The organism is Leptolyngbya sp. DQ-M1 (assembly GCF_039962505.1).
Classification (GTDB): domain Bacteria; phylum Cyanobacteriota; class Cyanobacteriia; order Leptolyngbyales; family Leptolyngbyaceae; genus Leptolyngbya.
The window spans coordinates 56,747-114,417 of sequence record NZ_JAMPLJ010000001.1; the positions used below are offsets into that span (position 1 = coordinate 56,747).

The following is a 57,671-nucleotide window of genomic DNA, read 5'->3' on the forward strand; positions in this document are numbered from 1 at the left end:
ATGCCTAGGCTGTGATAAGTGCTGCCTTGGGAATAGCGATCATTGAATTCAATTTTGATTTGAAGTGCTTGTTGATAATAAGTACGGGCTTGTTCAAACTCTCGAAGTTCTTCAGCAAGCCTGCCTAGGTTTTGGTAGGTGCTGGCTTGAGAATAGCGATCGTTGAATTCAATTCTGATTTGCAGGGCTTGTTGATAGTTAGCGTGGGCTTCCTCATACTGGCGCAATTCCTGGGCAACGATACCTAACTGGTGATAGGTGCTGGCTTGGGAGTAGCGATTATTAAACTCCTCATAAATTTGAAGTGCTTGTTGATAGTAAATACGGGCTTGTTTGAACTCTCGAAGTTTTTGGGAAAAGATGCCTAACTGATGATAAGTGCTGGCTTGGGAATAGCGATCATTGAATTCAATTTTGATTTGAAGTGCTTGTTGATAATAATTACGAGCTTGTTCAAACTCGTGCAGTTCTTCAGCAACCCTGCCTAACTGATGATAGGTAATTGCTTGGGAATGGCGATCACCTATCACTTCTCGAACTTCTATCTCTTTTTTGTACATTTGCTGAGCCTCAGTATACTGTTTAGTCTGTAGATAACAGTATGCAAGAAGATTCAGAGCGACTACGTACTGGTCATTGTTCCTGTCTATTTTCCATGCTTCTGGGTATTCCTCTACTGCTTGACAAACTTCTTTCGCTAGAAGTAGAGCGCTTTGGGTGTTATGAACTGATTCAAAATACTTATCTAAGCAACCAAAAATGGAGATGCTCTCTTGCCTTTCTAAACAAATCCGCAGGGCGTTATACAGGTTCTCATACTCCAATTTGCAGAAGAAAAGCCCTATCTGCTGCTGCTGTGCATCTTGAGACTTCATTAACTGGTGGTAGGAGTTCGCCAGTCCTAAATAGTGATTTCTGAATCCCTCTCGAAATGCCTCACGAGTTGTCTCATGCTGATCGGTTAACTTCATCTTCAGAAAGTAGGGAAATATAGGCTGAATCGAAAGCAAATGTGGCATCCTCTCGAACATCGGAGCCAACAATCCCCAGTTAATCGCCTCCTGTACCGCCGCATCAAACTGCTCAAACGCATAATCCCGAAACGGTTCAAGATTTTGCAATTCCTGAGCGTAAAGCCCCAAAATATCGCGACGAACAAACCCACTAAACGGAGCCAAACACAGCAACAACTTTTGCGCCTCCTCCGACAAGTTGCTATGCGAATACTCCACACACTTCAAAATACTCTCCGTCTTCCCCCCAGCACGATCGAGTCCCCCATCCCCAATATCCAACCCCGCCAACACCTGCGCCACACTCTGCCGCGCCAAATTCGCCAACACTACCTCGATCGCCAACGGATACCCCGCCAACATCCGCATCAACCGCTCAAACTCCCGATCCGCCAAAATCGCTTCGCGCTTCCTGCACTCCGAAACGTGCCGCTCCAAAACCTGCTTCGCCAACTGCGATCGCGCTTCAAGATCCAACCCGCGCAACTCATAGCGATTCTCTTGATACGTCGATCGCAACCACTCTTCCCGACCCCGCACCCTAAAAGCACGATCGACCTTCCACCCGCAATCCGCTCCAGAAAATCCTGAATCCGCCCCTGTTCCTCGACTGGTAACGTATTCTGAATCGCCAACGCCTGCCCCGTCACCGACTCCAAATTATCCAACATCAGCCCAAACCGCCGACTGCGAAACTCTTGCACCAGTCGCCCAACCCGCGCCTCGATCCGCATCGCCTGAAACTGCCGCCGCTCCACATCCGGGAAAATCTGCTCAGCGATCGCAAAACACATCTGCTCCAGCGTCCAAGCCTGCTTGTCATAGCCAAAGTAGAAGACGCGATCGACAAAATTCGTCTGCACCCACCACTCCTGCAAATACCGCAGCAGCGTTGTTTTCCCCGTGCCGCCCATGCCCTGCACCAGCACCACCCCATGCCGCAGCAGTGCCTTCTCCAGCTTCAAAATATTCAAATCCCGACCCACAAACCTGTAAGTCGTCCCTGTAAACCGATGCTGAGTTGCCTGACTTGCGTAATACTCATCCGCTTCCGCAAAAGACATCTCCCGCAGTCGAAAATCGATCGCCTGATTGCCATACACCACCGGCAACAACCAATCTTCCAAATCCACCCGCTGATTGAAATACACCGTTCGCGTTTTGCGATCGAACAATTCCCGCCGACCCAACCGCAACGCTTGGGGTAACGTCTTTCCTGTAAACAACTCCCGATACACCTGCTGCATCAGCGCTTTTGCCGCATCGACCGTCACGCTATACCCCATTGCAACCACCATTTGGATTCCCGCATCCATCAACCGCGCCCCCAAACTGGTTTCGCGCTCATCGATCGTCTTGCTCCCCTCTCCTTCCGCGAGAGGGGCTGGGGGTGAGGGTTGCACCTGTTTCCCAGACTGACACGCATTCAAAATACAAACCGGAATGCCGCGATCCTGCAACTGCCCTGCAATTTCGTCTGCCGTCACGGGTTCCGCTTGCCCTGCTTCGTCTTTCTCAAAGAATAGAAACGCCTTCACGCCAGCGTATTTGGGCAACTGTTCCAAGCGAGCGCCCCGCCCAAACAAATACCCTTCCCCCGTTGGCACATACTTCTGAAACTGCTCATAGTCCATCAATCCGCCATGCAAATCAAAATGCACGACATGATAAAACCCTTCCGGCTTTGCCTCCAAATGATCGAGAAACGCCTTATAAGTTCCCGGTCGCACAATCTCCACATTCACAGGCAGCCGCCCATCCTGAATCGCCTCGACCATCGGACGCGAAATCGTGCGATAGCCGACATCTCTCTCTTCATTCGGTCGCGCGGTCACAATCAGCAGATTCAGCACCGTTGAAGGCTCAATCTGTCTTGTACTGGCTCGACCCCGCACCCGTTTTTGCCGCACCATCACACAATCGATCGCCAACGGACGCGCCGATTTCGGATCGCGCATCGCTTCCCAATGCAATCTTTGAAACTCCGGCTCTCCTCGAATGACAATCTCTAACTCGCTCAGCTTCAAGCTCTTGTAAGCCGCATAAGCATCCGGATCGCCGAACACCTGCCGAAACAAATTCTCGCCATACGATCGCACACTCTCCGCCGCTCGTTTCGCGATCGTCCCATCGGTAAACGGGCACTGAATCCACTGCTCAAAGTACCATTCCAACAGCTTCTCGTCTTGTTCACCAAACGGATCACTCACCGTAATCTCAAACTCCGAACCCGCAATCGACACGATCGCATCAAATCCCTGTGTCTGCCGAATCTCGATCGTCTGCATCATGACAAAAACTGAGGAGAGGCTTGTATCTGGCTACACTCCTAATTTACGATCTCCGGAGGCAAACCGCAGTTTAGAAAAACCTTTTATGACAACCTTCCCCACTCCCGAAGAAATCAACCAATTCCGTCAATCTCCGGCTGCCGATCGCGAAGTCTTGCAACTCTTAGAACAGACCCAAGACTTTGAAGCGACATTTGCTCAAATTTATGTCGATCGCTACGGTGAACCCCGCTCCTTCACCGATGAGAAGCGCTCCCTCTGGCAAATCTTTCTCAAACGAGTTCAGCAAGAAGTCTGCGGCGAAGAAGGCAGCCTCCGCAGTTTGATTCAAGATGCTAAAAAGAATCCGGGCAATGCCACGCTAATTACTGGAGTCATTACTGCACTGGTCAATCTTTCCGGTGTTCCCCTGCCGATCGATTCCGCCATTGCAACCGCGATCGCGCTCTACATTCTCCACATTGGCATTGATGTCTTCTGCGAATGGTCTGCTCCAGCGACTTAAACCGCTAAGCTGAGAACTGTCGATCGCGCAAATCATTATGCCTTCTTTCTTTCGAGCTAGCGTTGATGCCATGACCGGATATGTTCCAGGTGAGCAACCTAAACCGGGAACTCCAATCATCAAGCTCAATACAAATGAGAATCCTTATCCGCCGTCACCGGCTGCGATCGCGGTTCTGCGCTCTCTCGATCCCGAATGGCTCAGACGCTATCCAGACCCGTATGCTAACGATTTTAGACAAGCGACCAGCGAAGCATTAGGCATTCCGAAAGATTGGATCATGGTTGGCAACGGGAGTGATGATCTTTTGAATGTGATTGTGCGGGCTTGTGCGGAACCTGGACGCAAAGTAGTTTATCCAATGCCAACTTATGTTCTGTATCGGACTTTGGTTGAGATGCAGGTTGCCGATCGCGTTGAAATTTCGTATGGCGATCGCTACGAATTCCCGATAGATGAACTCATCGCGGCTCAAGGTGCAATTACCTTCATTGCATCACCGAACAGTCCTTCAGGTCATAGTGTTGCACTATCCGATCTAAGACAGCTTGCCGCACAATTAACAGGTGTCTTAGTGGTTGATGAAGCGTATGTTGATTTCGCTGAAGAAACCGCTTTACCGTTAGTGCGTGAGTTTGAGAATGTATTGATTCTGCGTACGCTCTCGAAAGGATATTCTCTTGCAGGATTGCGACTTGGATTTGCGATCGCACAACCTCATCTATTAAGCGGATTGTTCAAGATCAAAGATAGCTACAACATTGATGCGATCGCAACTTTAGTGGGAACTGCTGCCATGCGCGATCAGAACTATAAAAATGAATGTGCTGAGAAGGTAAAACAATCTAGAGCAAAGTTAGCGATCGACCTTAAGCAACTTGGCTGGAAGGTCTGGGACTCTCAAACTAACTTTCTTCTAACTCAACCGCAGAACAATGCAGAACAGATTTATCTCGCTCTAAAAGAACGTGGAATCTTAGTTCGGTACTTCAAACAACCCGGACTCGATGACAAACTTAGAATCACAGTTGGGACTGATGAACAAAATCAAGCATTAATCGAGACATTGATCAGCGATCGTAGCTACGTCTCCTAACAAAAAATCCACTGAGGGTAATGCTCAGTGGATTTTGTTTAACGAACAGTCACTAACTTAGAGCACGATCGGTTAACTTCGTCAGCACTTGATTCGATCGCTCAACAAACGCTTTCATTCCATCAGCATTAAAGCCCTTTTGTGCCATCAATGCTAAGTCATACACATGATGACAAATCATATTCGCAAGCTCAGCCGATGGAGAACTCGAAGACCCCGTAACAATCGCACCTTGGCTCAGACCGATCAAATTCTGAATCATTGGGTGCGAAGTGTTCACCAGCAGAATATGTTCTTCGGGGAACTCGATCGCTTGTTGCTGCAACAATGCGCTCATTTCCTGCATTCGACGTAGATGCTCTGGTAACAGAACCATTGCAGGAGGAGCGGCTGCATCTCCTTTGAGTGCTTCCGTGCGAATCGTTAGCTTCGGCTTGCCTAATGCGGTCTGGAACAGCGTTTTAATCTGTTCACTGCGCGTCTGATTCGTGTTCGGATCAACAATCTCGGACTTGTCTTTGTCAATCAGCGTCTCATCGAGTTCCGCATCAACCCGCGAGAACTTGATGTGCGAGTATTCCCGTTCTAAGAAGCTGACAAAGTGACTATCGATGAATGAATCCATGAACAGCACTTCTAAGCCCTGACTAGTGTGCAACTGAACATATGTTGCTTGTGTCACTTCATCAGTACAGTAGAACACTCGATTCTCATGCCGCTCTTTGTTGCGCTCCAGATACTCCTTCAATGTCGTGTAGGTTTTTCCGTCTACCGCGTTGCTAGATGCAGTCTCTTGCCAAACATCGCCTTCCTGCGTTTGCACTTCAACTTTCGGTTGATCATCACCGCTGAATGTTGTGCGATAGATCAGAATGTCCTCAACTTGCTTTTTGAACTTGTCATCGTTGAGAGAGCCGAACTTAACAAACGTACCTAAATCTTGCCAACTACGAATGTAAGCTTCTCGATCGTCCCGGTACAGTTCCTTCAGCCGATCGCCCACTTTCTTGGCAATGTAATCTGCAATGCGGCGAACCGTGCGATCGTTCTGCAAAAAGCTACGAGACACATTCAGCGGAATGTCAACACTATCAATCACCCCTTGCAACGGCAGCAAAAATCGAGGAACGACTTCCTCACAGTTGTCGCTGACAAACACTTGATTGCAGAACAGTTTAATCTGCCCTTTGGTCACATCGACATCCGGCTTGAGCTTGGGGAAGTAGAGAATGCCATTCACCACAAACGGATAATCCGTATTGAGATGTACCCAAAGCAGTGGATCTTCTTGGAACGGATAGAGATAGCGGTAAAACTCTAAATAGTCCTCTTTCGTTAGATTGCTGGGGGATTCCTTCCAGGGTGCTTTCTGACGGTTGATTTGCTCTGGTGCGGTCATTTCTTGACCTTCGGCTGCCAGAACTTCTAACTTAATCGGAAACGGTAGAAAATCGCAGTAGGTCTTCACTAACTGGCGAATCCGATGCGGCTCCAGGTATTCTAATTCCTCATCCTGTAGCGTTAGCTTAACTGTTGTACCTCGCGCTGTCCGCTGTGAATCTGAAAGACTAAATTCAGTGGAACCATCACATTTCCAATGAACCGCCTGCGCTCCTTCTTTGTACGACAGCGTATCGATTTCAACCTGTTGCGCCACCATGAACGACGAATAAAAGCCGAGACCAAAGTGACCGATAATTTGCTGATCACTGCTGGCTTTGTACTTCTCGACAAACTCTTCTGCGCTGGAGAACGCAACTTGGTTGATGTACTTCTTCACCTCATCCGCAGTCATCCCGATCCCAGTATCTGAAATCGACAGCGCTTTGTTGGGCTTGTCGATCGTAATTACAATCTCCGACTCGCCCAACTCCCCAGAAAACTCACCAGAGCGAGACACCATGCTGAGCTTCTGAAGCGCATCCACTGCGTTAGAAACTAATTCACGTAAGAAAATCTCGTGATCCGAGTACAGCCACTTTTTGATGATCGGGAAAATATTCTCAGTATGAATTGAAATATTTCCCTGCTCTAAGATCGTCGTCATAAGCCTCGTCCAGTGTTCTTAGAAGATGGAATGCTCTTTATTGTGCGCGACGATCGCGCTTTGCGTCTCTATTTTGTTCAGTGAGGCTTGCCGCTCAGCGAGTGCGGGTTTCCCTACTTCGAGTCGATCGTCCCACAGAATTTGCCTTAGCCGTTAGTCGGAGTTGAAACACGGCATCGGTTGAAACTTAAACGGAAGCGCTATAGAAAACGGCAGAAGCCCCAGGAAAATGCGCTGACAAAATTTAGTCTTTGCAAAATAGAGTGGGAACTCACACCCTCCCTCCGAGAAACTACTGAGATAGTACAGGAGATTTTAGGGAAGTTTAAGGAATTTCCGGTGATCAGATTGGCTGAAAGTATGGTTTTTTATCAATGTGCTTAAGCTGCAACTGATTCAGTTTTCTTTCCTGAACAGGCGCGTTTTTGCTTGTGTTTTCCTGGTCCTTTGGTGTGTGTAGTGTTATGCGAGCTGTTGTTCCCCCTGTTTCTACTCGTGCGATCGCGATGTCCTCCGCACAGACGATCGAACCTATTTCTGCTGATTCTCCACTCCAGGTATTCTGTCGGCTCCAAGTCGGACAAGTGCTTTCACAACTGCCGGATGCTGGAATCCGCCTCGTTTACCAATCTCCGGATCAATCAAAGCGCCAATCTTTTGTGTTTGGGCGGGAGCGCTGGTCGATTTTAGATGCTGAATCACGGACTTATCTGGCTTCAGAGGCTTGGTGGACAAAAAACCCGATCGGCTGTCTCAAAAAAGTGCGGGTCAAATCACCGGGACGATTTTATGTCTGTTCTCTGAGCCAAACTAAACCAGAATATCTTCTGATTGCAACCACAAAGCTGCTTACAACCGATCAAAAGCGGTTTATTGAGAACACAGCAACGCTTCTAAATCATCATCTTTCAACCGTAAGAGAATTGCATAGACAACGCCAAACTCAACAGCAAATTGAACACAACAATTATCAAATCGAACATCAGGTTAAAAGCCCGATCGCACTGATCCAAATCTACACGGAGATGCTGTTATCGACTGTCCCGGAGCAGCAGGCGCGATCGTATCTTGAGTCAATTCAATCTTCGATTCAAGACATTCATCGCCACTTAAAGCAGCTATCGGCTCAGCAAAAACCTCTACGAATCGAGCCGCACGACTTAAGCCAAATTCTGACCCGGAGTATCAATCAGCTCCAGCCTTGGTTAACGGAAAAACAAATTACAGTTCACTATTCCCGCTCTCCAATGCTGCTCGATGTAGACGCGTGGCAGCTTAAACAAGTGTTCGATAACCTGATCACAAACGCTATCTACTTCAGTCCCGATCGCAGCACAATTTACTGCACCTGGCAGATCGTGCAGCAGGAGATTCTGATTGAGGTGTCAGACCAAGGTGCAGGACTTTCTGAAGCTGACTTAGAGCAAGTCTTTATGCCGTTTTATTCTCGTCGCCCCGAAGGAACTGGACTAGGACTCTCGATCGCTCAAAAAATCATTCAGGCGCATCAAGGGCGCATCTGGGTCAGTAACTTACCGACCGGAGGCGCGAAATTTTCGTTGACCTTACCCCGCCAGCAACCCAAGCTCTCGATCGTCCCAGCCCTTTAGAATTTGATTTTTTGAGTTCATCATGCTTTCTTCTGCTCAAGTTCCTGTGTTACTGGTTGACGACGACTCTAAATTCCGTCAAGGGCTGCAAACGCTGCTTCAGTTTTACAGCAGCCATTGCGCTGCCTCTGGCACACCTGAAGGTGGCCGCACATTTACGGTCGTGGCTGAAGCGACCTCCTCGGAGCAGGCGGTACAACTTGCAGCCGAGCAGCGCCCAAGCTTGATTCTTCTCGACATGGAATTAGCACAGGGCAATGGAATTTCGACGCTGACGGAACTCTCGAAGCTAGAATACCGATCGAAGATCCTAGTCGTTTCGGGACACCAGGAAGAGGAATGGGTGTTTCGAGCAATGCAAGCAGGCGCAAATGGCTATGTGGTTAAAGATGGACTGGCAACGGAATTGTTTAGTGCAATTACAACTGTCTTGAACGATCAGATTTATCTTTCTCCGGCGTTGGCGACTCGGTTTTTTCAGATGTTCTGGTTTTACAACGGGAAAGCACTAGAGAACAAAGCAAAATTGCATTTAACCGATCGCGAACAAGAGGTGCTGTATTGGTTAGTGCAGGGGGCTTCTAATGATGAAATTGCATCTCAACTATACATTTCGATCGCAACCGTGAAGGCGCATTTAACGGCGATTTTCCATAAATTGGAGGTAACGAGCCGCACCCAGGCAATTATTCGCGCTTTGAAAATGGGGTTAGTTAGGGGTTGAGAATGATACCAACTTAAAGAATTTAAAAAACAAAGGGGCAGATCACCGATTCGTTCCATTCGTGAATGGTGGAGACGCGATGATCAATAACATGTAGCAATCACGAATCAAAACAATCACGAATCAAATTGGTATTACGTTTGCGCCATTGCAGGTCGAATTCCGATCCAAGGCTGTACCTGCTCGATTTGTGCAGCTAAGGCTAAAATCGTCGCCTCATCTGCGGGTCGTCCCACAAGCTGAACCCCGATCGGCACTCCATTTGCATCAAATCCAGCCGGAATACTAATGCCCGGTTGACCTGTGACGTTAAACGCGGGACAAGGCGCAATCCACCGGATGATTTGATCGATTGTGCTTGCCGGACTCAACTTTGCCCATTCTCCGACTCGGATGGTCGGGTACATATAAGTTGGAGTCAGTAGTACATCAAAGCGATCGCACAATTCCACCACTTTACGAGCAAAAATTTGAAGCTGTTGGCGCGATTTCGCATACCGTCCCGCAGACGTGAACTTCGCCCGCCACCACAGCCAGCGATTGACCTTCTCTAATAGAAATGGCGGAACTCCAACATCCGTCTGAGTCCGCCAAATCAGCGTAAACGGCTCAATCATTTCGCTAAAATCGAGAGTTAGAGGCTCGATCGTATGCCCCATTGCTTCAAGCAGATGCGCGATTTTTTCGACCGCTTGCACACAAGTTGAATCAGCCTTACCGATTGGCTCAATCTCAGTGACTAATCCAATTCGTAACGGCTCAAGTTGCCGCTGGGTCGCCTCCAGAAAAGAAGTCTCAGGATCAGGCAGCCAATACGGATCACCTGTGACATACCCGGCTGTCACATCCAAAAATGCTGCCACATCTGCAACCGTGTGCGCTAAAGCTCCATTCACCGCAAATCCACCGAGCGCCTCACCGATCGGAGCCATCGAAATTCGACCCCGTGAAGGTTTGAGTCCAACTAATCCACAGCATGCCGCCGGGCCTCGCACTGAGCCACCCCCATCGCTGCCCTGAGCGATCGCACAAAGCCCCGCCGCAACTGCCGCAGACGACCCACCGCTTGAGCCACCCGGCGTATACTCCAAATTCCAAGGATTGCGAGCGGGGGGAAATCCGGGCGCTTCAGTGTAAGGAAAGGAAGCAAGCTGAGAAGTTGCAGTCTTCCCTAGAATGATGAATCCTGCTTGTTTGAGCCTGGTGACGACGAGATCGTCCTGCATTGCAATCTGGTTCCGCGCAACTTTCAAGCCATACGAACACGGAACTCCCTCGACTGGATTGAGATCCTTAATGCCGATCGGCACTCCGAAAAAAGGCGGTAACTCTGACTCTGACAGGCGCTCAGCTTTGGAGCGAGCATCGGCGATCGCGCCTTCTGCGGTCACGGTGTAGAAGCTGCCCAACTGGGGATCAAGCTGTGCGATGCGATCGAGGTAAAGCTGCGTGAGTTCAACTGGAGAGATCTCTTTTGTCCGAATCAGACGCGCTTGTTCGAGCGCTGATGTAAAAGCTAAATCTACAGGATTCATAAATGTGTCCCTAGAGGCAGAGTATTTTTTAGATGATGTAACAAATACTTATACGAAAGTTATGTTCTGACACGATCGCCCCCGATTTTTCTCGAACGATCAATCAGACATTAGGTGACATCATAGTCGAGATAGGTTTTGTATGTCCCGACGCAGGTTATGGATTGTACGAGGTCAGCAGTGGATTTAGCGCCAATTACACCTTCTCCTACCCACATTATCGAATCCCTTGAGCCAATTACAGGCAGTGAGCCTGTGTTTTCGCTTGCGGCTCAGCCCGAATCGAAGTTCTCCAAAGCCGAAATCCGAACGAGCCTCCGCGCTTCGACGATCGATGGCGTGTTTGCGACCATTTTTTCCAACATTGCAGGCGGCGTTCTGTTAAGTAACTTTCTGGTGGAACTTCACGCCAGTCCGGTTGAAATTGGACTCTCAGCCTCGATTCCAATGATGGCGAACTTGATTCAGCCGATCGGGGCAATTCTAGGCGATCGCGCTCGCAGCCGCCACCATTACTGTCTCGCCATCTATACACCATCGCGCCTGATTTGGCTGCTGTTACTTGTCGCGATCGCCGCCTTCCACTGGGGCAAAATTACTGAGGATGCAATGGTGTTGTGGACGCTTGCAATTCTCACGGTTACGCATTTTCTGGGAGCGCTGGGCGGTGCTGCTTGGGTGTCTTGGCTGGCGGCGTTAGTGCCGAAAAAGCTGCGCGGACGGTATTTCAGCATTCGGAATAGTGCTGCGAATTTAACCTGCTTGCTCTGTGTACCGCTAGCAGGGTTTGTGGTGTCACGGTTTGGCGCAGGTTCGATCGTTGGTTATGGCATCGTTCTGCTAATTGGGATCGTGGCGGGATTAATCAGTCTCGGATTTCAGTGGTTTATGAAAGACGTGAATCCACAAGAGCAGCAGAAAGCCTTACCTGCGTCCGCAGAAACGCCGATCGCGTCTGTGCTGCAAGATTCCAACTTCGTGCGATTCCTAATTTACTTCAGCGCCTGGATGTTTGCGGTCAATCTGAGTGCGCCGTTTTTCAACCTGTACCTGCTTGATAACTTGGGGCTAGATGTCAGTTGGGTGACGATCTATAGCAGTCTTTCTTCAGCAGCAAACTTATTAATGCTGATCGTCTGGGGTAAACTTGCCGATCGTGTGGGAAATCGATTTTTGCTGCTGACCGTTGGTGTTTTGGTAGCGTTGACCCCGATCTTCTGGCTGGGGACGGGAACCGATGCGTTATCACTCTGGGTGTGGCTGCCGCTGCTGCACATCCTCGGCGGGGGCACTTGGGCAGCGATCGACCTCTGCAACAACAATATTCAACTGAGCATTACCCCGGTTCGGAATCAATCGACTTATTTTGCCCTCGCAGCCGCGATCGCCGGAGTGAGTGGTGCCTTGGGAACGACCGCAGGCGGATTTCTGGCTCAGTTGGTACAGTATGGGGGGCTGCCTGGACTGTTTGCGTTATCTACGGTTGTTAGGTTTGCGGCACTGATTCCGCTGATTTGGGTGCATGAAGCGGGGAGCCAATCGGTACGCCAAGTGCTGAAATCGCTGTTTACGACCAAAGGAGAAATCGACCTACAACTGCCTCAAGAACAATGAGAGTGCTGGGTCGAATGGTCTTCCATCAAATTTGCTTGCAGCCTCAAACAGTTGCGACCATTCACCTGTAGCTGATATTCCACTCGATCCATCAGCCGATTTAGAATCAACCAGCCATAGCCATGCTCCTGCATCGCTTCGGGCGAGGGTGCAAGATAAGTCGAGAGGTCATACCCCTGTCCGTGATCCCAAATCTCGATCGCCAAATCCCGCCCCTTCAACTCCAAACGCAAAATCACAGGCAGATCAGGTCGGTTGTGGTGTGCGTGTCTCACAACGTTCGAGTAGGCTTCAACGAGCGCCAACCGAAGCCGACTCGACTGGCGCGACCAATCTACCTGATTGCCAATCTCAGCTTCCAAGGTATCGAGCAGCCACCGCTCAACCACCCCTAAAAACTTTAAGTCGCTTGGAACATGAAGCTCAGTTCGCATGGTCACAAAACCTCCAGGGAGAGAATCGTTTGGTCGTCTTCTTGAATTGAGTTGTGAGCTTGAACTTGGGCTAGAAGCTGCTTGAGATCCAGGCGCTCTCCGGCTTGTTGGAGTAACTTCCAAAGTCCGGTTTGGCACAGCATTGCACCGGCTGACGCGATCGAGGGGTTCGATGGATCGTCCGATCGGATTGTGGCTTCGGTAATGCCGTCACTGGTAAGCAACAGCACTTCGCCACTCGTTAGCGTTAACTGTCCTGCGGCGGCTTTCCAGTCTGGCAAAATTCCCAGAGGGACACCTCGCACTTTGAGATAAGTTGGGTCGCAATTGGATGCGATCGTCTGCTTTGACCAAACCACGGGATAGATATGTCCCGCATTGGCGTAGACAAGCTGATGAGTATCAGGCGTGTATCTGGCTAAAACCATTGTGATAAAACAATTTGTTCCCATTAAATCTTCTGAAAGAATACTATTCAGATTTCGCATCACTTGATCAGGATCAGGAGGGGGTTCCTGAGACAGTTCTCGCCGCAGCACTGAAATGGCGCTTGCCATAAATAGAGCAGCAGGAACGCCTTTGCCAGAAACATCGCCCACGGCTAACCACAGGTCGCCTTGGGGATGCTGATAGACCTCGAAAAAGTCGCCTCCTACCTCGCGGGCAGGGTGGCAACAGGCTTGCACTTTTAGCTTGTCTGAGCTTGGTAAGGTCTGCCGGAGTAGGTTCGTTTGAATCTGACGGGCAACGGCTAACTCGGCGCGAATTTGCTCAGCTTGCTGTTGGGTGCGGCGATAGAGCCGCGCTTGGGAAATCGCTAGGGCAGCTTGCTCTGCCACGACTTGAATCAGTTCGATGTCTTCGCTCGACCACATCGGTTTTGCGATCGCTCGGTGCAGCGACAAAATCGCTAGTAGTTCCTGCTGATAAGCCAGCGGTAAGACGAGATGGGGCGAGTTCTCGTCTTCGAGCCGTACAGCTCGATCGCGAAAGACCTCTTGCACCAGTTTGGAGCCGCGATCGTCCTGGCAGGTGTCATAGGCAACATACTCAGTGCAGTACATTGCCGAGTGCGATCGAAAGCCATCGCCTTCAACCGGATGCAAAATACAGCAGGTTGCTTCAAATGTGATTCCGATCGTTTCGACGATCGTTTGCAGCATGTTTTGATAGTCAAGGGATTCGCGGATGGCGGTAGTGATGGCATTAAACGAAGATTCTCGACGGAGCGCGCGGCGCAGATCGGCAGTGCGCTGCTTGAGAACACGGTAGGTTTCTGCGGCTTGCTCGACGACGACTTGAAGTTGCTGAGGCTTCCAGGGCTTGGTGATGTACTTGAACACTTTGCCCGAATTAATGGCATCAACGAGATCCTCTACATCGGTATATCCTGTCAGTACAATCCGGATCGTATCGGGGAAGCGATCGGCGGTACGGCTGAGAAATTCAGTCCCCAGCATTTCGGGCATTCGCTGATCTGAGATAATAATCGCGACTTCGCCCTGCTGGTCTAGAACTTTAAGCGCCTCGATCGCGCTTTTTGCCCGAATCACCTCGAAATTCCGTCGGAAGGTACGGTAAAGCAAGTCGAGATTATCTGGCTCATCGTCGACGATTAACAGCTTGAGCTTGGGGTTCAATTCCCGCCTCATGCAACTCCTCGGAATCCCGTGTAAAAGTCTTTAGGAAACGTACCCGGAAGCCCCAGGAAAACTAACAAAAGCTCAATCTATCCTTCTACCGTAATAAATTCCAGGCTTGAATGATGGTTTTGAGCGATCGCGGTAGCTTGTCTTGCGCGACATCGGCGTATTCGACGGTTCCCATCGGGCTACTCAGTCGCACCACAAAAAAGTCAGCCGCTCCGGCGGTGGCAGGATAGGTTTTGTGATTAAAGCTTTGAAACTGTTCGCGCTCTAGGAGTTGACGAAACTGCTGGACTTTCTCAGGCGAAACGCGCCAAGTACGAACAGGGGCATTTTTACCCCCTACGAAGGTGATCTTCTGCTGCATCCTACCATCTGTGAACAGCACGGTTTCATAATTCTGTCCGGCAAATCCCCCGGAAGACTGCGATCGAAAAATGACGTTGCGCGGCAGGGGACGATCGCCCGACTCTAGCCGTAGCGATTGTCCTTGAGCATCCGTGTGGTACACCCATTGTTGCTGTCTATGCGCGACCACAATCCGCCACCCTTCGACTAATTGCTGAGTACAAAACTCATCGGGGGCAGACAGTTCGAGACAGCCATCTTTCCAGGTTTGGCGCTGGGCTTCGGTAACGCGCAGATCTTTGGCTGGAATGCCGATGCGTCGAGCGAGGTCGCGCCGGACTCGCCAATTCAGCGACTTGGGGTAGGCATAATCAAGCAGTTCAGTGGTGGCGCGTATGGGGGCGGCAGAGGCTTGTAGCAGGGGGATGCTAGTCATCAACGACAGGGCGCTAATTAGGGCGATCGAGGAGATCAGCTTTAGGGGAGAGCGCATAAGAGAATAGAGTTTTTTATTCATGACGGAAGCGCATACTCGAAGGGTTCCAAGCTATCCCTGATCCTATCTCTGTGGTTTCTAGAGTGGGATCGTGACAGGGCTAGAATTTAGCTCCACCGAAACCTGATTAAACCGGCAATCAGGCGATCGCGCTATCAGAGGTAATACACGGGATCGGGGGATGACTTCGGAGCGACGATCGCAAAAATTTGCAGTGTGAGGGATTAAGCCAAAAACTCTGTAATCGGGAGAGCAGGCAAGAAGTATTTTCTACGAATTTTATTTTCAATTCAGAATCGCTCTTATGACGGATTTGGGGGATCTACCGTTGTTTGGATAATAATCAGAGTCCGGTACATTCGCGCCGCCGATCATTCGTCTGAGGATCGTCAGCATGAGATCTAGGCGGACAGAGGTTAAAGCGACGATGATCCCCGAATCTTGCTCTGAGTTGTCTGCTCGAATTTTTCCGGGAAAAACCCAGATGGCGCAGTTGATGCGATCGCACAACTGGGCAGAAACCCCATTAGGTGAGATCGAGCAGTGGTCGTCAAATCTACGGACAGCGGTGAGTATTTGTTTAAACTCCCGCTTCCCGATGGTGATTTGGTGGGGCACAGAATTAATTTTGCTCTACAACGATGCTTGGCGAGCAGTGCTGGGAAATCGACACCCGAAAGCGTTGGGGAGTCCAGGAGAAGACATTTTTTCTGAGAATTGGCATATTGTTGGGCCGCAGTTATACAGCGTATTAGAGACGGGAATTGCAACCTGGGCAGATGATTTGCTCATCCCAATTTTGCGCTCCGACTATCTAGAAGAAGCTTACTATACCTACTCTTACAGCCCGATTTTGTCTGAAGCAGGCGCGGTCGAAGGCGTGTTTACGGCGGTTGCAGAGACGACTGAGCGCGTAATCGGGGAACGCCGACTGGCAACACTGCGAGATTTAGCAGCACAAGCAGGAAAAGCAAGAACGATCGCTCAAGCTTGCCAAGCGACAATCGACACTTTGGGAAATAATCTAGCGGACATTCCCTTTGCTGCGATTTACACGATCGAGGCTGGGGGTGCCGTGCTACAAGCGCAGACAGAAACAGCCCCTCCGCTGCCGATCGATGCTCAGTCTGATTCGTTCTGGCAGCTAGACACGGTAATCAATCAGCGTCAGCCGCAATGGATTGAGAATTTAGCGGAACAATTTGAAGCGATTCCGGTGGGAGTGTTAGCCACTCCGCTTCAGCAGGCGATCGTTTTACCGCTGTGGGCATCGGGGCAAAAAGTTCTCAGCGGACTATTGGTGGTTGGAATTAATCCGGGGCGGCGATGCGATAACGATTACCGTAATTTCTTCCGCATGGCAGCGGGGCATATCGAAACCGCGATCGCCAATGCCGATTCGTATGAATTGGAGCGAAAACGAGCCGAAGCGTTAGCCGAACTCGATCGCGCCAAAACTGAGTTTTTCAGCAATGTGTCTCATGAGTTTCGCACCCCCTTGACCTTGATGTTGAACCCGCTTGAGGAAGTGTTGACCACCAGTTCAGGGGAACATCGATCGCAATTAGAAACGGTGCATCGAAATGGCTTAAGACTATTGAAACTGGTGAATACACTGCTTGACTTCTCACGCATTGAGGCAGGACGAGTGCAAGCGGTGTATCGACCGATCGAACTCTCCACATTTACTGCAGAATTAGCGAGTGTGTTTCGCACCACGATCGAGCGCGGCGGACTGCGGTTTACCATCAACTGCGAAGGTGAGGATCGGGTGTATGTTGATCGGGAAATGTGGGAGAAGATTGTTCTCAATCTGATCTCCAATGCGTTTAAGTTTACGTTTGAGGGTGAAATTGAAGTATTGTTGCGTCGCGTGGGTGACTCTGTTGAATTTAGCGTTCGGGATACGGGTGTAGGAATTCCTCAAGAAGCCTTACCGCGATTGTTTGAGCGGTTTCATCGGCTGAGTGAAACGCGATCGCGCAGTTATGAAGGTTCAGGAATTGGACTGGCGCTAGTGAAAGAGTTAGTCGATCAGCATGGAGGGACGATCTCGGTAGCGAGTCAAGTGGAGATCGGGACAACCTTTACGGTGGAGATCCCATTGGGTTATGCTCATTTACCCAAAGAACAAGTTGAAGATCAACCTCCCCAATCCACCCCTATTCGAGTCGATGCGTTTGTGCAGGAAGCATTGCGCTGGACTATCGAAACCGAGATTGAAGATGATGGCTTTGCGATTTCTGAATCTGAGGCTTCGAGTTGTTCCGTTCGCATTCTCGTTGTGGATGACAATGCTGATCTCAGAGATTATCTAAAAGGCTTACTGACTCAGTTTTATTCGGTTGAAACTGCGATCGATGGCAGAGACGCGCTCAATCGGATTCGCCGCTCTGCGCCTGATCTGATTCTGAGTGATGTGATGATGCCGAACTTGGATGGGTTTGAACTGCTGCAAGAACTGCGATCGCAACCGGAAACGCAGGATATTCCAATCATTCTGCTGTCGGCACGGGCAGGTGAAGAAGCTCGCGTCGAAGGCTTGGGAGCCGGAGCCGATGATTATTTAGTTAAACCCTTTTCGGCGCGGGAACTGATGGCGCGAGTTGAATCAGCGCTGAGGCTGTCGCGCTTACGGCAGGAAACGACCGATCGCGAACGATTGCTACGATCGCAAGCCGAAGTTGCACAGGCTCAAGTTGAAACCATTCTGCAAAGCATTCGAGATGAGTTTATTGTTCTCGATCAAGACTGGCGCTATGTGTACAACAACCAAGCCTCACTGGATCTCACTGGCTTGACCCAAGATGCCTTTCTCGGTCGCTGTATTTGGGAGATGTTTCCGGATCTGGTGGGGAGTGAACTGTATCATTGCTACCGCCAAGCGATGCGAGATCAGGAGGTCGCAGAATTTGAGTTTTTCTACCCGGCTTGGAATCGCTGGTTCCAACATCGGGTTTATCCAACCCCCGCAGGCATTTCGGCGTTCATCTCAGACATTACTGAGCAAAAGCAAACGGAGATTGCCCTGAGACAAAGCGAAGAACGCTTGAAAGGTGCACTTTCAGCGGGTCGCATGGTGGCGTGGTCTTGGGATGCTCAAACCGATGAAGTGGTGCAATCGAACAATGCCACTGAGATTTTAGGCATTGCGCCTGAGCATTTGATTTCTACAAGCCAAATGGTGCGATCGCTGATTCATCCCGGAGATCTGCCCAGGCATCTTGCAGCTCTCAAAGCGGCTGTCACTCAGGATGGCGGAAACTATGTGTCACGCTTTCGGTTAATTCGTCCGGATAATCAAGGGATTCTTTGGGTCGAAGACCGAGGCACGGTTCAGGGTGATGCGTCCGGGAGATTGACCAGAGTGAGCGGCATGGTGATGGATATTTCCAATCGCGTCCGGCTCGAACAAGAGCGCGATCGAATTTTGCTGAAAGAACAGCTTGCCCGCCAAGAAGCAGACCGCGCGAATCGCCTCAAAGATGAATTTCTGGCGGTGTTATCTCACGAACTGCGAACGCCCCTGAATCCGATTTTGGGCTGGGTAAGTTTGCTGCGATCGGGTAAATGTAACCCAACACAAACGCAAAAGGCGCTCGAAACGATCGAACGTAACGCCAAACTGCAAACCCAATTAATCGGTGATCTGCTCGATGTGTCGCGCATTTTGCAAGGAAAACTGCATCTAGCGCAAGAACCCGTCGATCTAAGCGAGATAATTTCTGCTGCGATCGAAACGGTTCAACTGGCAGCCGATGCAAAATCTTTGAGGATTGAAACTCGGATTGATGCGGCAAAACCTGTGATCGGCGATGCTAGACGACTTCAGCAAATTGTCTGGAATCTGCTTTCAAATGCCGTAAAGTTTACTCCGGCAGAAGGTTTGATCGTTGTCTCGCTCACCGAGTCAGAAGGCTTTGCTCAGATTCAAGTGCGCGACACTGGAAAAGGCATTCAGTCGAGGTTTCTGCCGTATGTGTTTGACTATTTCCGTCAGGAAGATGGCTCCTCGACTCGATCGTTTGGGGGATTGGGATTAGGCTTAGCGATCGTGCGGTATTTGACTGAACTACATGGTGGAAGCGTGAGTGCTTACAGTGCAGGGGAAGGACAAGGCGCAACCTTTACGGCGAAATTGCCTGTCGTCAATCGCGTGGTCAATTCCGCAGAGCCATCCCTAGATCCGATCGGGCAATCGCTGCAAGGTTATCGCATTCTGGTTGTGGATGACGATCGCGATTCCAACGCCTTAGCCGCCTTCGTGCTAGAAACAGCAGGAGCCTCGGTTTTCGTTGCCACTTCTGCGACCGAAGCGCTGCAAAAATTGAGCAGCCTGAAAATTGATCTCCTGGTGAGCGATATTGGAATGCCAGAGCTAGACGGATATGAATTGCTCAGACGAGTGCGATCGCACTCGATGAGACTTCCGGCGATCGCGCTGACGGCTTATGCGGGTGAAACCGATCAGAAACACGCGATCAATGCAGGCTTTCAGGCACATTTAGCGAAACCGATCGAGCCAGAGCAATTGTTAGCGATCGCGTCTACGCTGCTAAGAAAGACGGTCGAATCTGCACCCCAATCGCTACAATCGAGTATGCTGTCTTAGTGTCAAACGGTATGGATACTGCCTCGCTCAAACGGGATGTCGAATTGCTCACGTCGCGCCTGGGTAAAACCCAGGACTATCTTTGACGTTCCTGCCCTGACCGCCAAAATTCAAGACCTAGAACAAGTCGCGTCTCAACCTGATTTTTGGGACGACCAAACCAATGCCCAAAGCACGCTACAAGAATTAAACGAATACAAATCGCACCTCGAACAGTTCGATCGCTGGAAATCAGATCTTGAAGATGCCGCAGCGACGATCGAACTTCTCGAACTCGAATCTGATCAATCTCTGCTCGAAGAAGCCGAAGCCAAGACCGATCAGCTAAAGCGCGATCTAGATCAGTGGGAACTCCAGCAGATGCTGTCTGGAACTTACGATACCAAGGGTGCAGTTCTAACGATCAATGCAGGTGCAGGTGGAACGGATGCTCAGGATTGGGCAGAAATGCTGCTGCGAATGTATACCCGCTGGGGCGAAGCGCATGGCTACAAAGTTCACCTGATGGAAATGTCCGAAGGCGACGAAGCTGGAATCAAATCTGCGACGCTTGAAATTGATGGGCGATATGCTTACGGCTATCTCAAGATGGAGAAAGGCACTCATCGCTTAGTCAGAATTTCCCCGTTTAACGCGAACGATAAACGGCAAACCAGCTTTGCTGGAGTGGAAGTGATGCCGATGATTGATTTGTCGGTGCAACTGGACATTCCGGAGAAAGACTTGGAAATCACTACGTCTCGCGCCGGCGGTAAAGGGGGGCAAAACGTCAACAAAGTGGAAACGGCGGTGCGAATTGTGCATAAACCGACGGGTTTAGCGGTGCGCTGTACTGAGGAGCGATCGCAGCTTCAAAACAAAGAAAAAGCCCTGGCTATTCTTAAAGCCAAGTTGTTAATTATTGCCGAGGAACAACGCGCCAAAGAAATTGCTGAAATCAGGGGCGATATGGTCGAGGCAGCTTGGGGAATGCAGATTCGCAACTATGTGTTCCATCCGTATCAGATGGTGAAAGATCTGCGAACCAATGTAGAAACAACTGCGGTACAAGATGTGATGAACGGAGAAATTGATCCATTCATTGAAGCTTGTTTACGGCAGGAGAATCAATTAGTCGAGGCGTAGTTGCTCTGCTAGATGCGATTCACTGTTAGGCAGACGACGATCGCATCTAGCAGACTGCCTGTATCTTGTTAGGATCGATGCCTTGAGAAGTGACTGCTTTGATGTGCAATTCATTCAAGCTTTTTACACGAAATCAGATGCGCTCTGATTGTAGCCCTTCTTGAACGATCGAACCTTCAACAATGAGGTCAAGATTATGCCATTTGTATTAATTAGAGGAACGTTTGATCCGACCAGTGGCGAGCCTGATGGCGACTCGGTTCGGTTTCAGGCAGAGGACGATACATTGTTTGACAAGCTAGAGGGGAGAGTCGAATTTAAGGGTGGTGGGCAAGTTCAGCTTCGATACGAGGCAATTGATGCCCTCGAAAAAGCGGCGATTCGACCCTTCTCTTCAGACGCAACGAAACAGAATATCAAGTTACTCGGCGGCGATAAATCTGGATTGCCCGGATATATTCTATCTAGAAATGCGGATGGCAATGGACGACCTGTTTGTTTTGTCTTTACGGGCGATCCGCCAGATTGGGACAACGACGGCAGAGGGAATGAACTTGACGCGGACTTGCTGCGTCAAAGTGTCAATTATCGATTGCTCCAAGAGGGTCATGTCTACCCGATGTTTTATGACACGCTTTATAAGGAGTTGCGCGATGAGATGGTAGCTGCAACTCAGAAGGCACGAGCCGCAAAGCGAGGACTTTGGTCTGCCGATCGCTCAACCGAGGGATTTCAAGTTGATGTTCCACCTAACCTTGCAGAATTGCCTCCGATCTTTCCTAAACTGTGGCGGCGGTTGCAGTCGTTTTATCGACGTCCATCTAATCGCGAAAAAGGACTTGATGTGTTTATGCGAGAGTTATCGAGAGGAAAAGATCGGCTTTTTACCATTCCTGATCAGCGATCGGTCAAGTTTTCGACTGTATTAAAAGTAAGCGGCAACAAGATCACAATGCGCTACAAACCCGAAGAGATGGTGTTTGAGTCAGATGTTCGCTTAGAACGCTTGGCTACGAGCGTTGCGATGTCTTCTCCCTTTGCATGACTTCCGTCGGATTAATTCTAGGTACTAGCTTGAAGGCTTCTGGATAACGCGCACTACCGCAAAACAGCAGACAGCAACCGATGCCAGTAAGGATAGTTGCTGTCTGCTGTTTTTTTAGATATCGAGTTTAGATATCGAGGTCGGTTAGATTCATCTTCGATCCGTAGGTTTCGATGAACTCACGACGAGGAGCCACACGATCGCCCATCAGCACCGTAAAGATGCGATCGGCTTCGGCGGCATCTTCGATTTCAACGCGCTTTAGTGTGCGAGTTTCGGGATTCATCGTGGTATCCCAAAGCTGTTGCGGCATCATTTCACCCAACCCTTTGAAGCGCTGAATGTGATAGCTGGCATTGTCAGGGAAGCTCGACAAGCGTTCTTGTAGATCGCGCTCACTATAGCAGTAGTAATGATTGCGTCCGCGCTCGACTTTGTACAACGGAGGACAAGCGATGTAGACATAACCTTGATCCACCATCATGCGCTGATAACGATAGAAGAAAGTCAGCAACAAAGTTCTAATGTGCGCTCCGTCCACGTCCGCGTCAGTCATGATGATGATGCGGTGATAACGCAACTGCGAGACATCAAATTCCTCGCCTTTGATTCCCAAACCTAATGCGGTGATCAGGGCTTGAATCTCAGTATTCTTGTAGATCTTGGCATCGTCGGTTTTCTCGATGTTGAGAATCTTACCGCGTAAAGGCAAGATTGCTTGGAACCGTCGATCGCGTCCTTGCTTGGCGCTTCCACCCGCAGAATCCCCTTCTACGATGTAGATTTCTGACTCACTCGGATCGCGTGTGGCACAATCTGCTAGCTTTCCGGGCAGCGTAGAAGACTCTAGTACCGACTTACGGCGTACCATTTCTCGTGCATGACGCGCCGCTTCTGCCGCTTTGAACGCCTGCACCGCTTTTTCGATGATGGCATCGCACACACCCGGACGAAATTCGAGATACTCGGTTAGCACCTCACCGACCAGAGAATCGACAATTCCGCGAACTTCAGTATTGCCTAACTTTGTCTTAGTTTGTCCCTCGAATTCTGGGTCGGGAACTTTTACCGAAATCACAGCCGTTAAGCCTTCTCGGATGTTCTCGCCTGCAAGGTTGGATTCGTTTTCTTTGATCTTGTTGCGTTTGCGGGCGATCGAATTTAGCGTTCGCGTTAGAACTGCTTTTAATCCCTCTAGGTGCGTTCCACCGTCCACGGTGCGGATATTGTTTGCAAATCCGATAATGTTATCGGTATAAGCATCTACACACCATTGCAGTGCTACTTCAACTTGAATGTTGCTGCGTTCACCTTGAACGAAGATCACTTCTTCATGAAGCGGTTGCTTCTCGCGGTTCATGTAGCTCACGTATTCCCGAATCCCACCTTCGTAGAAGTAAGTTTCTTCACGTTCGGAATCGGGACGACGATCGCTAAATGTAATCTTGACTCCGCCATTCAAGTACGCCAATTCTCGCAAGCGTCCAGAAAGCGTGGTGTAATCAAACTTCGTTGTCTCAGTAAAGATTGTGGCATCCGGCAAAAATGTCACGGATGTTCCTGTTCGGGATTGGGGATATGGTTCCACCTTCATCTCACCAACTGCGGCACCCCGCTCGAATCGCTGGAGGTGAACTTTCTTATCGCGCCAGACGGTGACTTCGACCCATTCTGAAAGCGCGTTCACGACAGAAACGCCGACCCCATGTAGACCGCCAGAAACCTTGTAGCCGCCGCCGCCAAACTTACCGCCAGCGTGTAAAATTGTCAGCACAGTTTCCAGACCGGACTTGCCAGTTTTGGCAACGATTCCAGTTGGGATGCCGCGTCCGTCGTCAGTGACGCTGACGGAGCCATCGGCATTGATGGAGATGTCGATCGTTTTGCAATAGCCCGCGAGTGCTTCATCGACCGAGTTGTCAACAACCTCGTAAACAAGGTGATGCAATCCACGAGGGCCAGTGCTGCCGATATACATACCGGGACGTTTCCGCACGGCTTCAAGACCTTCGAGGACTTGGATCTGTTGGGCATCGTAGTTTGTCGTCATAGGAAGCGTTCTTTAGGGCGAGGTGTAGCAGAAGTGCGGGATAAAATCAAGCTGAAGAGCAAACTGAACTTGAGAAGGCAAATTCTTCCAAAATTATAGCACAAAAGCCTTATAAGCGGTTTGAGCGCGATTTCAGGCGAATTTTGAAAGTGGGATGGATCGGTCTATTTTGACTCAAAATTTTCAGAATGAATCAAGAATATTTAACAATACGCCTGTACTTATTATAATTGCTGGAGCCACGGCAACGGGGAAATCAGGAGTCGCGATCGAACTTGCCGAACGCTTAGAGTCGATCGTCCTCAGCGCAGATTCGCGGCAAGTGTACCGAGAGTTTACCATTGGAACGGCAAAACCGACGCTGCAAGAGCAAAATCGAGTGCCTCATTATTTGATCGATATTTGCGATCCGACTGAGACGCTTACGGTTGCCGATTACCAGATGCAGGCGCGGGAGATTTTGAATCGGGGTGGCATTCAATTTCTAGTCGGCGGAACGGGTCTATATATTAAAGCGATCGCACGCGGCATGAGAATTCCCAGAGTTGCGCCGCAACCAGAATTACGATCGCAGCTTGAGCAGTTAGGGCAGAAAACGCTGTATGCGATGTTGCAGCAAGTGGATGAGATCGCGGCAACTCGGATTCATGCCAATGATCAAGTGCGAACGCTGAGAGCATTGGAAGTCTTTTATGTGACGGGTCGCCCGATTTCTGAGCAGCAAGGGGAAGAGCCGCCGAAGTTTCCGATTTTGCAGATTGGATTAGAGAGCGATCGATTGGAGCAACGGATCGCGAAACGCACCGGACAAATGATCGAAATGGGATTTGTCGCCGAAGTCGAAACGCTGTGTAAAAAGTATGGTGAAGCGTTGCCGTTGTTGAATACTTTGGGTTATGCAGAGATGCGGCAGTATTTACGAGGTGAGATTTCGCTCGATGAAGCGGAGCGGTTAACGGTGTTGCATACGCGGCAGTTTGCAAAGCGGCAACGGACTTGGTTTCGGGCAGTCCCGGAAATTGAATGGTTTGATTCGGATGCTGTCGATTTGGTCGATCGTATCTGGACGCGAATTCAAGCGTTTTGTGCAGTGCTGTGAGATTGGAAAGACAAAGAACTCTACTGGTTGAAGCGTGAGAGAGTGCAATTGTGCAAGATGAAACGATCGGGGGGCGCGATCGCGCTTTTCAATTAGGATCTTTTGAGCGTAGCGGTAGCCGCAGTTTGACGCTGTGGGCGCTTGCGGTCTGATTTTCTGGTGTAGCCGATGGCTTCGATTTCATTTGCATCTGCGCCATATTGAGCTAGGACTGATTTCTTCATGCTGAGGACTGCATTGTGAAATTCCCATTCAAGCTTCTGGGCAGCATCACTGGCGCTCCGGTATAAGGCTTTTGCCTGAATTTCGGCTTCTTGTGCTAGTCGCATCTTTTCTTCGAGATCACATAGCGTTGAAATTTTCGCTTCGGGGCGAAGTGCAATGTAATCTTTAAAGCCTTTGGCTCCTTGAAGGGCTTTTACGTCGTCTTGAATCACAGCATCTCGTAGACGCTTACTCGTATCGACATTTGCCATTCGTTTTCTCCTTTTTTAGTGTGGTTGGAATAGCAGCTTTAATATTCCCGATAAAGTGAAAATTGGTACAGGAACTCGAATTCCCATCTTTGTTTTAGAGAAATAAACCTGGTTTTAGAGAAATCAATTTTGGAGTCAAGCAATCAATCTAGGAATCAAGAAATCAATCTTTGTTTTAGAGAAATAAACCTGGTTTTAGAGAAATCAATTTTGGAGTTGAAAAATCAATTTTGGAATTGAGAAATTAAGTTGGGAGAGCAGGAACACGATCGCGATTAGAAGTGCGAGTTAAGTAGAAGGATTTGCGGTAAAACAGTCAAGCATCACCCTCGAACTTGCCGAAAAAGAAAAGCGTGGCGAAAAAATCGCTGGCGCTTGGGCAATCGATCGCAGTCCTGCCAAAACCTGAAATGCGATCGCGCTAGGTTAAGGAAAATATCGGTAAATGTTGCTGCGATGCAATACACGCGCAAACGTCACTGTTTCCCCATCAAAAAATAAGCCGATGCGATAATCTCCGACACGAATCCGAAACGATCGTCAGATCCTTTGAGTCTGCTCAGATTACTATTTCATCAAAACTTTCAAGATTCGGAATCTGCTCCAACACCAGAGAATCGATCGCCTCAAACACAGGACTACTTCTAAGCGCCTTCAAATCCTTCAGAAACTTAGGCAAGTATTCAACCTTCACTCTGCTGCCATTTCCCTGCGTGCTTCCTCTAAACTTAAGGGAATTTCCTGCTGTGCTTCTATCATGGCGCGATACAATCCTTCGTCTTCTAGCACTTCAAGCAACTTTTGATAATCTGCAATATCGATCACTACCTTACGAATTTGCCCTTCTGCATCCGTGATAAATTCCTGAGCAAAGGGATAGTCTTTCGCTTGAATGCTCATTGAACGAGAAAGCCTTAGGGGTCAGTCCGATCTTAATCCCTCATCGCTTCTTTCTCACAATCTCGATCGTAATCTTCCCCCCAAAATCCGGTATCGGAGCCGCAGGTTTCGTCAACTTCACTTGCACTTGAGCGACTTGATCAAATTGCAAGACCGCTTGTGCAATTTCAGTGGCTAATTTCTCTAACAAATTGAATCGCGATGTTTTGATCAATCTCTGAGTCACTTCGATCGCATCGCAATAGTTCAAAGTATTGGTTAGTCGATCGCTCTCCCCCGCCGTTGCCAAATCCAACCAAAGCGTTAAATCCACCTCAAACCACTGCCCTAAAACCTGTTCTTCTGGCAGTGCGCCCGTGTAGCCATAGCCGCGAATTTCAGTTAAGTGAATACAATCCATCAGGGCTTAAAGTTATAACCTTTGCGAACGTAGTAGTTTTTAATCCAAACTCCGAAGCGCTTCACTGAAACAGTCACAGGTTCGGAGGTTCGATCGAACTTCGAGAGTACCATCAATTCCGCCGGATACCAATCATCCGAAACAATCACCGCATCTTTACCCTGCAAAGGTTTCGAGTCGCGATACCAAAAATCAAACTGATCAATCCGATCGCTCACTGCAATCACATTCCGATTGTTCAATTCATAAGCTAATGCTGACGCAGAGCGATAGTCAGAAGTCATCAATAGTGGATTGCTTAGCGCTTGAGATTCAGACTGAACGATCGCTGCAACTTCTCGCCAACCAAACAACATTCGCGAATCTGGATCAACGTCTTTGCTAATCAACGCCGAAAGCGGTAACACCGTATAGTGAATGACTAGCAACGTTGAAATAATCAATCCATAGATGGCGTGAGCGTTTGGTCTCTTGAGTACAAACGGCAGCAAAGGAAATAGCAGTAAATAGGCTGTAATGTTCCAGTAATACAATGCTGCTGAGATTAGAGAAATGATCGTCAGTACGATCGATGAGATCGCAAATACCCAAAATGCAACGATCGGATAAATCGAATTAACAGGTAAGCGAGTTTTCAACAAGCGATAAAACCCAATCCAGCAAAAAGGCGAAATTACAAAAAACGAAACTAAAGTAAATCCAAGAAACGAACCAATCTTAATTCCAGGAATAACAGGATTTACACTACGCTGAACATAATATTGAAATGATTGAAAATCATTAGAAAAATTCCAAATCAAAATTGGAATCAGAGCAGTTGACGCGATCGCAATTGCAATATAAAGTCGTCGATCGCGAAACAGCGAACGCAATCGAGCATTGGTAATCAACGTCGCGAAAAAACCAACCGCAACAAACACCGCATTATATTTAGAAAGTATCGCCAACGAAAGCGCGATCGCGCTTCCATACAATCGCCAAGTTTCTCCGCGTCCATCCGCAAGATAGCGATCGAGAAATCGGATAAATAAGTATGCCGAAATTAACGAAAACGTAATCAGTAGATGATCGTGCCACGCAAACCCTAGAAATATAAAATAGAGCGGCGATGCCAATACAAACAGCACCACAGCTCGAATATCCAAATCTTTGTGGAGATACCGTACAATTAAATAGTAAGTGTAGAAGAAGGCAATGCTGCTGAACAGATTTGGCAACCTGAGCGTAAACGTCGATCGTCCAAAAATTGTTGCAAAAACGCCTTGTACCCAAGCTTCTAAAGGCGGATGATCATAATAAGACCAATCTAAATGCTGTCCCCACAGCCAATAATAAGCCTCATCTGGATTTGGAAACGCTGTAAACCAGAAGATAAGCCGCAGCAGCAGAAAAATCAGGAAGAAAAAAATCATTAGATAGCGAGTGAGGCAAACACGCAATTTCATGATTATCGATGATTGCGCCCTCTAATTTGTGCCTAAACCCCCGCATTCAACTCCAGAGTTGCGAATATAGAGAGAAGTGAAGAGGTGAAAGAATGCAGCCAGTTGATTACACAACGCTGATGGCGATTTGTGCAGAACTACGATCGCAATGGCTCCCCGCCCGATTTGAGCAAGCCTATCAGCGTGATCGCTACACCGTTCTATTAGCCTTACGAACCCTAAAAAAACGCGGCTGGCTCACGTTGTCTTGGCATCCCCAAGCCGCCCGAATTCACTCCAGCGATCCGCCCCCACGCGATCCAGATACCTTCACCTTTAGTCAGCAGTTACGCCATCAGTTAGGCGGATTAGCACTCGTTGCGATCGAGCCTGTCTCACCCTGGGAAAGAGCGATTGATCTTCAGTTTGCCCATCGTCCGGGCGAGCCTGCCTTGTGGCATCTGTATCTCGAAGTCATGGGGCAATATAGCAACGCAATTTTAGTCAATCAAGACAACGCGATCGTCACCGCAGCGCATCAGGTCAGTTCTAATCAGTCAAGTGTGCGCCCAATTCAAACGGGTCAACCGTATGAACTTCCCCCCCCTCGACTCGATCCGGCTCCAAACTCAGCAGAAGCAATCGATCGATGGCGTTCGCGCATTAGTCTTGTTCCGGGCGCAATTCGCAAAAATCTAGTGAAGTCCTATCGCGGGTTAAGTTCTGCGCTCGTTCTATCGATGTTGCAAGCAGCAGACCTTGATCCAGATCGATCGACCGATACTCTCACAGGCCCAGAATGGCAACGCTTATTCGAGTGCTGGCAGTTTTGGTTAAAAGCGATCGACGCCGATCAATTCCATTCTGGCTTTACACCGCAGGGCTACACGGTGGTTTGGGGACACGATCAAATTGGCGTGCAGCAAATGATCGATCGCTATTACCGCGATCAACTCAACCAGCAGGAATTTACTCAACTTCGCCATCAAATCACCCAAAAGTTAAACAACGTTCTCGGTAAACTGCGAACGAAAGCGGCAGGGTTTGAAAGTCGATTAGATCGCTCCGATCGCGCTGATCAAGCCAAGCAGCAAGCCGATCTCCTGATGGCAAACCTGCACCAGTGGGAACCGGGAATGAAATCGATCGAGCTTGCTGATTTCGAGACAGAAGAGCCTGTCACCATTCCGCTCGATCCTGAGAAAAACGCTGTTCTCAACGCTCAAGCCCTTTACAAGCAGCACCAGAAATTAAAGCGAACTCGCGCCGCGATCGAACCCCTACTCGAAACCGTACAAGCAGAAATCTCTTATTTAGAAGAGATCGAAACCGCGATCGCTCAGTTTGAAAAATACGAAACCCCAGACGACCTGAAAGGACTGGAAGAAATCCGCGATGAACTGGTTCAAGAAGGCTACCTCGAAGGCTCCGAATATCGTAAAGCCGTCGCCCAGCAAGACTCCGAAATCCAGCCGCACCGCTACACAACGCCTAGCGGGTTTGAACTGCTGATCGGACGCAACAACCGACAGAACGATCAGCTCACGTTCCGAACCGCGACCGAATATGATTTGTGGTTCCATACTCAGGAGATTCCGGGCAGTCATGTTCTACTGCGACTGGAACCAGGAGCGATCGCCGACGAAAAAGATCTCCAGTTCACCGCAAATTTAGCCGCCTACTACAGTCGTGCCCGTCAAAGTGAGCAAGTTCCTGTCGTTTACACCGAGCCAAAAAACGTTTACAAACCCAAAGGCGCAAAGCCTGGAACCGTGATCTACAAACAGGAGCGGGTCATTTGGGGACAACCACAGCAAGGTAGAGAAATTGTGGCGATCGCTCAACCCATCAGTTAATCTTTTGCTCAGCTAAATCTGCCATTAGTTAGAAATATGTCAGGAGGTCATAAAGATTCGTGACAAAAGATTTGTGTATGTTGTTACAATGTTCAACAGATAGGGATTATTACTCTATGAAACCCCTGCAAGTTTGGGAAACGCGCAGAAGGGTTTTCTCCAATGTGAAACGACAACAGGTTAATCCGAAGCCAGCTTTTAGCGAAGTTGGCTTTTTTATTTATTCTTACTTGTATTGCTTAGTGCTGATTGTAGCGCATCATACAAAGAAGAGAATTCTTCCTCTATAAAAAGACCTCATACCAGCCCTCAACTAAATTAACCCCGTAAATCGGGTTAATAATGCTACTTGCTGCTCCTGTTTAAGACGATCGTAAACAAGTAAAATGAGACTCATTCTCAATGTAGGATGAAAACAGTCCTTTCACTCGGTTTGTTTTCCCCATGAGCAGGAACTCAAGTTGCTCCCGATCAGTTAAACTCCTCGCTGCCTTGCTGCTCCTGTCTGGAACTGCACTACTGGGTAGCTGTACTCAGTCCCCGTCATCACAAACGAATGGAATCGTACAGCCCTCTCCCGCTGCAAACACAGAGGAAAAACTGCGCGTCATCGCAACGTTTCTGCCTGTTTACCTATTTACGAAAGCGGTCGCGGGAGATGCGGCTCAAGTAGATATCCTGATCAAGCCGGGAACCGAAATCCACGAGTATCAATCCACCCCTGCGGATGTCCAGGCTTTAGCCCAAGCCGATGTTGTGGTTAAAAACGGCTTGGGAGTCGAAGAATTTTTAGAAAGTACGATTAAAAGCGCACAAAATTCAAAGCTGAAAATCGTCGATGCCAGTCAAGGCATTCAATCGATCGACCAGCTTTCTCAAGTCGTTGAAACCGGAAAAGAACACAGTCACGCTCATGCTGCTGGCAATCCTCACGTTTGGCTTGATCCAGTTCTAGCAAAACAGCAAGTTGAAAATATTCGTGATGGACTAATTGCTGCTGATCCAGAAAACAAAGCCAAATACGAAGCAAACGCCACTGCTTATCTACAACAGTTGGCAGCTTTGAACGCTGAGTTTGAGCAACGCTTAGGCAAGTTTCGCGATCGCACCTTCATTACTTTTCACGATGCCTTTCCCTACCTGGCAAAGCGCTACGACTTAAGGCAAGTTGCCGTGGTGAAAATTCCCGAAGATCAACTGTCTCCAGCAGATGTCAAAGAAACGATCGATGCCGTAAAACAATTTCAAGCCAAAGCTCTATTCAGCGAACCCGGAGTCGATAACAAACTCCTCGATGGGCTTTCAAAAGATCTCAACCTCATATTGCGCCCCCTTGATTCCCTCGAAGCTGGAGACACGAATCCTCAGCATTACTTCACCGCTATGCGATCGAATTTACAAACCTTAGAAGCCGCGTTCAAGTGATGAATTCCATTCTCAAAGTTGAAGGATTAACGGTGCTGCGGGGACGATACACCGCTCTAGAAAATGTCTCGTTTGAGATTCCGGCAGGTAGTTCTGCAGCGATCGTCGGTCCAAATGGCTCTGGAAAAAGTACCCTCGTTCAAGCCGTTCTGGATCTCATTCCCAAGGCGGCAGGCACGGTCGAGCTTTTCGGTCGTCCGATTCGCCGTCTTGGAAGCTTGCGATCGCAAATTGGTTATATGCCGCAGAATTTTATTTTCGATCGCAGCTTCCCGATCTCAGTGAGTGAACTTGTCGCACTTGGTCAGAGCGGTCGAACTCAAAAAGCAGCGATCGCTCAAGCATTACGACGAGTGAATGCGCTACATTTACGCGATCAAGCAATCGGAACCTTGAGCGGTGGTGAACTGAAGCGCGTTCTCCTGGCGTATTGTCTTGTCACACCGCGTAAGTTCTTGGTTTTGGACGAAGCCTTTGCAGAAGTAGATGTGCAAGGTGAAGCAGAATTTTTCAGCTTATTAAATGAACTCCAGCGCGAGGAGAATTGGACGGTCTTGCAGGTTTCGCACGATCTCGATATGGTAAATCGACATTGTGATTATGTTTTATGTCTTAATCGATCGCTGATTTGCACAGGTAAACCAGAGATTGCACTGTCCCGCGACAATTTGCTTCAAACTTATGGATCTGGTTTTAGCCGCTACCGACATCACCACTAATTTAGTCAGTTTGTTGCAGTATCCATTCATGCAGCGAGCGATCATTGCTGGAATTTTAATGGGATTGCTGTGTGGGTTTTTAGGCAGTTTTGTAGCGCTGCGTCAGTTGTCGTTTTTTTCTCATGCAGTTGGACATGCGGCGCTAGTAGGGACTGCGATCGGGGTTCTGATTCAAGTCGATCCAACCTGGACGCTGCTTCCGTTCACGCTAATCTTTGGGGTAGCGGTACTTTATTTGATTGATCAAACTGATCTTTGGAGCGACAGCGTTTTGAATATTGTGCTGTCGGGCGCATTAGCGATCGGTGTAATTCTGACCACGTTTATTCAAGGGTATCGTGGAAATTTAATGAATCTTCTGTTCGGTGATATTCTTGCGGTCACTTGGACAGATATTTCGCTGACCGGGTTGCTATTAATCATCAGTGTCTCTATTCTGCTTGCGACATTGCGCCAACAAATTCTTCTTACCCTCAATCAAGCGGTTGCTAAGGTTCAAGGAGTCTCAATTCAGTTTCACCGTTACTTATTTGTGGTGCTTTTATCGTTAACGGTGGCAGTGGCAATTAAAGCGATCGGTATTCTTTTAGTGAATGCGTTTTTGGTCATTCCGGCCGCAACCGCCAAATTATTAAGTCATCAATTTAAGCCATATTTAGGATGGTCGGTAGCGATCGGTGCATTGAGCAGCATCGCGGGTATGGTTGTTTCTGGCGCACTGAATTTTCCGTCAGGGCCAAGCATCGTTTTAGTTCAATTCTGCTTGTTTCTTGTTGTCTTCATAGCCGTAAAACTGTACGCCCGATTCGGTTCAGTCAATCTGAGAAATCAGCGCTCCTGAAACGGTAAAATTTGTGCGTGATATCAGAGAAGCTCTGCTGTGAAATTAAAGTATGCGCTGGTACATGAGTGGCTCACCCCAGAAGCAACGGGTGGATCAGAACTCGTGGTTCAAGAGATTTTGAAGCATATTGATGCCGATTTGTATGCGCTAATTGATTTTGAATCAGTGAACCCAAAAAGCTACTTATATCAGCGGAAAATTGGCACAACGTTTTTACAAAATTTCCCTTTTGCGCGAAGTGGAGTACAAAAATATTTGCCATTTTTGCCGATCGCGATCGAACAACTCGACCTGCGGAATTACGACATCATTCTCTCTTCCTATCACGCAGTTGCTAAAGGTGTTCTTACTTCACCTCAACAACTCCACATTTGCTATTGTCATGCACCGATGCGATATGTATGGGATATGACGTTCGATTACCTCCGTGATAGTCGCGCAGGCCGCGGAATTTCTGGAATTCTGACTCGATATTTGCTGCATCAATTAAGACAATGGGATGTCATTTCATCGAATCGCGTTGATTATTTTATTGCCAATTCTCAGCACACCGCTCGTAGAATTTGGCGCTGTTATCGGCGATCAGCAGAAGTAATTTATCCGCCTGTGAATGTCGATCGCTTCTCATTTGCATCCCAAAAACAAGACTTCTACCTGACCGTTTCACGGCTTGTTGGCTATAAGAAAATATCGTTAATTGTTCAAGCATTCAATCAGCTGAATCTCCCCTTAGTTGTGATCGGCAGCGGCGCGGAACTGAAGCAAATTCAAAAAATTGCTAAGCCAAACATTCAGGTTTTAGGATGGCAACCGGATCACGTTGTCGAGCAGTATATGCAGCAAGCAAAGGCATTTATCTATGCCGCCTATGAAGATTTCGGTATCGCTCCGGTCGAAGCACAAGCCTGTGGAACCCCAGTTATCGCCTACGGCGCAGGCGGAACATCCGAAACTGTGAGAGACTTACGGACATCCGGCTCGCAGGGCACTGGAATTCTATTTCCCGCGCAAACAGAAGCCGCGATCGTCGAAGCGGTTCACGCTTTCGAGCAATATCGATCTTTCTTTCAGCCCGAAATTGCTCGATTCCACGCGCTCAAATTTCACCCGGAAGTGTTTCAAGAACGGTATCTTAATTTTATCGATCGAGCTTATCAAGACTTTCAAACCCGACTGCAAATCCGACTCGATTCGCTAAAATCCTCCTGAACAGGGAGCAAAACTGACGTTAAACGAGTCGATGGCTTTATGATCAGGACTGTGTGTGGTGTGGAATAGTAAGGAGTAAGATGACTGCCGATAGCCAATTGATTTCCGGCAAGCGGATTCGGTCGATCTTCAAGCGTCGCAAACCTTTGATTTTCAAAAGCTGGGACGTGCTTGATAGCGATCTTGTCAAACGCCTTTTCGATATCGCGTTTTCGCTCTCCGTTCTCGTTCTTTTTTCTCCTGTGTATTTGATTTTGGCGTTACTGATCGCCCTGAGTTCTCCAGGCCCAGTTTTCTACGTTCAAGAACGAGTGGGAAAAAACTTCAAACGATTTGGCTGTATCAAATTTAGAACGATGGTACGAAACGCCGACGAGATGCTGAGCGATCTAATCAGTACCTCGCCTCAAATGCGCCAAGAGTTTGAAACGAACTTCAAGCTAAAGTACGATCCCCGCATTACCTGGATCGGTCGCTTTTTGCGAATTACTAGCTTAGATGAGTTTCCCCAATTTTGGAATGTTTTAGTTGGCGATATGAGCGTCGTTGGCCCACGTCCGCTTGTCGTTGAAGAACTCCCTAAATACGGAACCCATATCGAAACGGTGCTCACAATCCGTCCTGGAATCACAGGCTTATGGCAAGTTTCAGGGCGCAATGATATTCCCTATCCTCAGCGCATCCGAATTGATGTGTACTACGCCAGCTTCCGCAATTTCTGGCTAGATTTGTGGATTATCGTCAAAACGATCGGTGTCGTCATCTTCCCTAGAAACAACGGAGCTTATTAAATTCACACAGATATTTAGATTCAGTGAGTGATCCGGATGCTCACGATAGTCGTCGTAAGGGTTAGCAGTGTTGTCACATTTGTTTCGCGTTTCTTGCCCGATTGGTCAAGACATGGATTTCATGCGTGATAAAACGCTCAAGACTGCTGTAGGAGAAGAATTTTGCGGAACAAACCCAGCAAATTTTCTGTAAATCCACGGCTTTCTAATACACAGACGGCTCTTTCGCGGTAATGTTGGGTGTTATTTGCGCTGAGCTTAGGGTTAACTAGGTACAGCTTGTTTCGGATGACCAAACTCCGGCTTTAATGAAACAACTCAGCACTAAAAAGTGTCCAACCGTCTGTTGTAAATTGCAGGTGAGGAAAGCAAAGAATGACGCAACGTAAACGCGCACTGTTAACGGGGATCACGGGTCAAGACGGCTCTTACTTAGGAGAACTGTTACTAGAACAAGGGTATGAGGTTCATGGCATCATTCGCCGAACCTCGACCTTCAATACCGATCGCATTGACCACATTTATGAAGACCCGCATGTCGAAGGTGCGCGGTTATTTCTACATTACGGCGATCTTACAGATGGGACGACGCTGCGTCGGATTCTCGAAGAAGTTCAGCCCGCAGAAATCTACAACTTAGGCGCTCAGTCCCATGTCCGCGTCAGCTTCGACGCGCCAGAATACACGGCCGATGCCGTTGGTATGGGGGCACTGCGAATTCTCGAAGCTGCCCGTGACTATCAGCAACGCACCGGAAACGAGATTCGCTATTATCAAGCGGGTTCTTCTGAAATGTATGGAAAGGTTCAAGCGGTGCCCCAAACCGAAGAAACTCCCTTCTATCCCCGCAGTCCCTACGCCTGCGCGAAGGTGTTCGCACACTGGCAGACTGTAAATTATCGCGAATCCTACAATATGTTCGCGTGCAACGGAATTCTGTTTAATCACGAATCTCCCCGTCGCGGCGAAACCTTTGTCACCCGCAAGATCACCCGTGCCATTGCTCGCATCGTTGCCGGACAGCAGAAGAAGCTTTACATGGGTAATCTCGATGCTAAGCGCGACTGGGGCTATGCCAAGGATTACGTCCGCGCAATGTGGCTGATGTTGCAGCAGGATCAGCCCGACGATTATGTCGTTGCAACTGGTGAAACGCATTCGGTACACGAGTTTCTCGATATTGCCTTTGGACGGGTAAATCTCGATTGGCAAGACTATGTGGAATTCGATGAGCGCTATCTCCGTCCCGCTGAGGTGGATCTGCTCATTGGCGATCCCGCAAAAGCTAAGGAGAAATTGGGATGGGAGCCTTCGGTGACGTTTGAGGAGCTAGTGCACCTGATGGTCGATGCTGACCTACAAGCCTTGGGAATTAGCTCCGCTGAGAATGGGCACTCTAAGGTCGAGGATTACGCAACCATTCGTCAAAGCTTGATTGGGGTGTCCTTCTAGGAAAACTTACATAGAATTCAGCCATGACCTCAACAACTTTAAGTCTCGAAAATAAGCGCATTCTGGTGACAGGTGGAGCAGGATTTTTAGGTCGTCAGGTGGTACGTCAACTGTGTGAAGCAGGGGCAAGTCCACAAAAAATTACCGTGCCGCGATCGCAAGATCTCGATCTCCGCAAGATGGAAAATTGCCAACGAGCGGTGGATCAGCAAGATGTTGTGATTCACTTAGCGGCACATGTTGGGGGCATCGGACTTAATCGTGAAAAACCTGCTGAGTTGTTCTACGACAACTTGATGATGGGAACGCAATTAATCCACGCTGCTTATGAAGCAGGCGTACAGAAGTTCGTCTGTGCGGGGACGATTTGCGCTTACCCTAAATTCACACCTGTTCCGTTCAAGGAAGACGACATCTGGAACGGATATCCGGAAGAAACGAATGCACCGTATGGCATTGCGAAGAAAGCGCTGTTAGTACAGCTTCAGTCTTATCGCCAGCAGTATGGATTTGACGGCATTTATCTACTGCCTGTAAATCTTTACGGACCTGGAGATAACTTTGATCCGCGTAGTTCTCACGTGATTCCGGCATTAGTGCGGAAGGTGCATGAGGCTCAGCAGCAAGGTTTAAGCCAGCTTCCCGTTTGGGGAGATGGCAGTCCGACCCGTGAGTTTCTCTATGTGGATGATGCAGCGCGGGGAATCGCGATCGCAACTCAAAAGTACAGCGATCCCGATCCGGTGAACTTGGGCACAGGTGAGGAGATCTCAATCCGTGACTTGATTACTTTACTTTGCGACCTGATGGAGTTCAAGGGCGAGATTGTCTGGGAAACTGATCAGCCGAATGGTCAGCCGCGTCGCTGCTTGGATACTGAGCGAGCAAAAGAGCGGTTTGGCTTTACTGCTGAAGTCAGTTTTGAGCAAGGGTTGAGAAATACGATCGACTGGTATCGCCAAAACGCGCAATAAAGTTGTTTCTTTAAGTTCTTTCTTCAATGTGTGAGGGGCGTTCTTCGGAATGCCCTTTTTTAGTTGGGTAGGCAGACGTTTGGAGCGCAAAGATTAGGAAATTTGATTGTTGCCATTTCTAATGTTGTTAAATTCAATTTCCGAATTACGTGATTGTTTGTATCAGCAATAAATAAATGTGTTGCTGTTGCGCTAATTCCAGAAGGCTCATTGAGCGAATCTGCTGCGATCGTTTGGCAAAATCCATTCGCGTCAATCCGCTTAATTTTGTGATTGTAAGTATCCGCAATCCAAAGATTTTCACTGAATTCAACGCCCAAACAATGCTGCAATCGTGCGGCTTCTCCAATTCCATCAACATCGCCGAAATTATACAAATCGCCACCCCCACAGATTGTTTTTACTTGATTTGTTTCTAGATTAATCGATCGAATTGAACTGGTTTCGCTATCCGCAATAAACAGTTCTTTTCCGTTTGTTGTAATCCCACTGGGTTGAGCAAATGCGGCTTCTTGAATGGCACCATCGAAACTTGCTTCGGCTCCAGTTCCCGCAAACGTTTCGATCTTATCGGCTTGCATTTCCCAGATTTGATGTGCGCCTGCCATGGCGATAAATAGACGATCGCCAATTTTTTCTAAATCCCAAGGTGAATTTAAATCAACTTCTAAAGCCTTCCCACCGTGGGGATAAATCACTCTGCTTTGATTTCCGGTTCCTGCGATCGTGCTAACTGTTTTAGCCTTCAAGTCAACACAGCGGATCGCATGATTTCCTGTGTCAGCAATATAAAGTAATTGATTTGTGCGATCGAATGTCATTCCTTGCGGTGCTGAAAATTGAGCTTGATCGAATTCACCATCAAGTAATCCTGAATTTCCACTTCCGATAATGTGAAGAACCTCGCCTTCGATCGAACTCATTACAATTCGATGATGTCCGGTATCTGAGATAAATAAGCAATCCTTAACCAAGACTTTACCGGGAAACGCAAGCGGAGAGATCGGAAATTCCTCAAGCGCAAACGAGATCGACTGAGGTTCGATCGCATTGTTTTCGATTAATTCCTGAATTATTTGATCTAAGAGATCGCGCCTTCCTTCACCTGCGATCGATTTCACAATATATCCTTTCGGATTGATCAAAATAAAAGTTGGATAAGCTCGAATTGCGTAAGATTGCCAAACTTTAAAGTCTTGATCGACTAAAACAGGATGCGTAATTTCGTATCGAAGAATTGCTTGCCGAATGTTCTCGATCGCGCCCTCATTCTCAAATTTTGCTGAATGAATGCTGAGAACAGTTAAGCGATCTTTATATCTCTGCTCCAAATATCTCAAATCCGGCAAGCTGTGAACGCAATTGATACAGCCGTATGTCCAGAAATCCAGCAAAACAATGCGTCCCCGAAACTCTTTGAGAGACAGGGGACGATGAACATTGAGCCACGCTAAATCTTTTGGAAACTCTGGTGCGCGAACCATGAAACTCTGTTACTCAGCGCTCTCCGGGGATAGCGCAGGCTGTGGATTAACAGGAGGCTGAGAAATACGGGGTTTAAGTGGCATTCCCAATCGTCGTTCGAGTTCGGTTTGTGGCTCAAACTCAGAGGAGGTTGCTTCAGGAGCGGATTTAACAGGCTCTTGAACGGCAGGCGGCTTTGCCTCTTGCACCGGAGTTCCGAGCGGTTCGGGTCTTCCCTCTGCTTCAGTAGGTTTTGTCTCTATCGGTGCTGCCATCTCTGGGGCAGATAGATCATCGGGAATCGGGGTGGGAGAAGGTAAGACAATCTCAGGTTTCGACTCTGACCGCTTAAATCGGTCAAAGAATCCGCCCTTCGGTGCTTCCTTCACCACTGGAGCGACTGGAGCAGGCTTGATTTCAATCTGTTCTGGTTCAGCAGGCTCCGTTTCCACAGTTTCAGCTTCCACAGGTTCAGCAGCCTCCGGCGCAGTCAGATCATCAGGAACTGGAGTTGGAGACGGAAGAACGACTGTAGGCTTTGATTCTGAACGCTTGAAACGATCGAAGAATCCACCCTTTGGCGCTTCCTTTGTTTCTGGAGCAGGCTGAATTGGCTCTGGTGTTTTCTCCACTTCTGGCTCTATGACTGGTGCTTCAGGTGTAGATACTTCAGGTTGCTCAATCTTTTCTGGCTCCGTTGTTACTTCAGGTTCAGGGCTTGGCGCAATAACAGGTGCAGCCGGACGCTTAAAGCGATTAAAGAAGCCACCTTGAGGTTTTTCTGCCGGAGCTACAGGCGCGCCGATCTCAGGCGTTTCTGGTTCAGGTGCAGGACTTGCAGGAAGCTCAATTACTTTTTCTGGCTCAGGCGCGATCGCTTTTTCCGGTTCAGGCGATGGCTCTGAGCTAGGGGCAACGCTCGGTTTCGGTTCTGATCGCTTAAAGCGATTAAAGAATCCCCCTTGCGGTTTTGGAGTTTCGGCAGGTTTTGGAGCTTCTTCGATTGGTTGCGGGGTTTCTCTTACCTCTGGCTCGGTTGGAGCTTTTTCGACGGCTGGTGCAACCGGAACTGGAGTCGGTTCGGGCGCTGAGGGCTCGACAGTCGGCTTGTAATTGGGATCAACGATCGACACCGCCTGATCAAACGGAATTTCACCTCGAACTAATCTCGACAGCGTATCTTGTCCGTTCGGCTCGTAATTAAATATTCGTGCGGCGTTGTTGTAAACGTTTTGAACCGGATTGCCCTTGTCGTCTACGTATTCAAGCTGCACCCAGTTTTTGCCCGGTTTGAAGCCTTTTAAGTAGATCGGTTGCCAGCGATCGAGCGTAAAACTATCGCCATTCACCGTCACTTTCACGCGCCAATCCGCAACCTCATCTTTACTATCCTCCTGCGCGACAATATGTAACGGCGCATTCGTCAAATAGAAATCTAATAGAACAGGTTCTGCCCCGTAGGTTGCCTGTGGGCGGCTGTAAGTAAGTAGCGGCAGTTTTGGATCGGGACTATTGCTTGGCGTTTTTGTAAAGACATGAAACGTCGTCTGAGCATAGGCCCCATCATTCTTAAAGCTTTCATGCCAAGGACGACCTGCAAACGCACGAATTGTGTGAGTTCCTGCTGCTAAATCTTTAAGAACAAGCGGCTGACTCACATCATAAACCGCTTGATACGGTTGATCGTCTAGAAACACATGAAGATGCGGTCCTAAACCCAGCTTTGCGTCCTTATATAAGGGCAGATCTTTAACATTAAATTTGACAGAAACAGTATTGTCGTCTACCACCTCGTTTGGGCGTGGAGAAGCGATCGACACCTGTGGCTGATACTTGTCCAGCAAGGGCTTTAATTGCTGAATGACTTCTGGCGGCGATGCTTCTGAAATCCTCCCTGCCAATTTTGCCGAACCTTTCGGAGCCGCCAAACTCGGCGCAACTCCACCCAAATTGAGCAGCATTGCTAATACTAATGAGACTGAAAGAGTTCTAGCCGTCCCGCGCCAGCGCATGATCCCAAACACCAGGTATCTCTCCTAATCGAACAGCCAACAGCTTAGAGGTTTCAGGACATTGCCGTACAACTCGATCGCTGTTCCTACGGCACTATAGCGGAAAATTTAGGCACAGAGGCGACGATCGAAGTATCTCTTTAATTACTTGGATACAGTACGCTTCCCGCAACGAAGAGCACCAAGCTGCCACAGGTACGTGTGATTGCTCTACCTCAAGCTGGGGTACCGTGTTGAGTAGTTTGAGTAAAAACGCGGAGATCAACGGCTCGATCGTCCACCACCTCGAACTTCTACAACGTTTTATTAATAGAAAGAGCAGGAAATATCAATTGTGCTCGATTAATTTGATTACGAATTCCAATCCTTTAGCAATGTAAAGTTAAGCGACAAACTCTTGACTTTTTATTTCTGCTCGGAGCCTGAGACCCAAGCACCGTCAAGAAATCCAGAACTTTGAATTATTGTTAATTACGTTCGGAAACGTTTTCATGAAAGCCCTATAATGACCCATTGAGAACCCACGAAGGCACACATCCCGAATTCACGGGAATCCTGGAACCTCAAGCCAAGCTCGAAGCCTGCATTAACCGCGACAACGCAACTAGGTCTTATCAACCTCAGTCATTCCGCAGCCAGAGCTTAACAGAAGGGTTTGAGACCAGTTGCCGGATAGGGATAACTCGTTCCTTGTCTAGAGAGAGGAGAGTCTCAATGACAATTAGCCCACCGGAGCGCGAGGCGAAGGCACGGGTGGTCGTTGATAAAGATCCCGTTCCCACTTCTTTTGAGAGATGGGGTCAGCCGGGACACTTCGATCGCACCCTAGCTAAAGGGCCCAAAACCACCACCTGGATTTGGAACCTCCACGCTAACGCTCACGATTTCGATAGCCATACAAGCGACTTAGAAGACGTTTCTCGCAAAATTTTTAGCGCACACTTCGGTCACTTAGCCGTTGTGTTCATTTGGTTGAGTGGAATGTACTTCCACGGCGCTAAGTTTTCAAACTACGAAGCATGGCTCGCCAACCCCACTGGAGTTAAACCCAGTGCTCAGGTTGTGTGGAACATCTTCGGTCAAGAAATTCTTAACGCGGATGTCGGCGGCGGCTTCCACGGAATTCAGATCACCTCTGGATTCTTCCAACTGTGGAGAGCGGCTGGCTTTACAAACACCTTCCAGCTTTATGTCACCGCGATCGGCGGTTTGGTCATGGCTGGTTTGATGTTGTTTGCAGGTTGGTTCCACTACCACAAGCGCGCACCCAAACTGGAATGGTTCCAGAATGTGGAGTCGATGCTGAACCACCACTTGTCGGGTCTGTTCGGACTCGGTTCACTCGCTTGGGCGGGTCACCAGATCCACGTGGCGTTGCCGATTAACGAACTCCTCGATCGCGGAGTTCCTGCGGACAAGATCCCTCTGCCTCATGAGTTCATCCTGAACACCCAATTGATGGCAGACATCTACCCCAGCTTTGCTAAAGGTCTAATTCCTTTCTTTACCCTCAACTGGGGCGAGTACGCAGACTTCCTCACCTTCAAAGGTGGACTGAATCCGGTTACAGGCGGACTCTGGCTGACGGATAGCGCACATCACCACTTGGCGATCGCTGTGTTGTTCCTGATTGCTGGACACCAGTACCGCACGAACTGGGGTATCGGTCACAGCATCAAGGAAATCCTTGAGGCACACAAAGGTCCGTTTACTGGAGAAGGTCACAAAGGTCTTTATGAAAACCTGACGACCTCCTGGCACGCGCAACTGGCAATCAACCTGGCAATGGTTGGCTCCTTGAGCATCATCGTTGCACAGCATATGTATGCGATGCCGCCTTACCCCTACCTCGCAACTGACTACGCAACTCAGTTGTCGATCTTCACGCACCATATGTGGATCGGTGGATTCTTCATCGTCGGTGGTGCGGCTCACGCGGCAATCTTCATGGTGCGCGACTACGATCCGGTTGTGAACCAAAACAACAACCTCGATCGCGTTCTGCGTCACCGGGATGCCATCATTTCCCACTTGAACTGGGTTTGTATCTTCCTCGGCTTCCATAGCTTCGGTCTGTACGTTCACAACGACACGATGCGCGCTTTGGGTCGTCCGCAAGATATGTTCTCGGATACCGCAATTCAACTCCAACCTGTGTTTGCGCAGTGGATTCAAAACCTCCACACGCTGGCTCCGGGTGGAACCGCTCCCAACGCTTTGGCTCCTGCTAGCTATGCGTTTGGTGGTGGAACAATCGCGGTCGGTGGCAAAGTTGCCATGATGCCGATCGCACTGGGTACGGCGGACTTCATGGTTCACCATATCCACGCCTTCACGATTCACGTCACGGTATTGATCCTCTTGAAGGGCGTACTGTTTGCACGTAGCTCACGCTTGATTCCTGATAAAGCCAACCTTGGTTTCCGCTTCCCGTGCGATGGCCCGGGTCGTGGCGGCACCTGCCAAGTGTCTGGTTGGGATCACGTGTTCCTCGGTCTGTTCTGGATGTACAACTCCCTGTCGATCGCAATCTTCCACTTCTCGTGGAAAATGCAATCCGATGTCTGGGGTACAGTTGCGCCGGATGGAACAGTTGATCACGTAACGGGCGGTAATTTCGCTCAAAGTGCAATCACAATCAACGGTTGGTTGCGCGACTTCTTGTGGGCACAAGCGGCGCAAGTGATTGGATCCTACGGTTCAGCACTGTCGGCTTACGGACTTCTCTTCCTGGGCGCTCACTTTGTTTGGGCATTCAGCTTGATGTTCCTGTTTAGCGGACGTGGCTACTGGCAAGAACTGATCGAGTCGATCGTTTGGGCGCACAACAAACTCAAAGTTGCACCCTCTATCCAACCGCGTGCATTGAGTATTATTCAAGGACGGGCTGTGGGCGTTGCTCACTACCTCTTAGGCGGAATTGTCACCACATGGGCATTCTTCCTAGCTCGGTCAATTTCCATCGGATGACGATGAGCGAGGATTAACAAACAGCTATGGCAACTAAGTTCCCAAAATTTAGTCAAGACCTTGCCCAAGATCCTACAACTCGTCGGATTTGGTACGGAATCGCTACTGCTCACGACTTTGAAAGCCACGACGGAATGACAGAAGAAAAGCTTTACCAAAAGCTTTTTGCAACTCACTTCGGACATCTGGCGATCATCTTCCTCTGGGCATCTGGTAGTCTCTTTCACGTTGCTTGGCAAGGCAACTTCCCTCAGTGGATCAAAGATCCTCTAAATGTCCGCCCGATCGCTCACGCGATTTGGGATCCTCAATTCGGTAAACCCGCAGTCGAAGCGTTTACGCAAGGCGGCGCGAACTATCCGGTTGATATTTCCTACTCTGGTCTGTACCACTGGTGGTACACGATCGGTATGAGAACCAACGGTGATTTATACCAAGGTTCGATCTTCTTGCTGATTCTGTCCGCAGTTCTCCTGTTCGCAGGTTGGCTGCATCTCCAGCCGAAGTTCCGTCCAAGCTTGGCTTGGTTCAAAAACGCTGAATCGCGTCTGAACCACCACTTGGCGGGTCTGTTTGGAGTTAGCTCCTTGGCTTGGGCAGGTCACTTGATTCACGTTGCAATTCCCGAATCTCGCGGTCAGCACGTGGGCTGGAACAACTTCTTGTCCACGATGCCTCACCCTGCAGGTCTTGCACCGTTCTTCACAGGCAACTGGAGCGTGTACGCAGAAAACCCTGATACTGCGAACCACATTTTCGGAACGGCTCAAGGTTCGGGTTCTGCAATCTTGACTTTCCTCGGTGGATTCCATCCGCAAACCGAATCGCTGTGGCTGACCGACATGGCTCATCACCACCTCGCGATCGCGGTGATCTTCATCGTGGCTGGTCATATGTACCGCACCAACTTTGGTATCGGTCACAGCATCAGAGACATCTTGAACGCGCACATCCCCCCTGCTGGTGGATTGGGCGAAGGTCACAGAGGTCTGTATGACACCGTAAATAACTCGCTGCACTTCCAATTGGGTCTTGCCCTGGGTGCTTTGGGTACGGTGACTTCCGTGGTGGCACAGCATATGTACTCGATGCCGCCCTATGCCTTCATGTCGAAGGACTTCACCACACAAGCCGCGCTGTACACCCATCACCAGTACATTGCAGGCTTCCTGATGGTTGGAGCTTTCGCACACGGCGCAATCTTCTGGGTTCGTGACTACGATCCAGACCAAAACAAGAACAACGTGCTTGCACGGATTCTGGGTCACAAGGAAGCGATTATCTCGCACCTAAGCTGGGTATCGTTGTTCCTTGGCTTCCACACCTTGGGTCTTTATGTCCACAACGATGTGGTAGTTGCTTTCGGAACTCCTGAGAAGCAGATCCTGATCGAGCCTGTGTTCGCTCAGTTCATCCAAGCCTCCCACGGTAAGGCACTGTATGGTTTCAACACCCTACTGTCGAACGCGGATAGCATTGCGTCTAACACTGGTGCAGCTTACCTGCCCGGTTGGTTGGATGGAATCAATAGCGGCGTGAACTCGCTGTTCTTGACCATTGGACCTGGTGACTTCTTAGTTCACCACGCGATCGCGCTCGGTCTGCACACCACCACCTTGATCTTGGTTAAGGGCGCGTTGGATGCTCGTGGATCGAAGCTGATGCCCGATAAGAAAGACTTTGGCTACGCATTCCCTTGCGATGGTCCGGGTCGTGGCGGTACCTGCGATATCTCTGCATGGGACTCCTTCTATCTGGCGATGTTCTGGATGTTGAATACGATCGGTTGGGTAACGTTCTACTGGCACTGGAAGCATCTCGCAATCTGGTCTGGTAACGTGGCTCAGTTCAACGAAAGTTCGACCTATCTGATGGGTTGGCTGCGTGACTACCTGTGGCAGTATTCGGCTCCACTAATCAACGGTTACAACCCGTATGGCATGAATAACCTGGCAGTTTGGGCTTGGATGTTCCTCTTAGGACACCTGGTTTGGGCGACCGGATTCATGTTCTTGATCTCGTGGCGTGGTTACTGGCAAGAATTGATCGAGACCTTGGTGTGGGCCCATGAGCGCACTCCGTTGGCAAACTTGATTCGATTCAAGGATAAGCCAGTTGCTCTGTCGATCGTTCAAGGTCGGTTAGTCGGTCTGGTTCACTTCACCGCAGGTTACGTACTGACGTATGCAGCCTTCGTGATTGCAGCGACCGCAGGTAAGTTCGGTTGATCGAACTGAATGTGGTAGGTAAATAAGAAAATCCCTCGCCTTCGGGTGGGGGATTTTTACAGGAAAAATCATCTAATTCTGGAGTTCAAAAGTATTATTAAAACAGCATCCTGTACTAGGCTTTCAAATGCTTGAGCGTGTAAAAAGATTTAGCTGGTCTATTCTTCTTGCTCTTGTGGGCTGCATTATTTTCCTCTGCTCAACCAACGGCTCTTTCAGCAATCATTGCAACTTCAGAACCCTGCAAGGTCTTCATTTGAGACTGGTGACTCGTGAATATAGAGTTGGCTTCATAGATTACCACTGGGCGTGCCATGCTCGAATACTCAAGATCTCTCCAATTTTCAAATTTCCGACCTTGGTAGTTGAGGGCGACGGCATCGGAGGTTGTGGATCTAGCTGTGAACAATCATTTCAGCAAATAGGGCAACAGGTTTTGATTGCAGGCACTCTTTACAGTTCTGATGGAGGTAACAGTTTTACGGAAACTAGGGATTTTGCTAGAAAATTGTTTAAGCCAGAAACTGATGTCTGTGTGAACTTTTTTCTTCAAGAAAACGCTTTAAGGGCTGAAGTATCAGAAGGATGGGCAAGGAAAGATTATCTTCCTAAAGCTGTGTTTACCAGTTTCGATAGCGGAAAAACCTGGCAGAGTGAACGACCTCCATTCCCTCCACGATGATTATCGGCTAACAAAGCAGCTTGGGTGATGTAAATTTTTACGTTTCTTTAAATCATTTGTACAGGCTGTTACTGCATCTTTTCAATGCGTGAATCGAGCAGGGCAAAAATTTCATGTCAGCGATCGTCAATTCAATTTGCTGCAATCATCACAGGCTCTTGATAGAGCGGAATGGTAAAAGTAACAGTTGATCCCAGACCCTCACCCATGCTGTAGAAATTTACGACGCCTCCCATAGCCTCGACCAGCTTTTGGGAAATTGCTAGCCCTAGCCCAGTGCCCCCATACTGCCGCGTCAACGAGCCGTCCACCTGACTAAATGACTGAAAAAGCTTATCTTGCTTATCCAGCGATACACCAATGCCAGTATCCGCAACTCGAATCTTCACCAGTCCAGGTAGTTCTTCGTCCTGAACAACAATCCGCTTTTTGATCACTTCTGCACTCACGGTAATGCCACCTTCGTTGGTGAACTTAATTGCATTACCCATTAAATTGAGCAGTACCTGAAGTAATCGCTGATAGTTCCCAAACAATACAATTTCATCATGAGTTTGAGGTTTCTGCACCTCAAAGCTGAGATTCTTTTGGCGAATTTGAGTGCGAGTCATGTTCTCCACTTGATCTAGCAACTCTTGCAAGCTCACCGGACTGCATTCAATCTGCATTTTTCCGGCTTCGATTTTGGCGATATCTAAAACGTCGTTGATGACATTAAACAGGTGAATTGCCGATCGATGCGCTTCTTCAATAAATTCCCGCTGCTCTTGGGGATCTTCTGCCATCCCGTCGAGAATGAGCTTCAAAAAGCCGATCATCCCGTTCAGCGGCGTTCTCAATTCATGCGACGTATTCGCCAAAAACTCACTTTTGCGCCGAGATGCTTCTTCAGCTTGGTGTCGCGCTTCCTCTAATTCGCGGTGCTTCTGCATCAAACTATCGTTCGCTCGTTGAAGCTCGATCAGCAAAGCCGCATGAGCGATCGAAGTACCCACCTGATCCGCCAATTCCTGAACAAACTCCAATTCCGCCTGCGTCCAAACGCGATCGCGATCGCACTGATCAAGAATAATCACCCCGTTCGGCTGCTCCTGATAGTGCGTTGCCACCAACAGTCGCGTTTGCGGAACATCGGCTTCTGGAGCAGGATTCACCTCTTCGGGAACCTGCCGCACGGCTCGAATCGGCTTTAAAGTCGCCAAAGCTTTCTGAAGCAGCGGATCGTCTTGAAGCTGAAACACCGTACCTTTCAGCGAACTCAGACAATCTTGGCGAAATTCCGCTACAGCTTCAATCGCCGATCGCTTCGGATCATACGGACAAATAATGCAGCGGCTGACATCAAGCGCTGCTCCTAACCCGTCTACTGTCGCCTGCCAAATGGTTGGAAGCTCCAAATTCTGACGGGCATTCCACACAATCTGAGTTAAAAGCTGCTGGTAGCGATCGAGATTTGTTTCTCGCGAGACTTCTACCGCCTGTAAGGGCGACTGCGCTTCATCCAGGTCATTCACCTGCTCTCCGGTGACGATGACTAGCGCCGCTGTCCCATTAGGTAGAATCACTGGACTCATCACCAGATCAAACAGAATCGTCTGATCGCCCCACTCAAACAAGCAGCGAAATTGCTCCGGCTTTTGAGAAGTCAGTACCCGCTTTAATCGCTCCAAATACGGTGCACAAGAAACCGGCGCAAATCTTGCGCCCATCGGCTTACCAATCCACTGTTTTGCCTCAGCCTCACTCACTTCACGCCAGTGAAACGCCAGCAGCACTCCTGCTGCATCTTGCGTCATCATCAGCTCTGCGATATCAGCGATCGCAATCGAATCAGAAGATACAGACGAGTCAATCGAGTCAGACAAAGAGCTAGAAAGATTCACGGAAGTGACCATTTGACCGGGGAAAAAAGCAGACATCAAGCAACCGTGCCTAGATTACAGCACCTAATCGTTCCACTCGCCCCTCGGAGGAAGAGGCGGGTTTCTCGGCAAGGTGCGGGCATTATCCTCATCGCGGTAAAGTTCGCTTCTCAGCCATTGCCGCAATGCCACTTCAACCACCTTGCTCGGATCGTTCGTCAGATGTTGGATTTGCTCCAACAAATCAGAATCAATCTGAATCGCAAGCTCGGTTTTGTATCGATCGGGCGTTTGAAGTTTAGGATCGTTCATAGTGTCGGTCAACCTTCAGCATGAAGGTCAGTGGCTAAATCTGAAAAGGAATCGGATCGAGAGTTAAAATTCACCTGCGCTTTGAGAAATCCTGCCTGTAAACTATGGATGTACCGTTTTTGCATCGATTCAACAAAGTTTTAACATTTTTTCACAGGTGAGTTTAAGTAAGCTGAAATTCGTTCTGCCCCAAACCGGGACATTTCTTCTTCTTAGCGTCTCAAACTCTCGAACTCCGTGAAGAAAGGTTTAAAATATCTTAAGCGTTCTGATTCAGAAATCTATCCTCATCAAGAGTCAAATTTCTGAGAATGCCTGTCCTACAGTGCCGCCAATCCCCCTGAAGTTTATGACTGACGTACCCGTCAACCGCATCCGAAATTTTTCCATCATTGCTCACATTGATCATGGCAAATCCACGCTTGCCGACCGTTTACTTCAAGAAACGGGAACCGTAACTGCGCGGGACATGAAAGAACAGTTCCTCGACAATATGGATCTGGAGCGGGAACGCGGGATCACTATTAAGCTCCAAGCGGCTCGAATGAACTACACCGCAAAAGATGGGCAGCAATATGTACTAAATTTAATCGACACCCCTGGACACGTCGATTTTTCCTACGAAGTATCGCGCTCACTCGCGGCGTGTGAAGGCGCGTTGCTAGTTGTCGATGCCTCTCAAGGTGTAGAAGCACAAACGCTTGCTAACGTTTATCTGGCACTCGAACACGATCTCGAAATTATTCCAGTCCTGAACAAAATTGATTTGCCGGGTGCAGAACCCGATCGCGTCAAGCAAGAAATCGAAGAGGTGATTGGTCTCGATTGCTCTGAAGCGATTATGGCATCGGCAAAAGAAGGAATTGGTGTCCCGGATATTTTAGAAGCGATCGTTAAACGAGTCCCGCCGCCCAAAGACACGACCAAAGAACCGTTACGAGCGCTAATTTTCGATAGTTACTACGACGCTTATCGCGGCGTGATTGTCTACTTCCGGGTGATGGATGGGCAGGTGAAGCGGGGCGATAAAGTCTACCTGATGGCATCCGGCAAGGAATACCAAGTCGATGAACTTGGCGTTCTCTCTCCCACTCAAGTCCAAGTCGAATCCCTACACGCTGGCGAAGTGGGATACTTTGCTGCTTCGATTAAAGCCGTAGAGGATGCACGAGTGGGAGACACGATTACGCTATCTGCCAAAAAAGCTCCCGAACCCTTACCGGGCTACATTGAGGCGAAACCGATGGTCTTCTGCGGCATGTTCCCGACCGATGCCGACCAATTCCCGGAACTGCGCGAAGCCCTCGATAGATTAAAGCTCAATGATGCTGCCCTCAATTTCGAGCCGGAAACCTCAAGCGCGATGGGATTCGGGTTCCGCTGTGGCTTTTTGGGCTTGCTACACATGGAAATTGTGCAAGAACGACTAGAGCGCGAATACAATCTTGACCTGATTATTACCGCCCCTTCGGTGGTTTATCGAGTTACAACCATAAAAGGTGAGATTCTGCTGATTGATAACCCTGGTAAGCTGCCTTCTCCCACAGAGCGCGAAAAAATCGAAGAACCCTATGTTCAAGTCGATATCATCACGCCCGAAACCTATGTTGGGACATTGATGGAACTCTGCCAAAATCGCCGTGGTGTCTTCAAGGATATGAAGTATCTCACGCCCGGACGCACTACGCTGATTTATGAACTACCACTGGCAGAGGTTGTCACCGATTTCTTTGATCAGATGAAGTCGCGATCGCGCGGTTACGCCAGCATGGAGTATCAACTGATCGGCTACCGCGAAAATGCTCTAGTGAAGCTAGACATTCTGATTAACGGTGATCCCGTCGATTCACTTGCCACGATCGTTCACCGCGATAAAGCCTACGGAGTCGGGCGCGCTCTCACTGAAAAGCTACGCGAATTGATCCCCCGTCATCAGTTTAAAATTCCGATTCAAGCTGCGATCGGCAGCAAAGTCATCGCCAGCGAACATATTCCCGCTCTGCGGAAAGATGTCTTGGCGAAATGCTACGGTGGTGACATCTCCCGAAAGAAAAAACTGCTGCAAAAGCAAGCAAAAGGTAAAAAACGCATGAAGGCGATTGGAACCGTCGATGTGCCCCAAGAAGCGTTCATGGCGGTTTTACGGTTGTCAAACGAACAGAGCTAAACGTTTCAGCATAATTTCGGATTGCCCCTACGCAGAAATAGGGGCAATTTTTGTTTTAACGGTTGAAGATTCGATGAACTCTATCTAATAAAGCGTGCTATCCCGGAAGTTTCTGTTATCTTTCTGGGAAAAGCCCGGACGTAGCTCACCCCTTTCCAGGTCGGATTGCTGTCGTGCTGCCTGTTAATTTAATGGGTACACTTCTGGCAAACGGGGATTTGCTCAACTCATCTCTTGAGTAACAGCTACTCCTACCCTTGCTCGTTTGCAATCTACGCGAATTTTGGACTTATGCGAATTCTTGTTACTGGTGGTGCGGGCTTTATTGGCTCCCACTTGATCGATCGTCTAATGAATACGGGGCATGAAGTTCTCTGTCTCGATAACTTCTACACCGGACACAAACGCAATATTCAACACTGGCTAGGAAATCCCAATTTTGAACTAATTCGCCACGACATTACAGAACCCATTCGACTTGAAGTCGATCAGATTTATCACCTTGCCTGTCCTGCATCGCCTGTACACTATCAGTACAATCCCGTCAAAACAATCAAAATCAACGTGATGGGAACGCTGAACATGCTCGGTTTAGCCAAGCGAATCAAAGCCAGATTCCTTCTTGCCTCGACCTCCGAAGTATATGGCGATCCCGAAGTACATCCCCAGTCTGAAGAATATCGGGGCAATGTCAACCCGATCGGAATTCGCAGTTGCTATGACGAAGGCAAACGAGTCGCTGAAACCCTCGCGTTTGACTATCACCGTCAAAACGATGTCGATATTCGCGTTGCTCGCATTTTCAACACCTACGGCCCGCGAATGCTCGAAAACGATGGTCGCGTGGTCAGCAACTTTGTTGTGCAAGCGCTCAAAGGTCATCCCCTAACGGTATACGGTGATGGTTCTCAAACGCGGAGTTTCTGCTATGTTTCTGACTTGGTTGACGGTCTTTATCGCTTGATGAACGGCGATTTTATTGGCCCAGTCAACTTAGGAAATCCCGGAGAATACACCATTCTGCAACTGGCTCAAGCCGTGCAAGAAATGGTCAACCCTGATGCAGCTTTGAAATTTGAACCCTTACCCCAAGACGATCCCCGCCGCCGCAAGCCCGACATCACTCGCGCTCAAACGCATCTCGGCTGGCAACCGACGATCCCGCTGAAGGAAGGACTAGAGCGCACGATCGCTGATTTTCGCAGCCGGATGGAAGTGTCTGAAGCCCCGCTAGAGTCAACTCGGAGGGCGGTGCAAGCATCGTGACGCATTAATAAAGGGCGTTGCAGGTGGGAATGCTAAACGAAAGGAAGAATATCGAGTCCGGTTACAAGTTGTTTGATTGAGGAGTTTAAGACTATGCGTGTCTGCGTTATCGGAACGGGTTACGTTGGGTTAGTCACGGGTGCGTGCCTCTCTCACATTGGTCATCATGTGATTTGCGTCGATAATAACGAAGCAAAGGTGAAGTTGATGCAGGCTGGACAATCGCCGATTTTTGAGCCGGGTTTGTCTGAAATTATGCAGTCTTCGATTCAAGCGGGACGACTGGAGTTCACCACCGACCTCGCTGCTGGGGTCGAGCACGGTCAAATTCTGTTTATCGCGGTTGGAACGCCTGCGCTGCCGACTGGGGAAAGTGATACACGCTATGTCGAAGCCGTGGCGCGGGGCATCGGTGCCAATCTGAAAGGCGGATACAAAGTGATTGTGAATAAATCAACTGTTCCTATTGGATCTGGCGACTGGGTGAGAATGCTCGTTCTCGATGGAATTGCAGAGCGTCAACGCGCTGAAGCACAGCCTGTTCTCGCTGGAGTCGGTGGCAGTGAAGAAATTCCGACAAAGGCTTTGACGATCGATTACGACTTTGATGTCGTCAGCAATCCCGAGTTTCTGCGCGAAGGCTCTGCTGTGTTCGATACGTTCAACCCTGATCGCATCGTCGTTGGCAGCAACAATAGCGATCGCCCGATCAAACTGATGCAGGAACTCTATACCCCGATCGTTGAGCGTCAGTTTGCCGAAGATAAGTCTGCACCTCCAGTTCCAGTATTGGTCACTGACCTCAGTTCGGCAGAGATGATCAAATATGCCGCGAACGCATTTTTGGCAACGAAGATCAGCTTTGTCAACGAAGTCGCAAACATCTGCGATCGCGTGGGTGCTGATGTAATGCAAGTGGCAAAAGGGATCGGTCTTGATTCCCGGATTGGCGGCAAGTTTCTGCAAGCGGGTCTTGGCTGGGGTGGTTCCTGCTTCCCGAAAGATGTCTCGGCTTTGATCCACACGGCGGACGATTACGGTTACGAAACGCAATTGCTTAAAGCAGCCGTCAGTGTCAATGAGCGTCAGCGCCTGATTGTGGTTGAAAAGCTTCAGCAAGCGCTCAAGATTCTCAAAGGAAAAACGATCGGGCTTTTAGGCTTGACGTTCAAACCGGATACCGATGATTTACGGGATGCGCCAGCGCTGAATGTAATCGAGAACTTGACTCGTCTAGGCGCGAAAGTAAAAGCTTACGATCCCATCATTTCCCAAAGCGGAATGCGCGATGGTATTTCAGATGTGATTGTTGAAACTGATGCAGAACGCTTAGCAGATGGCTGCGATGCGCTGGTATTGGTAACGGAATGGTCGCAGTTCCTCACCCTCGACTACATCAAGATGGCGAAGTTGATGAACGCTCCTATCTTGATTGATGGCCGGAACTTCCTCAACCAACCTGTGTTAGAAGAAGCAGGCTTCCGCTATATCGGCATCGGTCGTTAATCTCACTCACAAAAGAATCTGAAAAGAGACGCAATTCACAGCGTCTCTTTTTTTGACCCTAAATGGAAAGCGATCGCAGAATCCGCTCTAAATCTGCGGTTAATCGTTTTGCTCCCTGCTTCGGATGCTCCGACACATATTCAGCTACAGGAATCGGATTACAAACGTGAATTTTGACAGCAGTGCGCCAAGGAACGAGAGGCTTGCTGTATTGAATTGAAATCGGCACAATCTGAACGTTTAATCCAGGTTGACTTGCTTCTGCTTGCAGCGCTAATCGTGCCAGTCCAGGCTTCAGATCTGCCGCTTGACGATAGATATTTCCTTCGGGGAAAATTACTAATGCTTCACGCTGCTGTAGCAGTTCGACGCTGTGACGCAGCGCCGCGATCGTCGGATGCCGTGTATTGATTGGAAATCCACCCAACCGTCGAATAAACCAACCTTGAATTCCTTTAATCTCGTCTGCCGTCACCATAAATCGCAGCACTCGACCCGTGATATCTTGACCCACTGCACAAGGTACGAGCAACGCATCCCACCGCGATCGATGGGTTGCAGCAATAATGACCGGACCCCTAGTAGGGAAATGCTCTCGACCCGTGACTTCGATCTGTTGAAAATAGACGGGCAGAACCAGATAACGCCCTAGTGGATAAACAATTGAAGCGAGCCAAGGTAAACAACGCGATCGTACAGATTGCGAAAGAAGATTAGAGTTCTCCACAAGGGAATGGGCAGAGGAAGGTTTTTCTTTTAGCGACTCGGAAAACTCAGACGAAGGAGTCGGGGCACAGGGGGGAGTAGCGCCATCGTTTTTTCGAGTTTTTGGCGATAGCATGAAGTCGATCAGAAGCATGGAGTTAAAGACGCGAGCCTTTAGCGTGGGTAGATGGTATGTCATTTACGGTAGTGGGTTTTGCGATCGCACGTCTCTCTCAAGGGACAGTTCTAGGGGTGGCTAATCCTTATGCCTTTTAGCTCGACACGATTCCTTGGGGACAGCTCTAAAATTTAATTTGAATTTAGAGGTTGACATTCCTGGTTCTGTCCGTTACATTAGTGAATGTCGATTGCAAACGCAAATCTGACACCAGTGCCTGCCCCCATCGTCTAGAGGCCTAGGACACCTCCCTTTCACGGAGGCGACAGGGATTCGAATTCCCTTGGGGGTATTGTAAAAGCAAGAAGTGGGAAAGGATAAATCGTCCTCTCCCATTTCTTATGCAGAGTTTCTTTAAACTGAGAGAAAATAAGAGCACTACCTGAACGTTGAGCGCGTGAGCGGCTACCTCAGCCATGACCTGCGGCCTCCTCGTCTGATGACACTTTCACAAACGAAAACCAAACTGGTACACCCTTACACCAAGTAGAAGATTTCTGCCTGATTGTATGAGACGTTTGTGAAAGAACTCGCCTGAACTGCTACATTGAAGTTTCAAGAAGAGCGATGACAAAACACTACCGGAATGCAACCCACAGACCCCAGCAAATTTACAGATAAAGCCTGGGAAGCGATCGTACAGGCACAAGATGTCGTGCGGCGCTATCGACACCAGAACTTAGAAGTTGAACATTTAATTATTAGCCTGCTAGAGCAAGAGAATGGCTTAGCAGCAAAAATTTTAAGCAAAGCGGGCATCGAAGCGAATCGGTTCTGGCAGCAGGTGGACGAATTTACCCGCCGTCAGCCGAAAGTTGGCAGCGCAGAACAACTTTATTTAGGACGATATCTCGATACGATGCTTGATCGTGCTGAAGCAAATCGCACCTCGATGCAGGATGACTTTATTTCGATCGAGCACCTGATCCAAGCCTTTGCCAACGACCCGCGCCTTGGAGTGAAGTTATTTCGCAGCTTTAATGTCGATACGGCTCGGCTTGATACTGCAATTCGAGACATTCGCGGTAGTCAAAAAGTCATGGATCAAGCACCAGAATCGCGTTACTCAGCTCTCGAAAAATTCGGTTTAGATTTAACAGAACGTGCCAAAGCAGGCAAGATCGATCCGGTGATCGGGCGAGATGGCGAAATTCGTCGGGTGGTTCAGGTGCTTTCACGTCGCACCAAAAACAATCCGGTCTTAATCGGAGAACCCGGGGTTGGAAAAACCGCGATCGCCGAAGGACTCGCTCAGCGGATCGTCAACGGTGATGTTCCCGAATCCTTGAAGAACCGCAAGCTCATCTCCCTCGATATGGGATCGCTAATTGCAGGGGCAAAATATCGCGGGGAATTCGAGGATCGACTGAGAGCAGTTCTGAAAGAAGTGATCGAATCCGATGGACAAATCGTTTTATTCATTGACGAACTGCATACCGTTGTAGGGGCAGGTGCAGCGGGTCAAGGCAACATGGATGCTGGAAACCTGCTGAAACCGATGCTGGCGCGGGGAGAGCTACGGTGTATTGGGGCAACGACGCTTGACGAGTACCGTAAGTACATCGAGAAAGATGCAGCACTCGAACGCCGATTTCAGCAGGTCGTAATCGATCAGCCCTCGGTTGAAGACACGATCTCGATTCTGCGTGGGCTAAAAGAGCGCTACGAGGTTCACCACGGGGTCAATATTACCGATTCCGCTTTGGTTGCTGCTGCCACGTTATCAAGTCGCTATATCAGCGATCGCTTCTTGCCCGATAAAGCGATCGACCTTGTGGACGAAGCCGCTGCCAAGCTCAGGATGGAGATTACCTCCAAACCGACGGAGCTAGAACAGATTGAGCGCCGCTTGCGGCAGCTTGAAATGGAAAAGCTTTCGATCAAGAGCGAAGATAAACTCACGGGATTAACCGGACTCAGCCGCAATTCCAAAGATCGACTCGAACGGCTTGAACAAGAAATCGCAGAGCTTCAGCCGAAAAAAGATGCCCTCGATTCCCAGTGGCAAAACGAAAAGCAAATTCTCGAAACGATCAAATCGCTCAAGATGGAAGAAGACCAGCTTCGAGTCCAAATCGAGCAAGCTGAACGTGCTTATGATCTCAATACAGCCGCGCAGTTGAAATACGGACGACTTGAAGCCTTGCAGCACGATCGCGAGAAACAGGAAGCGCAACTGATGGAACTGCAAGCAGGCGGAACGGCTCTCCTGCGTGAACAAGTCACCGAAGCGGATATTGCTGAAATCGTGGCGCGTTGGACAGGAATTCCAGTGACGCGCTTGCTCGAATCCGAACGTCAGAAACTCTTAAATCTGGAGAAACATCTGCACGAACGAGTGATCGGACAGCACGACGCAGTCGAAGCAGTGGCGGCGGCAATTCGTCGGGCACGATCGGGCATGAAAGACCCGAACCGTCCGATCGGATCGTTTCTCTTCATGGGGCCAACCGGAGTCGGTAAAACGGAGCTCGCACGAGCATTGGCGCAATTTTTGTTTGATTCTGATGATGCGATCGTGCGTCTTGATATGTCGGAATACATGGAGAAGCACTCGGT

General features: G+C 49.0%; 41 protein-coding genes and 1 tRNA gene (2 of these 42 running past the window's edge). 25 read left to right on the forward strand and 17 right to left on the reverse strand.

Going from position 1 to position 57,671, the window contains the following annotated elements; translation table 11 throughout:
* Together NC981_RS00290 and NC981_RS00295 are read right to left on the reverse strand one after the other, a co-directional pair.
* Nucleotides 1-1,382, reverse strand: the 5' portion of a protein-coding gene (locus NC981_RS00290) for a tetratricopeptide repeat protein (protein WP_348242010.1). Its footprint begins 373 nt before the window's first position; only the first 1,382 of its 1,755 coding nucleotides appear in the window; its start codon is at nt 1,380-1,382; its stop codon lies off the left edge, out of view.
* Nucleotides 1,382-3,304: a CHAT domain-containing protein gene (locus NC981_RS00295; RefSeq protein WP_348241049.1), complete on the reverse strand. Its 1,923-nt coding sequence runs from the start codon at nt 3,302-3,304 to the stop codon at nt 1,382-1,384. The genes NC981_RS00290 and NC981_RS00295 overlap by 1 nt, the downstream gene beginning before the upstream one ends.
* On the opposite strand from NC981_RS00295, the gene NC981_RS00300 reads away from it, so the two are divergent.
* Both NC981_RS00300 and hisC read left to right on the forward strand, forming a co-directional pair.
* Nucleotides 3,303-3,809 (forward strand): hypothetical protein, encoded by a 507-nt coding sequence (locus tag NC981_RS00300; RefSeq protein WP_348241050.1) that lies wholly within the window; start codon nt 3,303-3,305, stop codon nt 3,807-3,809. The genes NC981_RS00295 and NC981_RS00300 overlap by 2 nt on opposite strands.
* Nucleotides 3,810-3,846: 37 nt before the next feature.
* A complete protein-coding gene (hisC, locus tag NC981_RS00305; protein ID WP_348241051.1) occupies nt 3,847-4,905 on the forward strand; it encodes a histidinol-phosphate transaminase in 1,059 nt (352 codons plus the stop codon).
* A gap of 52 nt (nt 4,906-4,957) precedes the next feature.
* Here hisC and htpG read toward each other — a convergent pair whose 3' ends face one another.
* On the reverse strand, nt 4,958-6,952 hold the full coding sequence (gene htpG, locus NC981_RS00310; RefSeq protein WP_348241052.1) for a molecular chaperone HtpG: 1,995 nt from the start codon (nt 6,950-6,952) through the stop codon (nt 4,958-4,960).
* A gap of 464 nt (nt 6,953-7,416) precedes the next feature.
* On the opposite strand from htpG, the gene NC981_RS00315 reads away from it, so the two are divergent.
* Nucleotides 7,417-8,562, forward strand: coding sequence for a HAMP domain-containing sensor histidine kinase (locus tag NC981_RS00315; protein ID WP_348241053.1), 1,146 nt, complete (start codon nt 7,417-7,419; stop codon nt 8,560-8,562).
* Between the two features lie 22 nt (nt 8,563-8,584).
* The gene (locus NC981_RS00320) at nt 8,585-9,286 is read left to right on the forward strand and encodes a response regulator transcription factor (RefSeq protein WP_348241054.1); all 702 of its coding nucleotides are present in this window, start codon (nt 8,585-8,587) and stop codon (nt 9,284-9,286) included.
* Between the two features lie 134 nt (nt 9,287-9,420).
* Here the strand turns inward: NC981_RS00320 and NC981_RS00325 are convergent, their stop codons facing one another.
* Nucleotides 9,421-10,821, reverse strand: coding sequence for an amidase (locus tag NC981_RS00325; RefSeq protein ID WP_348241055.1), 1,401 nt, complete (start codon nt 10,819-10,821; stop codon nt 9,421-9,423).
* 180 nt (nt 10,822-11,001) lie between these two features.
* On the opposite strand from NC981_RS00325, the gene NC981_RS00330 reads away from it, so the two are divergent.
* Nucleotides 11,002-12,435: an MFS transporter gene (locus tag NC981_RS00330; protein WP_348241056.1), complete on the forward strand. Its 1,434-nt coding sequence runs from the start codon at nt 11,002-11,004 to the stop codon at nt 12,433-12,435.
* Here NC981_RS00330 and NC981_RS00335 read toward each other — a convergent pair.
* The 3 genes from NC981_RS00335 to NC981_RS00345 all read right to left on the reverse strand — a co-directional run bounded on the left by NC981_RS00335 (nt 12,423) and on the right by NC981_RS00345 (nt 15,356).
* Nucleotides 12,423-12,869, reverse strand: a complete 447-nt coding sequence (locus NC981_RS00335; protein ID WP_190376247.1) for an anti-sigma regulatory factor — start codon at nt 12,867-12,869, stop codon at nt 12,423-12,425. The genes NC981_RS00330 and NC981_RS00335 overlap by 13 nt on opposite strands.
* Before the next feature lie 2 nt (nt 12,870-12,871).
* Nucleotides 12,872-14,521 carry a SpoIIE family protein phosphatase gene (locus NC981_RS00340; protein WP_348241057.1) on the reverse strand — a complete coding sequence of 550 codons (1,650 nt, stop codon included), beginning with the start codon at nt 14,519-14,521 and terminating at the stop codon, nt 12,872-12,874.
* Between the two features lie 85 nt (nt 14,522-14,606).
* Nucleotides 14,607-15,356 (reverse strand): hypothetical protein, encoded by a 750-nt coding sequence (locus NC981_RS00345; RefSeq protein ID WP_348241058.1) that lies wholly within the window; start codon nt 15,354-15,356, stop codon nt 14,607-14,609.
* Nucleotides 15,357-15,753: 397 nt separating this feature from the next.
* Between NC981_RS00345 and NC981_RS00350 the strand changes: the two genes are divergently transcribed.
* The 3 genes from NC981_RS00350 to NC981_RS00360 all read left to right on the forward strand — a co-directional run bounded on the left by NC981_RS00350 (nt 15,754) and on the right by NC981_RS00360 (nt 22,141).
* A complete protein-coding gene (locus NC981_RS00350) occupies nt 15,754-19,971 on the forward strand; it encodes an ATP-binding protein (RefSeq protein ID WP_348241059.1) in 4,218 nt (1,405 codons plus the stop codon).
* A gap of 11 nt (nt 19,972-19,982) precedes the next feature.
* A protein-coding gene (gene prfB / locus NC981_RS00355; RefSeq protein WP_348241060.1) for a peptide chain release factor 2 occupies nt 19,983-21,096 on the forward strand; the annotation gives its coding sequence in 2 pieces (ribosomal slippage) (nt 19,983-20,054 and nt 20,056-21,096; 1,113 coding nt in all).
* Between the two features lie 196 nt (nt 21,097-21,292).
* Nucleotides 21,293-22,141, forward strand: a complete 849-nt coding sequence (locus NC981_RS00360; RefSeq protein ID WP_190376242.1) for a thermonuclease family protein — start codon at nt 21,293-21,295, stop codon at nt 22,139-22,141.
* 127 nt (nt 22,142-22,268) lie between these two features.
* Here the strand turns inward: NC981_RS00360 and gyrB are convergent, their stop codons facing one another.
* Complete coding sequence (gyrB, locus tag NC981_RS00365) at nt 22,269-24,191, reverse strand: DNA topoisomerase (ATP-hydrolyzing) subunit B (protein WP_190376241.1); 1,923 nt, start codon at nt 24,189-24,191, stop codon at nt 22,269-22,271.
* A gap of 154 nt (nt 24,192-24,345) precedes the next feature.
* Here gyrB and miaA point away from each other — a divergent pair, with 154 nt between their 5' ends.
* On the forward strand, nt 24,346-25,290 hold the full coding sequence (miaA, locus tag NC981_RS00370; protein ID WP_348241061.1) for a tRNA (adenosine(37)-N6)-dimethylallyltransferase MiaA: 945 nt from the start codon (nt 24,346-24,348) through the stop codon (nt 25,288-25,290).
* Nucleotides 25,291-25,382: 92 nt separating this feature from the next.
* On the opposite strand, the gene NC981_RS00375 is transcribed toward miaA, so the two are convergent.
* The 4 genes from NC981_RS00375 to NC981_RS00390 all read right to left on the reverse strand — a co-directional run bounded on the left by NC981_RS00375 (nt 25,383) and on the right by NC981_RS00390 (nt 28,511).
* On the reverse strand, nt 25,383-25,766 hold the full coding sequence (locus NC981_RS00375) for a hypothetical protein (protein WP_190376239.1): 384 nt from the start codon (nt 25,764-25,766) through the stop codon (nt 25,383-25,385).
* A gap of 690 nt (nt 25,767-26,456) precedes the next feature.
* On the reverse strand, nt 26,457-26,660 hold the full coding sequence (locus NC981_RS00380) for a hypothetical protein (RefSeq protein WP_190376371.1): 204 nt from the start codon (nt 26,658-26,660) through the stop codon (nt 26,457-26,459).
* Nucleotides 26,661-26,706: 46 nt separating this feature from the next.
* Entirely contained in the window at nt 26,707-27,066 is a 360-nt protein-coding gene (folB, locus tag NC981_RS00385) for a dihydroneopterin aldolase (RefSeq protein WP_348241062.1), read from the reverse strand.
* Nucleotides 27,066-28,511: a glycosyltransferase family 39 protein gene (locus tag NC981_RS00390; RefSeq protein WP_348241063.1), complete on the reverse strand. Its 1,446-nt coding sequence runs from the start codon at nt 28,509-28,511 to the stop codon at nt 27,066-27,068. Before NC981_RS00390 ends, folB begins: the two co-directional genes overlap by 1 nt.
* A gap of 92 nt (nt 28,512-28,603) precedes the next feature.
* On the opposite strand from NC981_RS00390, the gene NC981_RS00395 reads away from it, so the two are divergent.
* The 8 genes from NC981_RS00395 (at nt 28,604) to NC981_RS00430 (ending at nt 37,760) form a co-directional block, all read left to right on the forward strand.
* Nucleotides 28,604-30,346: an NFACT RNA binding domain-containing protein gene (locus NC981_RS00395; RefSeq protein ID WP_348241064.1), complete on the forward strand. Its 1,743-nt coding sequence runs from the start codon at nt 28,604-28,606 to the stop codon at nt 30,344-30,346.
* 444 nt (nt 30,347-30,790) lie between these two features.
* Entirely contained in the window at nt 30,791-31,771 is a 981-nt protein-coding gene (locus tag NC981_RS00400; protein WP_348241065.1) for a zinc ABC transporter substrate-binding protein, read from the forward strand.
* On the forward strand, nt 31,771-32,490 hold the full coding sequence (locus tag NC981_RS00405; protein ID WP_348241066.1) for a metal ABC transporter ATP-binding protein: 720 nt from the start codon (nt 31,771-31,773) through the stop codon (nt 32,488-32,490). Before NC981_RS00400 ends, NC981_RS00405 begins: the two co-directional genes overlap by 1 nt.
* On the forward strand, nt 32,453-33,331 hold the full coding sequence (locus NC981_RS00410) for a metal ABC transporter permease (protein WP_190376234.1): 879 nt from the start codon (nt 32,453-32,455) through the stop codon (nt 33,329-33,331). The genes NC981_RS00405 and NC981_RS00410 overlap by 38 nt, the downstream gene beginning before the upstream one ends.
* A gap of 39 nt (nt 33,332-33,370) precedes the next feature.
* On the forward strand, nt 33,371-34,543 hold the full coding sequence (locus NC981_RS00415; protein ID WP_348241067.1) for a glycosyltransferase: 1,173 nt from the start codon (nt 33,371-33,373) through the stop codon (nt 34,541-34,543).
* A gap of 80 nt (nt 34,544-34,623) precedes the next feature.
* Complete coding sequence (locus NC981_RS00420) at nt 34,624-35,334, forward strand: sugar transferase (protein WP_348241068.1); 711 nt, start codon at nt 34,624-34,626, stop codon at nt 35,332-35,334.
* A gap of 375 nt (nt 35,335-35,709) precedes the next feature.
* The gene (gene gmd, locus NC981_RS00425) at nt 35,710-36,786 is read left to right on the forward strand and encodes a GDP-mannose 4,6-dehydratase (protein WP_190376231.1); all 1,077 of its coding nucleotides are present in this window, start codon (nt 35,710-35,712) and stop codon (nt 36,784-36,786) included.
* A gap of 23 nt (nt 36,787-36,809) precedes the next feature.
* Entirely contained in the window at nt 36,810-37,760 is a 951-nt protein-coding gene (locus tag NC981_RS00430; RefSeq protein WP_348241069.1) for a GDP-L-fucose synthase, read from the forward strand.
* Between the two features lie 59 nt (nt 37,761-37,819).
* Here the strand turns inward: NC981_RS00430 and NC981_RS00435 are convergent, their stop codons facing one another.
* Both NC981_RS00435 and NC981_RS00440 read right to left on the reverse strand, forming a co-directional pair.
* The gene (locus tag NC981_RS00435; protein ID WP_348241070.1) at nt 37,820-39,244 is read right to left on the reverse strand and encodes a thioredoxin-like domain-containing protein; all 1,425 of its coding nucleotides are present in this window, start codon (nt 39,242-39,244) and stop codon (nt 37,820-37,822) included.
* Nucleotides 39,245-39,253: 9 nt separating this feature from the next.
* The gene (locus tag NC981_RS00440) at nt 39,254-41,248 is read right to left on the reverse strand and encodes a hypothetical protein (protein ID WP_348241071.1); all 1,995 of its coding nucleotides are present in this window, start codon (nt 41,246-41,248) and stop codon (nt 39,254-39,256) included.
* A gap of 702 nt (nt 41,249-41,950) precedes the next feature.
* On the opposite strand from NC981_RS00440, the gene psaA reads away from it, so the two are divergent.
* The 3 genes from psaA to NC981_RS00455 all read left to right on the forward strand — a co-directional run bounded on the left by psaA (nt 41,951) and on the right by NC981_RS00455 (nt 47,116).
* Nucleotides 41,951-44,206, forward strand: a complete 2,256-nt coding sequence (gene psaA / locus NC981_RS00445; protein ID WP_348241072.1) for a photosystem I core protein PsaA — start codon at nt 41,951-41,953, stop codon at nt 44,204-44,206.
* A 26-nt stretch (nt 44,207-44,232) separates the two neighbouring features.
* Nucleotides 44,233-46,434, forward strand: a complete 2,202-nt coding sequence (psaB, locus tag NC981_RS00450) for a photosystem I core protein PsaB (protein WP_348241073.1) — start codon at nt 44,233-44,235, stop codon at nt 46,432-46,434.
* Nucleotides 46,435-46,561: 127 nt separating this feature from the next.
* Nucleotides 46,562-47,116 carry a hypothetical protein gene (locus NC981_RS00455; RefSeq protein ID WP_348241074.1) on the forward strand — a complete coding sequence of 185 codons (555 nt, stop codon included), beginning with the start codon at nt 46,562-46,564 and terminating at the stop codon, nt 47,114-47,116.
* Between the two features lie 131 nt (nt 47,117-47,247).
* Here the strand turns inward: NC981_RS00455 and NC981_RS00460 are convergent, their stop codons facing one another.
* A complete protein-coding gene (locus NC981_RS00460) occupies nt 47,248-49,035 on the reverse strand; it encodes an ATP-binding protein (protein WP_348241075.1) in 1,788 nt (595 codons plus the stop codon).
* 27 nt (nt 49,036-49,062) lie between these two features.
* Nucleotides 49,063-49,290 carry a type II toxin-antitoxin system CcdA family antitoxin gene (locus NC981_RS00465; RefSeq protein WP_190376222.1) on the reverse strand — a complete coding sequence of 76 codons (228 nt, stop codon included), beginning with the start codon at nt 49,288-49,290 and terminating at the stop codon, nt 49,063-49,065.
* A 349-nt stretch (nt 49,291-49,639) separates the two neighbouring features.
* Between NC981_RS00465 and lepA the strand changes: the two genes are divergently transcribed.
* The 3 genes from lepA (at nt 49,640) to NC981_RS00480 (ending at nt 54,229) form a co-directional block, all read left to right on the forward strand.
* The gene (gene lepA, locus NC981_RS00470; protein WP_348241076.1) at nt 49,640-51,457 is read left to right on the forward strand and encodes a translation elongation factor 4; all 1,818 of its coding nucleotides are present in this window, start codon (nt 49,640-49,642) and stop codon (nt 51,455-51,457) included.
* A gap of 291 nt (nt 51,458-51,748) precedes the next feature.
* Nucleotides 51,749-52,723 carry a UDP-glucuronic acid decarboxylase family protein gene (locus NC981_RS00475; protein WP_348241077.1) on the forward strand — a complete coding sequence of 325 codons (975 nt, stop codon included), beginning with the start codon at nt 51,749-51,751 and terminating at the stop codon, nt 52,721-52,723.
* 93 nt (nt 52,724-52,816) lie between these two features.
* Nucleotides 52,817-54,229, forward strand: a complete 1,413-nt coding sequence (locus tag NC981_RS00480) for a UDP-glucose/GDP-mannose dehydrogenase family protein (protein ID WP_190376219.1) — start codon at nt 52,817-52,819, stop codon at nt 54,227-54,229.
* Nucleotides 54,230-54,287: 58 nt separating this feature from the next.
* On the opposite strand, the gene NC981_RS00485 is transcribed toward NC981_RS00480, so the two are convergent.
* Nucleotides 54,288-54,956 (reverse strand): 1-acyl-sn-glycerol-3-phosphate acyltransferase, encoded by a 669-nt coding sequence (locus NC981_RS00485; protein WP_348241078.1) that lies wholly within the window; start codon nt 54,954-54,956, stop codon nt 54,288-54,290.
* A 375-nt stretch (nt 54,957-55,331) separates the two neighbouring features.
* On the opposite strand from NC981_RS00485, the gene NC981_RS00490 reads away from it, so the two are divergent.
* Together NC981_RS00490 and clpB are read left to right on the forward strand one after the other, a co-directional pair.
* A tRNA-Glu gene (locus tag NC981_RS00490) sits at nt 55,332-55,404 on the forward strand.
* A 294-nt stretch (nt 55,405-55,698) separates the two neighbouring features.
* Nucleotides 55,699-57,671, forward strand: partial view of an ATP-dependent chaperone ClpB gene (clpB, locus tag NC981_RS00495; RefSeq protein ID WP_348241079.1) — the 5' portion only. It continues 709 nt past the right edge of the window; only the first 1,973 of its 2,682 coding nucleotides appear in the window; it begins with the start codon at nt 55,699-55,701; its stop codon lies beyond the right edge, outside the window.

Bases quoted from the DNA above. Each gene is read 5' to 3' on its own strand.
- NC981_RS00300 (WP_348241050.1), top strand. From the start codon at position 3,303: ATGACAAAAACTGAGGAGAGGCTTGTATCTGGCTACACTCCTAATTTA.
- NC981_RS00295 (WP_348241049.1), bottom strand. From the start codon at position 3,304: ATGATGCAGACGATCGAGATTCGGCAGACACAGGGATTTGATGCGATC.
- hisC (WP_348241051.1), top strand. From the start codon at position 3,847: ATGCCTTCTTTCTTTCGAGCTAGCGTTGATGCCATGACCGGATATGTT.
- htpG (WP_348241052.1), bottom strand. From the start codon at position 6,952: ATGACGACGATCTTAGAGCAGGGAAATATTTCAATTCATACTGAGAAT.
- NC981_RS00315 (WP_348241053.1), top strand. From the start codon at position 7,417: ATGCGAGCTGTTGTTCCCCCTGTTTCTACTCGTGCGATCGCGATGTCC.
- NC981_RS00320 (WP_348241054.1), top strand. From the start codon at position 8,585: ATGCTTTCTTCTGCTCAAGTTCCTGTGTTACTGGTTGACGACGACTCT.
- NC981_RS00325 (WP_348241055.1), bottom strand. From the start codon at position 10,821: ATGAATCCTGTAGATTTAGCTTTTACATCAGCGCTCGAACAAGCGCGT.
- NC981_RS00335 (WP_190376247.1), bottom strand. From the start codon at position 12,869: ATGCGAACTGAGCTTCATGTTCCAAGCGACTTAAAGTTTTTAGGGGTG.
- NC981_RS00340 (WP_348241057.1), bottom strand. From the start codon at position 14,521: ATGAGGCGGGAATTGAACCCCAAGCTCAAGCTGTTAATCGTCGACGAT.
- NC981_RS00345 (WP_348241058.1), bottom strand. From the start codon at position 15,356: ATGCGCTCTCCCCTAAAGCTGATCTCCTCGATCGCCCTAATTAGCGCC.
- NC981_RS00350 (WP_348241059.1), top strand. From the start codon at position 15,754: ATGAGATCTAGGCGGACAGAGGTTAAAGCGACGATGATCCCCGAATCT.
- NC981_RS00360 (WP_190376242.1), top strand. From the start codon at position 21,293: ATGCCATTTGTATTAATTAGAGGAACGTTTGATCCGACCAGTGGCGAG.
- gyrB (WP_190376241.1), bottom strand. From the start codon at position 24,191: ATGACGACAAACTACGATGCCCAACAGATCCAAGTCCTCGAAGGTCTT.
- miaA (WP_348241061.1), top strand. From the start codon at position 24,346: ATGGATCGGTCTATTTTGACTCAAAATTTTCAGAATGAATCAAGAATA.
- NC981_RS00375 (WP_190376239.1), bottom strand. From the start codon at position 25,766: ATGGCAAATGTCGATACGAGTAAGCGTCTACGAGATGCTGTGATTCAA.
- folB (WP_348241062.1), bottom strand. From the start codon at position 27,066: ATGGATTGTATTCACTTAACTGAAATTCGCGGCTATGGCTACACGGGC.
- NC981_RS00390 (WP_348241063.1), bottom strand. From the start codon at position 28,511: ATGAAATTGCGTGTTTGCCTCACTCGCTATCTAATGATTTTTTTCTTC.
- NC981_RS00395 (WP_348241064.1), top strand. From the start codon at position 28,604: ATGCAGCCAGTTGATTACACAACGCTGATGGCGATTTGTGCAGAACTA.
- NC981_RS00400 (WP_348241065.1), top strand. From the start codon at position 30,791: ATGAGCAGGAACTCAAGTTGCTCCCGATCAGTTAAACTCCTCGCTGCC.
- NC981_RS00405 (WP_348241066.1), top strand. From the start codon at position 31,771: ATGAATTCCATTCTCAAAGTTGAAGGATTAACGGTGCTGCGGGGACGA.
- NC981_RS00410 (WP_190376234.1), top strand. From the start codon at position 32,453: ATGGATCTGGTTTTAGCCGCTACCGACATCACCACTAATTTAGTCAGT.
- NC981_RS00420 (WP_348241068.1), top strand. From the start codon at position 34,624: ATGACTGCCGATAGCCAATTGATTTCCGGCAAGCGGATTCGGTCGATC.
- gmd (WP_190376231.1), top strand. From the start codon at position 35,710: ATGACGCAACGTAAACGCGCACTGTTAACGGGGATCACGGGTCAAGAC.
- NC981_RS00430 (WP_348241069.1), top strand. From the start codon at position 36,810: ATGACCTCAACAACTTTAAGTCTCGAAAATAAGCGCATTCTGGTGACA.
- NC981_RS00435 (WP_348241070.1), bottom strand. From the start codon at position 39,244: ATGGTTCGCGCACCAGAGTTTCCAAAAGATTTAGCGTGGCTCAATGTT.
- psaA (WP_348241072.1), top strand. From the start codon at position 41,951: ATGACAATTAGCCCACCGGAGCGCGAGGCGAAGGCACGGGTGGTCGTT.
- psaB (WP_348241073.1), top strand. From the start codon at position 44,233: ATGGCAACTAAGTTCCCAAAATTTAGTCAAGACCTTGCCCAAGATCCT.
- NC981_RS00455 (WP_348241074.1), top strand. From the start codon at position 46,562: ATGCTTGAGCGTGTAAAAAGATTTAGCTGGTCTATTCTTCTTGCTCTT.
- NC981_RS00460 (WP_348241075.1), bottom strand. From the start codon at position 49,035: ATGTCTGCTTTTTTCCCCGGTCAAATGGTCACTTCCGTGAATCTTTCT.
- NC981_RS00465 (WP_190376222.1), bottom strand. From the start codon at position 49,290: ATGAACGATCCTAAACTTCAAACGCCCGATCGATACAAAACCGAGCTT.
- lepA (WP_348241076.1), top strand. From the start codon at position 49,640: ATGACTGACGTACCCGTCAACCGCATCCGAAATTTTTCCATCATTGCT.
- NC981_RS00475 (WP_348241077.1), top strand. From the start codon at position 51,749: ATGCGAATTCTTGTTACTGGTGGTGCGGGCTTTATTGGCTCCCACTTG.
- NC981_RS00480 (WP_190376219.1), top strand. From the start codon at position 52,817: ATGCGTGTCTGCGTTATCGGAACGGGTTACGTTGGGTTAGTCACGGGT.